Origin of the sequence: Streptomyces sp. AC602_WCS936 (assembly GCF_019049125.1) — a bacterium.
Classification (GTDB): domain Bacteria; phylum Actinomycetota; class Actinomycetes; order Streptomycetales; family Streptomycetaceae; genus Streptomyces.
In genome coordinates this window covers 58,893-107,687 of sequence record NZ_JAGMUF010000127.1, presented here as the reverse complement: position 1 = coordinate 107,687, position 48,795 = coordinate 58,893, and the positions used below count along the sequence as shown (strand labels likewise).

General features: G+C 71.1%; 51 protein-coding genes and 1 tRNA gene (1 of these 52 cut by a window edge). 34 read left to right on the top strand and 18 right to left on the bottom strand.

The features are described from left to right. Window positions 1-95: 95 nt before the first annotated feature. The 10 genes from KUM03_RS34825 to KUM03_RS34780 form a co-directional block, all read right to left on the bottom strand. A complete protein-coding gene (locus KUM03_RS34825) occupies window positions 96-842 on the bottom strand; it encodes a DUF4142 domain-containing protein (RefSeq protein ID WP_217254561.1) in 747 nt (248 codons plus the stop codon). Between the two features lie 124 nt (window positions 843-966). Next, window positions 967-1,401, bottom strand: coding sequence for a PPOX class F420-dependent oxidoreductase (locus KUM03_RS34820; RefSeq protein ID WP_217254560.1), 435 nt, complete (start codon window positions 1,399-1,401; stop codon window positions 967-969). 52 nt (window positions 1,402-1,453) lie between these two features. Then, the gene (locus KUM03_RS34815; protein ID WP_217254559.1) at window positions 1,454-2,377 is read right to left on the bottom strand and encodes a DUF3152 domain-containing protein; all 924 of its coding nucleotides are present in this window, start codon (window positions 2,375-2,377) and stop codon (window positions 1,454-1,456) included. Window positions 2,378-2,668: 291 nt separating this feature from the next. Beyond that, window positions 2,669-3,004: a TcmI family type II polyketide cyclase gene (locus tag KUM03_RS34810; RefSeq protein ID WP_073724198.1), complete on the bottom strand. Its 336-nt coding sequence runs from the start codon at window positions 3,002-3,004 to the stop codon at window positions 2,669-2,671. 22 nt (window positions 3,005-3,026) lie between these two features. Continuing rightward, complete coding sequence (locus tag KUM03_RS34805; protein WP_100046658.1) at window positions 3,027-3,506, bottom strand: SRPBCC family protein; 480 nt, start codon at window positions 3,504-3,506, stop codon at window positions 3,027-3,029. A 1-nt stretch (window position 3,507) separates the two neighbouring features. After that, the gene (locus KUM03_RS34800) at window positions 3,508-3,777 is read right to left on the bottom strand and encodes an acyl carrier protein (protein ID WP_019326889.1); all 270 of its coding nucleotides are present in this window, start codon (window positions 3,775-3,777) and stop codon (window positions 3,508-3,510) included. Window positions 3,778-3,870: 93 nt separating this feature from the next. Further along, window positions 3,871-5,151, bottom strand: a complete 1,281-nt coding sequence (locus KUM03_RS34795; protein WP_217254558.1) for a ketosynthase chain-length factor — start codon at window positions 5,149-5,151, stop codon at window positions 3,871-3,873. Then, on the bottom strand, window positions 5,148-6,419 hold the full coding sequence (locus KUM03_RS34790; RefSeq protein ID WP_217254557.1) for a beta-ketoacyl synthase: 1,272 nt from the start codon (window positions 6,417-6,419) through the stop codon (window positions 5,148-5,150). The genes KUM03_RS34795 and KUM03_RS34790 overlap by 4 nt, the downstream gene beginning before the upstream one ends. Further along, window positions 6,416-6,886: a cupin domain-containing protein gene (locus tag KUM03_RS34785; RefSeq protein ID WP_217254556.1), complete on the bottom strand. Its 471-nt coding sequence runs from the start codon at window positions 6,884-6,886 to the stop codon at window positions 6,416-6,418. The genes KUM03_RS34790 and KUM03_RS34785 overlap by 4 nt, the downstream gene beginning before the upstream one ends. Before the next feature lie 341 nt (window positions 6,887-7,227). Next, window positions 7,228-8,460 (bottom strand): SchA/CurD-like domain-containing protein, encoded by a 1,233-nt coding sequence (locus KUM03_RS34780; protein WP_217254555.1) that lies wholly within the window; start codon window positions 8,458-8,460, stop codon window positions 7,228-7,230. Window positions 8,461-8,771: 311 nt separating this feature from the next. Here KUM03_RS34780 and KUM03_RS34775 point away from each other — a divergent pair, with 311 nt between their 5' ends. Further along, the gene (locus KUM03_RS34775) at window positions 8,772-10,604 is read left to right on the top strand and encodes an FAD-dependent monooxygenase (protein WP_217254554.1); all 1,833 of its coding nucleotides are present in this window, start codon (window positions 8,772-8,774) and stop codon (window positions 10,602-10,604) included. Between the two features lie 255 nt (window positions 10,605-10,859). Then, window positions 10,860-11,216 carry a hypothetical protein gene (locus KUM03_RS34770; RefSeq protein ID WP_217254553.1) on the top strand — a complete coding sequence of 119 codons (357 nt, stop codon included), beginning with the start codon at window positions 10,860-10,862 and terminating at the stop codon, window positions 11,214-11,216. On the opposite strand, the gene KUM03_RS34765 is transcribed toward KUM03_RS34770, so the two are convergent. Beyond that, window positions 11,203-11,652, bottom strand: a complete 450-nt coding sequence (locus KUM03_RS34765; protein WP_217254552.1) for a DUF4440 domain-containing protein — start codon at window positions 11,650-11,652, stop codon at window positions 11,203-11,205. The genes KUM03_RS34770 and KUM03_RS34765 overlap by 14 nt on opposite strands. Before the next feature lie 63 nt (window positions 11,653-11,715). Between KUM03_RS34765 and KUM03_RS34760 the strand changes: the two genes are divergently transcribed. Beyond that, window positions 11,716-12,084: a helix-turn-helix domain-containing protein gene (locus KUM03_RS34760; protein WP_308406474.1), complete on the top strand. Its 369-nt coding sequence runs from the start codon at window positions 11,716-11,718 to the stop codon at window positions 12,082-12,084. Window positions 12,085-12,162: 78 nt separating this feature from the next. Here the strand turns inward: KUM03_RS34760 and KUM03_RS34755 are convergent. Beyond that, window positions 12,163-12,234: transfer RNA gene (locus KUM03_RS34755), tRNA-Arg, on the bottom strand. Between the two features lie 225 nt (window positions 12,235-12,459). Between KUM03_RS34755 and KUM03_RS34750 the strand changes: the two genes are divergently transcribed. From KUM03_RS34750 to KUM03_RS34630, 25 genes are all read left to right on the top strand, one after another. Further along, complete coding sequence (locus KUM03_RS34750) at window positions 12,460-12,924, top strand: response regulator (protein WP_217254551.1); 465 nt, start codon at window positions 12,460-12,462, stop codon at window positions 12,922-12,924. 98 nt (window positions 12,925-13,022) lie between these two features. After that, window positions 13,023-14,057: an ArgS-related anticodon-binding protein NrtL gene (nrtL, locus tag KUM03_RS34745; RefSeq protein ID WP_217254550.1), complete on the top strand. Its 1,035-nt coding sequence runs from the start codon at window positions 13,023-13,025 to the stop codon at window positions 14,055-14,057. A 19-nt stretch (window positions 14,058-14,076) separates the two neighbouring features. Further along, window positions 14,077-15,468: a diaminopimelate decarboxylase gene (gene lysA / locus KUM03_RS34740; protein ID WP_217254549.1), complete on the top strand. Its 1,392-nt coding sequence runs from the start codon at window positions 14,077-14,079 to the stop codon at window positions 15,466-15,468. 191 nt (window positions 15,469-15,659) lie between these two features. Then, window positions 15,660-16,952 (top strand): homoserine dehydrogenase, encoded by a 1,293-nt coding sequence (locus KUM03_RS34735; protein WP_043379906.1) that lies wholly within the window; start codon window positions 15,660-15,662, stop codon window positions 16,950-16,952. A gap of 6 nt (window positions 16,953-16,958) precedes the next feature. Further along, a complete protein-coding gene (thrC, locus tag KUM03_RS34730; protein WP_217254548.1) occupies window positions 16,959-18,017 on the top strand; it encodes a threonine synthase in 1,059 nt (352 codons plus the stop codon). Window positions 18,018-18,368: 351 nt separating this feature from the next. Next, window positions 18,369-19,298: a homoserine kinase gene (gene thrB, locus KUM03_RS34725; RefSeq protein WP_217254547.1), complete on the top strand. Its 930-nt coding sequence runs from the start codon at window positions 18,369-18,371 to the stop codon at window positions 19,296-19,298. A 409-nt stretch (window positions 19,299-19,707) separates the two neighbouring features. Then, the gene (gene rho / locus KUM03_RS34720; RefSeq protein ID WP_217254546.1) at window positions 19,708-21,804 is read left to right on the top strand and encodes a transcription termination factor Rho; all 2,097 of its coding nucleotides are present in this window, start codon (window positions 19,708-19,710) and stop codon (window positions 21,802-21,804) included. A 369-nt stretch (window positions 21,805-22,173) separates the two neighbouring features. After that, window positions 22,174-23,322, top strand: a complete 1,149-nt coding sequence (locus KUM03_RS34715; RefSeq protein WP_217254545.1) for an LCP family protein — start codon at window positions 22,174-22,176, stop codon at window positions 23,320-23,322. Between the two features lie 122 nt (window positions 23,323-23,444). Further along, window positions 23,445-23,669 (top strand): 50S ribosomal protein L31, encoded by a 225-nt coding sequence (gene rpmE / locus KUM03_RS34710; RefSeq protein WP_018571447.1) that lies wholly within the window; start codon window positions 23,445-23,447, stop codon window positions 23,667-23,669. Window positions 23,670-23,777: 108 nt separating this feature from the next. Then, window positions 23,778-24,854: a peptide chain release factor 1 gene (gene prfA / locus KUM03_RS34705; protein ID WP_100048716.1), complete on the top strand. Its 1,077-nt coding sequence runs from the start codon at window positions 23,778-23,780 to the stop codon at window positions 24,852-24,854. Between the two features lie 74 nt (window positions 24,855-24,928). Then, a complete protein-coding gene (gene prmC / locus KUM03_RS34700; RefSeq protein ID WP_073724179.1) occupies window positions 24,929-25,774 on the top strand; it encodes a peptide chain release factor N(5)-glutamine methyltransferase in 846 nt (281 codons plus the stop codon). Between the two features lie 50 nt (window positions 25,775-25,824). Further along, the gene (locus tag KUM03_RS34695; RefSeq protein ID WP_217254544.1) at window positions 25,825-26,472 is read left to right on the top strand and encodes an L-threonylcarbamoyladenylate synthase; all 648 of its coding nucleotides are present in this window, start codon (window positions 25,825-25,827) and stop codon (window positions 26,470-26,472) included. Beyond that, window positions 26,469-27,149: a protein-tyrosine-phosphatase gene (locus tag KUM03_RS34690; protein ID WP_217254543.1), complete on the top strand. Its 681-nt coding sequence runs from the start codon at window positions 26,469-26,471 to the stop codon at window positions 27,147-27,149. Before KUM03_RS34695 ends, KUM03_RS34690 begins: the two co-directional genes overlap by 4 nt. Before the next feature lie 317 nt (window positions 27,150-27,466). After that, window positions 27,467-28,723 carry a serine hydroxymethyltransferase gene (gene glyA, locus KUM03_RS34685; protein WP_217254542.1) on the top strand — a complete coding sequence of 419 codons (1,257 nt, stop codon included), beginning with the start codon at window positions 27,467-27,469 and terminating at the stop codon, window positions 28,721-28,723. A gap of 130 nt (window positions 28,724-28,853) precedes the next feature. Continuing rightward, on the top strand, window positions 28,854-30,161 hold the full coding sequence (locus KUM03_RS34680; protein WP_217254541.1) for an MraY family glycosyltransferase: 1,308 nt from the start codon (window positions 28,854-28,856) through the stop codon (window positions 30,159-30,161). Between the two features lie 303 nt (window positions 30,162-30,464). Next, a complete protein-coding gene (locus KUM03_RS34675; protein WP_217254540.1) occupies window positions 30,465-30,899 on the top strand; it encodes a hypothetical protein in 435 nt (144 codons plus the stop codon). 210 nt (window positions 30,900-31,109) lie between these two features. Next, entirely contained in the window at window positions 31,110-31,949 is an 840-nt protein-coding gene (gene atpB / locus KUM03_RS34670) for a F0F1 ATP synthase subunit A (protein WP_073724171.1), read from the top strand. Between the two features lie 73 nt (window positions 31,950-32,022). After that, window positions 32,023-32,247: an ATP synthase F0 subunit C gene (gene atpE, locus KUM03_RS34665; protein ID WP_030545783.1), complete on the top strand. Its 225-nt coding sequence runs from the start codon at window positions 32,023-32,025 to the stop codon at window positions 32,245-32,247. 42 nt (window positions 32,248-32,289) lie between these two features. Beyond that, window positions 32,290-32,850, top strand: a complete 561-nt coding sequence (locus KUM03_RS34660) for a F0F1 ATP synthase subunit B (protein ID WP_079187284.1) — start codon at window positions 32,290-32,292, stop codon at window positions 32,848-32,850. Further along, window positions 32,847-33,662, top strand: a complete 816-nt coding sequence (locus KUM03_RS34655) for a F0F1 ATP synthase subunit delta (protein WP_217254539.1) — start codon at window positions 32,847-32,849, stop codon at window positions 33,660-33,662. The genes KUM03_RS34660 and KUM03_RS34655 overlap by 4 nt, the downstream gene beginning before the upstream one ends. A 175-nt stretch (window positions 33,663-33,837) precedes the next feature. After that, window positions 33,838-35,427 carry a F0F1 ATP synthase subunit alpha gene (gene atpA, locus KUM03_RS34650; RefSeq protein ID WP_217254538.1) on the top strand — a complete coding sequence of 530 codons (1,590 nt, stop codon included), beginning with the start codon at window positions 33,838-33,840 and terminating at the stop codon, window positions 35,425-35,427. 21 nt (window positions 35,428-35,448) lie between these two features. Beyond that, window positions 35,449-36,366 (top strand): F0F1 ATP synthase subunit gamma, encoded by a 918-nt coding sequence (locus KUM03_RS34645; protein WP_217254537.1) that lies wholly within the window; start codon window positions 35,449-35,451, stop codon window positions 36,364-36,366. Further along, window positions 36,366-37,802 carry a F0F1 ATP synthase subunit beta gene (gene atpD, locus KUM03_RS34640; RefSeq protein WP_217254536.1) on the top strand — a complete coding sequence of 479 codons (1,437 nt, stop codon included), beginning with the start codon at window positions 36,366-36,368 and terminating at the stop codon, window positions 37,800-37,802. The genes KUM03_RS34645 and atpD overlap by 1 nt, the downstream gene beginning before the upstream one ends. A 130-nt stretch (window positions 37,803-37,932) precedes the next feature. Further along, complete coding sequence (locus KUM03_RS34635) at window positions 37,933-38,307, top strand: F0F1 ATP synthase subunit epsilon (RefSeq protein ID WP_073724161.1); 375 nt, start codon at window positions 37,933-37,935, stop codon at window positions 38,305-38,307. A gap of 142 nt (window positions 38,308-38,449) precedes the next feature. Continuing rightward, entirely contained in the window at window positions 38,450-38,896 is a 447-nt protein-coding gene (locus tag KUM03_RS34630) for a DUF2550 domain-containing protein (RefSeq protein ID WP_073724159.1), read from the top strand. Between the two features lie 28 nt (window positions 38,897-38,924). Here the strand turns inward: KUM03_RS34630 and KUM03_RS34625 are convergent, their stop codons facing one another. The 3 genes from KUM03_RS34625 to KUM03_RS34615 all read right to left on the bottom strand — a co-directional run bounded on the left by KUM03_RS34625 (window position 38,925) and on the right by KUM03_RS34615 (window position 42,730). After that, entirely contained in the window at window positions 38,925-40,748 is a 1,824-nt protein-coding gene (locus KUM03_RS34625; RefSeq protein WP_217254535.1) for a glycoside hydrolase family 18 chitinase, read from the bottom strand. A gap of 147 nt (window positions 40,749-40,895) precedes the next feature. Then, on the bottom strand, window positions 40,896-41,537 hold the full coding sequence (locus KUM03_RS34620) for a response regulator transcription factor (protein WP_217254534.1): 642 nt from the start codon (window positions 41,535-41,537) through the stop codon (window positions 40,896-40,898). Next, entirely contained in the window at window positions 41,534-42,730 is a 1,197-nt protein-coding gene (locus KUM03_RS34615; protein WP_217254533.1) for a sensor histidine kinase, read from the bottom strand. Before KUM03_RS34615 ends, KUM03_RS34620 begins: the two co-directional genes overlap by 4 nt. Before the next feature lie 152 nt (window positions 42,731-42,882). On the opposite strand from KUM03_RS34615, the gene KUM03_RS34610 reads away from it, so the two are divergent. Further along, a complete protein-coding gene (locus KUM03_RS34610) occupies window positions 42,883-43,473 on the top strand; it encodes a hypothetical protein (protein ID WP_217254532.1) in 591 nt (196 codons plus the stop codon). Next, the gene (locus KUM03_RS34605; RefSeq protein WP_217254531.1) at window positions 43,470-43,670 is read left to right on the top strand and encodes a DUF5708 family protein; all 201 of its coding nucleotides are present in this window, start codon (window positions 43,470-43,472) and stop codon (window positions 43,668-43,670) included. The genes KUM03_RS34610 and KUM03_RS34605 overlap by 4 nt, the downstream gene beginning before the upstream one ends. Here the strand turns inward: KUM03_RS34605 and KUM03_RS34600 are convergent. Genes KUM03_RS34600 through KUM03_RS34590 form a run of 3 tightly spaced genes read right to left on the bottom strand, consistent with a single transcriptional unit; the run spans window position 43,667 to window position 45,802 of the window. Beyond that, window positions 43,667-44,239, bottom strand: coding sequence for a cob(I)yrinic acid a,c-diamide adenosyltransferase (locus KUM03_RS34600; protein ID WP_217254530.1), 573 nt, complete (start codon window positions 44,237-44,239; stop codon window positions 43,667-43,669). The two genes, KUM03_RS34605 and KUM03_RS34600, sit on opposite strands and share 4 nt — an antisense overlap. Window positions 44,240-44,252: 13 nt before the next feature. Then, the gene (locus tag KUM03_RS34595) at window positions 44,253-45,002 is read right to left on the bottom strand and encodes an ABC transporter permease (RefSeq protein WP_217254529.1); all 750 of its coding nucleotides are present in this window, start codon (window positions 45,000-45,002) and stop codon (window positions 44,253-44,255) included. 17 nt (window positions 45,003-45,019) lie between these two features. After that, on the bottom strand, window positions 45,020-45,802 hold the full coding sequence (locus KUM03_RS34590) for an ABC transporter ATP-binding protein (RefSeq protein ID WP_217254528.1): 783 nt from the start codon (window positions 45,800-45,802) through the stop codon (window positions 45,020-45,022). 80 nt (window positions 45,803-45,882) lie between these two features. Here KUM03_RS34590 and KUM03_RS34585 point away from each other — a divergent pair, with 80 nt between their 5' ends. From KUM03_RS34585 to KUM03_RS34570, 4 genes are all read left to right on the top strand, one after another. Next, entirely contained in the window at window positions 45,883-46,524 is a 642-nt protein-coding gene (locus KUM03_RS34585; RefSeq protein ID WP_217254527.1) for a TetR/AcrR family transcriptional regulator, read from the top strand. Between the two features lie 136 nt (window positions 46,525-46,660). After that, on the top strand, window positions 46,661-47,509 hold the full coding sequence (locus tag KUM03_RS34580; RefSeq protein WP_217254526.1) for a 3-hydroxyacyl-CoA dehydrogenase family protein: 849 nt from the start codon (window positions 46,661-46,663) through the stop codon (window positions 47,507-47,509). A 208-nt stretch (window positions 47,510-47,717) separates the two neighbouring features. Next, entirely contained in the window at window positions 47,718-48,041 is a 324-nt protein-coding gene (locus KUM03_RS34575) for an STAS domain-containing protein (protein WP_003973611.1), read from the top strand. 239 nt (window positions 48,042-48,280) lie between these two features. Further along, window positions 48,281-48,795: the start of an ATP-binding protein gene (locus tag KUM03_RS34570; RefSeq protein WP_217254525.1), read on the top strand. Its footprint extends 2,158 nt past the window's final position; only the first 515 of its 2,673 coding nucleotides appear in the window; its start codon is at window positions 48,281-48,283; the stop codon falls past the right edge of the window.

Here is a 48,795-nt window from a genome sequence, read left to right as displayed (position 1 = left end):
GTCACCCGACCGTCCGGCCGCCCCAGCCCCCCCTCGCCGCCCCAGCCCCCAACCGCCCCAACCGCCCCAGCCGCCCCGGCCCCCGACCACTCAGCTCAGCCAGCCGCAGGCGAGGGCGTGGGCGTCGGTGAGGCGGTGTTCACGTTCAGGTCGGGGCGTGGCTTGAGCACGAGCACCCGCTCGCCCGGCTGGGGCGGGGGCGGGGTGACCTTCTCCCTCGGCAGCTTCGCCGGCCCTGTCTGCTGGAAGGTGACCTTGTCGTACTCGACGAGTCCCGTCTTCTCCAGCACCGTGATGTGGTCCAGCACGGTGTCGTTGGCCAGGTCTGCCAGCTGCCGCACGAGCGTGTTCTTCGTGGTGGCCCGGATCTTGGCGATGGCCGGGAAGATCTGGCCGTGCGTCACCCGCATGATGTTCACCGCCGACGAGTCGAACTCCTTGCCGCTCTTGGCGTCCACCGTCGCCACGAAGCCCTCCTGCTGCGGGGAGGCCCGGTTGGGCAGCGTGATGCCCAGCTCCGGTGAGATCTCCCGGCACATCGCGTCCAGCCCGGCGTGCCCGACGACCAGATGCTCACCGGCCGTCTTCATCTCCTTCGTCGTGCCGCGCTCCATCACCATCTCGCCCAGCGGGTACTCCCACAGCCCGGCGGCCCGGACCTTCACCACGAAGTCCCGGTCGGCCTCGGTGACCGGCCCGAACTTCGTACTGGCGATGACCCGGTTCTGGTTTCCGTCGGCCTTGTCCAGACCGAGCACGGCCGGGAAGGCCAGCGCGGTGAGGGTCAGGGTCATCACACCGAACAGGCCGACGACTCCGATCCTGTTGCGGGACAGCCGCATGATGCCTCCAGGGCGACGTGAGAGTCTCGTCCACGTCCATGGACGTGGACGGGTACGTCAGGAGGTACGGAAACGGCGCGCGGATCTTTCACCGCCGCCGCGAGGAAATCGCGGGAAGTTCCGTTCAGCCGATGTCGGCCCCGTACACGCGCTCGACCGCGATGGTGAGCAGCACCCGTCGGTCGGACACCATCGTCATCCGGTACTCGTCCCAGTCCGGGTGCTCCCCGGCGGCGGCGCGGTAGTACTCCACCAGCGCCTCGACCTCCGGGCCGTGCGGGTCGGTGCCCGGTCCGGTGAGGGTCGCGACGCCCTCGGCGGTGGCCCAGGACCTGCCGTCCGGGGCGGTCACCTCCAGGGCGGCCCGCGGGTCCCGGCGCAGGTTCGCCGTCTTGGCGAGGCCGTCGCGGGTCGAGACGCGGATGACGTCCGCCTCCGGGTCGTAGGCGGGCATGACGGGGGAGAGCTGCGGGCGGCCGTCCGCCTTGATCGTCGCCAGTACGCCGAGCCGGCTCTCGGCCAGCAGGGCGCGGGGGTCAAAACGCGGTGTGGTGGTCATGGGCCGATCATCACCCCCGACCCCGCCCGCTGTCCCCCGAACCGTCCGCCGCTCAGGCGACCGAGGGCCCGCCGAGGTAGTCGCCGTCCCGGTCGTAGGGCCAGGCGTTGGCGACGCAGCCCTTGAGGCCCTTGATCTGCTGCATCATCGCCGGTGCGGGCAGGCCGGGGCCCGGGCAGGTCTCGTGGCCGTGGCCGATGCGGTGACCGACCTCGTGGTTGATGATCAGCGCCCGGTAGTCGCCGATCGGTCCGTCGAACTGGGGCGAGCCCAGCACCCAGCGCTTGAGGTTCACCACGACGTCCGTGCCGACCGCGCAGTTCACCTCGCCCCGGGTGTTGAGGCCGTAGGCGCCGCAGATCTCGTCCACGGTGCCCGGCGTGGCGATCTTCACCACGAAGTCGTACGAGCCGGAGCTGACCAGCCGGAAGGAGTTGGTCCCGTCCCTGGTCCAGCCGCGGCGGTCGGCGAGCACGTCGGATATCTCGGCGGCGGCGGCGCTTGTCCGGATGTCGATGCCCTCCTCCACCAGGACCTTGTAACGGCGCACGCGGCCGCCGTCGCCCACGGTCGAGCCGTCGGCCTCGGCGGTGACGAAGGTGCCGGGACCGGTCGCGGGAACGGCGATGACGGAGGGGGAGGGCGACGGCGAAGGGGACGCCTTGACGGACGGCGACGCGGAGGGGCTCGGGGTCGTCCCGGACGGCGTCCCGGACGGGGCGTCGGGGGCGTCCGTGCGCCCGGCGGCGTCCAGCGCGTCGGCGACGTCGGCCGCCTGGTCGTCGGTCACCGTGGGCCGGGTGTGCTGCCAGTGCGCGACGGCGGCGCCCGCCGCGAGCAGTACGGCACCGGAGGTCAGGCCACCCAGGACCAGGCGGGCGGACCGGCGGCGGCTCTTCCTGCGGGCGCGGGAGACGCGCCGGTCACCGCCCGGCGTCGTTCTTCGGCGGGTCTGGCGGGCGGTGGATCGGCCCACGACGTGCGTCCTCTCTGCTGGTCGGCGGGGCGCGCACAGTGGACTCCGCTGTGCTTTTGTCGCCACGATGATCAAAGCGGAAGGACGTGTCGAAACGTCACCGGCTCGGAAGTGGGGCTTCTCACACGCCTGTTCGGTTCTGGGGTGCAACCTTCGGGCGGTCCGGGCGGTCCGCGAGCGGCGGACAGGAGAACGGGCGACCGGAGGTGTCCGGTCGGGCACGCACGTGTGCGCCGGGGCCGCCCGGCGTGAGCCGGCCGGCCCCGGCGCGGTGCGCCCACCGCCGGTCCGTCAGCCGACGGCGCCGCTCTCCCAGCGGTAGAAGCAGCGCGCCATCGCGTCCTTCGGGCCGCGCCAGGTGGCCGGGTCGTACGCCGAGACGTACGGCTCCAGCCGCTCGCTGACCCTGCGGAACTCCGGATGCCCGGTCAGCCGGCCGATCGCCGGGGCCGGGTCCTCGTCGCTCTCGATGAGGTGCATGTACACGCCGTCACCGAACTCGAAGAGACTGCGCCGGTTGACGCCCACCAGGTGGGGCAGCTCGCCGCTGTCGGACTCGGCGAACACCTTCGCGATGTCCGGTGCCGCCCCCGGGGCCATCCGGGCGACGATCAGGGTGTGGTGCATGGGGAGACGCCCTCCGTCGGTGTCAGTCGGCGAGTACCGCGGCGGTCCGCCGCTCGCCCGCGGCCTGCTCGATCCGGTCCCGGATCAGCGCCATCTGCGTCCGCGAGTTGCGGTTGATGTTGTCCGTCATCCAGGCGTCGTCCACCGGCGCGTCCGGCTTCATCGCGAAGTCCTGGATCCAGCGCATCCGCGTGCCGTCCGCGGTCTCCGCGTACTCCCAGACGATGTTCATGTACTGGAAGGGGCCGGTCTCGACCCGGTGGGCGCGCACGGTGCGGGTCGTCGGGTCCGCGACCCGCTCGGAGACCCAGCTCCACACCTTGCCGTCCTTGTCCGGGTGCATGGTGAGCCGGAACGTGACCCGGTCGCCGTCGCGCTCCAGTACGTCCACGGAGGCGTACTCGCTGAACAGCCGCGGCCAGTTGTCGATGTCGTTGGTCATGTCCCAGACCAGCTCCATCGGCGCGGCGATGGAGATCTCGTTGTCGGTGTGGCCTGCCATCTCACACTCCCGTCTTCAGGGCGCCGTTGACCAGCGCGAGGAAATCCGCGGGCGTCTTGCAGCGCTCGGCCTGCTCCGGCAGGCCCAGCCCGTACCGCTTCTCCAACTCGGCCACGATGCCCAGCAGGCCGAGGGAGTCCAGACCGAAGGTGTCGAAGCCGTCGTCGGCCTGCTGCCGGAGGGTGACCGGATCGACGTGCACGCCGGCGGTGCGCTTCATCAGCGCCGACAGCTCCTCGACGGTCACCTGGTAGTCCAGTTGGTCGGTCATGCGGGTCCTCCTTCACTCGGGGTGGCGCCCGCCCTCGGACGGGCGCTCACTCGGTTGGCGTTGGTCGGTCGGTCCTCAGGCGGTGATCGGTCCTCAAGCGGTGAGCGGTGCGGAGCCGCCCCGCCGCAGGACGAGCGCCGCGTTCGAGCCCATGAGCCCGCGGCCCAGGACGAGTGCCGTACGCGGCTCGGCGGGCCGGGCCCGGCCGGTGACCAGGGCCAGGTCGTGGCAGACGTCGGACACGTGCGGGGTCGGCGGGATCAGCCCGTGCTCCATCGCGAGCACCGCCGTCGCCACGTCCAGCACCGGGGCTGCGCAGTACGCCCGTCCGGTACCGGTCTTGGGCGCGGTGACCGGCACCCGCCGCGCGTGCGGGCCGAGCGCGTCGGCCAGCGCCAGGGCCTCCGCCCGGTCCGCCTCCGGGACTCCGAGGGCGTCGGCGAACACCACGTCCACCTCCTCGGGCCGGCACCCGGCCTCGGCCAGCGCGCCCTGGATCGCGCGCGCCAGCCCCTCCCGGGACTCGGCCCACCGGGACGGCCCGGTGAAGGTCGCCGCGTGCCCGGCGATCGTCGCCCGCACGTCCGCCCCGCGCTCCAGCGCCGCCCGCTCCTCCTCGACCAGCAGCACGGCACCGCCCTCGGCCGGCGCGAACCCGCAGGCCTCCTCGGTGAACGGGCGGTAGGCGCGGTCGGGTTCACCGGCCGCGCTCAGCTCCGGGTAGCCCAGCTGGCAGACGATCGAGTACGGGGCGAGCGGAGCCTCCGTCGCGCCGCACACCACGGTGTCGGTGCCGCCCCGCACGGCCAGCGCCGCGTGCGCCAGGGCGTCCAGGCCGCCCGCCTCGTCGGCGGCGACGACCCCGCACGGGCCCTTGAAGTCGTTGCGGATGGAGATCTGGCCGGTGCTGGCCGCGTAGAACCAGGCGATCGACTGGTACGGGCCGACGTACCGCGAGCCCTGCCCCCACAGGTTCTGCAACTCCCGCTGCCCGAACTCGCCACCGCCCGAACCGGCCGCGGTGACCACCCCGACCGAGTACGGCGACTCGACGTCGGCCCGGCCGAACCGGGCGTCCTCCAGCGCCAGGTCGGTCGCCGTCAGCGCGAAGTGCGTGAACCGGTCGGTCTGGACGAGGTACCGCCCCTCGACCGTCTCGGCCGCGTCAAAGCCGCGCACCTCGCCCGCCACCTTCAACGGCAGGTGCTCGCACCCCTCGCGGGTGACGGGCCCGAGGACGCTGGCGCCGTCGGCGACGGCCTTCCAGTGCGCCTCGGCACCGATGCCGTGCGGGGACACCACGCCGAGGCCGGTGACGACGGCACGCCTGCTTCCGTCCTGCGTACGGTGCCCGGTCCGTTGTGGTCCGCTCATCGCAGCCCTCCTTCCGTACCGCTCAGCACGACCGCGGACTGGAAGCCGCCGAAGCCGCTGCCCACCGACAGCACGTGCCGCAGCGTCCGCTCCCGTGCCTCACGCGGCACGTAGTCCAGGTCGCACTCGGGGTCGGGGGTCGTGTAGTTGGCCGTGGGCGGCACCACCTGGTGGTGCATCGCGAGCACGCACGCGGCCAGCTCTATGGAGCCGATCGCGCCGAGCGAGTGGCCCACCATGGACTTGATCGAGCTCATCGGCGTCGCGTAGGCGTGCTCGCCCAGCGAGCGTTTGACGGCCGCGGTCTCGTGCCGGTCGTTCTGCTGGGTGCCGGAACCGTGCGCGTTGACGTAGTCGATGGCGGACCCGTCCAGCCCGGCCATGTCCAGCGCCGTGTCGATGGCCCGCGCCATCTCCAGGCCCTCCTTGGTGAGCCCGGTCATGTGGTAGGCGTTGCCGAAGGTGGCGTAGCCGGAGATCTCGCAGTACACGTGCGCACCGCGGGCCCGGGCGTGCTCCAGGTCCTCCAGTACGAGCACCGCGGCGCCCTCGCCCATGACGAAGCCGTTGCGGTCGGCGTCGAAGGGCCGGGAGGCGTGCGCGGGGTCGTCGTTGTTGGGGGAGGTCGCCTTGATGGCGTCGAAGCAGGCCATGGTGATCGGCGATATCGGCGAGTCCGCCGCGCCCGCCAGACACACGTCGACCCGGCCCTCGGCGACGGCGTGGTAGGCGTACCCCACCGCGTCCAGGCCGGAGGTGCACCCGGTGGACACGGTCTGCACCGGCCCGCGCACGCCGAACTCCTCGGCGACCGCGGAGGAGAGGGTGGCCGGGGTGAAGGCCCGCTCCAGGTGCGGCTCGGCCCGCCGGCCGTCCACGTCCCAGCGCGAGCCGCGCTCGCTGACCAGCACGTAGTCGTGCTCCAGCCGGGTCGTGCCGCCGACCGCCGTGCCCAGCGTGGCACCGGCCCGCCAGGGGTCCTCCCGCGCCATGTCGAGGCCCGCGTCGCCCACCGCCTCGGCGGCGGCGGCCAGCGCGAACTGCACGTACCGGTCGCTGCGCTGGACCGTGGCGAGGTCCAGCCCGTGTTCCAGCGGCTCGAAGTCGCACTCGGCGGCGATCTGCGAGCGCAGCCCGGCGGGGTCGAACAGGGAGATGCGGCGCGTCGCCGTACGGCCGTCGGACAGCAGCCCCCAGAACTGGGGCACGCCGATCCCGCCCGGGGCGACGACGCCTATGCCCGTGACGGCGACCCGACGCCGGGTCATGACACCGCCTCGGCCGCAGCGGCGGCGGGGCGCTCGTGCCCGGCGCAGCCCGCGTGATCCGGGAGCGGCAGCGGGTTGCCCGCCGCGTCCTCGGTGTCGACGTGCCCGACCTCCGGCCGCGGCGCCAGCGGACCCAGGTGGAAGACGAGCCGGGCCTCGGTGTCCCCCGTGTTGCGGAAGCGGTGGCGCATGTCCTGCGGGATCAGCAGACCCTGCCCGGTGCCGAGGGCGTGCGGCACACCGTCCAGGTCCACCTCCAGCGCGCCGTCCGTGACGTACACGAACTCCTCGGAGTACGGGTGGTAGTGCTCGGCGATGCGCTCGCCCGGCTGCACGATGGCCACGCCCATGAAGCCGCTGGTGGACCCGGCGGTGGTGGGCGTGAGGAGGGCGCGGAGGTCTCCGCCGCGGCGGCGGTTCGGCGCGATGTCGCCGAGGGAGACGATGCGTACCTGCTGGTCTGTCATGTCGTTCACTCCGGGTGAGGGGAGGCGGTGGGGAGGTCGGGGCGACCGTGCGTGCGTCCGTGGTCCGTGGTCCGTGGTCCGTGGTCCGTGGTCCGTGGTTCGTGGTTCGTGGTCCGTGGCAGCTGTGGCAGTGGTGGGCGCGTCGTCGGGCCCGGGTCGGCTGCCGGGGTGGGTCGCGGGGCGGTTCGCGCGGGTCGGTTCGCGGAGGGGCGGTTCGCGGGGGTCGGTCGCGGAGGGCGGGTCACGTCGGTCGCGGGGCCGGGCCGCGTCGGTCCGGCGCGGGGGACGGTGCCGTCGGCCCGGTGGGTGGTCGGGCGAGGAGATTCCCGGCGGCGCGAGGTTCAGGTGGCGGGCGAGCGCCGGTCGGTCAGGGGCGTCATGCGGGCCCGCGCGAGCAGCAGCGACAGCGTCCGGGCCTCGGTGAGGGGGCCGTCGATGCCGACGGCGGCGGTGTCGAGCAGCCGCTCGGCCACGGCAGCCCCGGCGTCCCCGGAGCCTCCAGGGGCGTCGGCGGACCCGTGCAGCCCCAGGACGAACGCCGGCGCGTCCTCCGGCTCGCCGTCCACGTCGACGAGCCGTACGACGAGGTCGTCGCGGTGGAAGACGGTGGCGGCGAGGGCCGGGTTGTCCGGGGCGTGGGCGGCGACCGCGTCCTGGCGGGCAAGCAGCCGGGCCAGTTCCGGACCGGCGCCGGCCCGCACCGGGTAGAGCAGCGCGACCCGCCGCGTGCGAGCGTCGGAGCCCGCACGGGACGCCACATGGTGGACGGCCGGCATGGCGGCCCGGGTGAAGAACCGCCGGGCGGCCCGGGGATCGCGCAGATCCCGCTCCTGCTCCAGATACGGGTTGAGGGCCTCCTCGACGGCTCGTACCGCGGGCTGCCGGGCGACGTGGCGCAGCGCGGTCTGCAGGTCACCCCGTACCTCCACGGCCCGCACGACCCGAGTGCCGTGCAGGAAGACCGAGGTGCGCAGCAGCCGGCCGGATTCATCGACGCGGGCCTCGGGCGCGGTGTAGCCCGCGAGCAGCCGGGCGACCTCCTCCTCGCTGCCCTGCCTCACGGTGAAGGTCAGGGCGTGCCGTACGACGTTGCCGCCGATCCGGGGAGCGGCCCGCAGCGCCGCATCGCCCGCGGCGGACGGGGGCCGTTCGGCAACGGTCTCCCGCAGGACGCTGTACCGCAGGGAGTGGGTGTCCCTGACGTAGTCCTGCAAGGGCTCCACCGTGTCCAGATGCTCCTCGCTGTTGACCCAGGCCAGGAAGGGCTCCGCGCTCTCCCACTCACTCGTGAGGAGCCACTGGGTGGGGTTGTCCACCGACTGGCACAGCTGGTCGCTGACGTGTCCCGGAACGGCGGCGACCCGGTCGCGGATGCCGTCGTAGGCGTCCAGGAACTCCTGCTGCTTTCCGTCGTGGATGTCCAGCATCAGGACGACCCGCACGCGGGATCCGTCGAACGCGGATACCGTCACGCCGCCCGTGTCCGCGGACACGGTGCCCGATACCGCCGTGACTCCTGTGGTCTGGGCATCCGCCGACGCGGTATCCGTCGCTACGACGGGAGAGACCGTCATCCGGCCCACCTCTTCTCCGGGGAACTTCCTCGTGGACTGGGGCGCGATCGTCGCGGTGTGCGCGATTGCTCCGGCGTGGTGCGGCGGTCGCGGTAAGCACGATCGTGAGCCGTGCACGCGTGGACCGCGAACCAGGAGGGTTAAGCGGGTGAAGCCTGCGCCGTCGCGGGCCCCACCGGGCCGCAGGGGGCATGCATGTAGACCCCCGGCGCGCACCTGCCGCCGGACGGGTCCAGCGACGACGGTCCGACGCACGGAGCTCGAACGCGCGCTTCACGAAGGACGACGTCCGTCACAACGGAGGACGATCAATGAACGAAAGAGCCGAGCGGCCCGGTGGAGCCGCCCCCGGGGGTGTGGTCCACCGCGTCCCGGTACTCATCGTCGGCGGGTCCCTGGTGGGCTTGTCGACCTCGGTCTTCCTGGGGCGGCTGGGCATCCGGCACACCCTGGTGGAACGCCACGCCGGCACGTCCATTCACCCCCGCGGGCGCGGGAACAACGTCCGCACCATGGAGATCTTCCGCGTGGCCGGCACCGAACCGGACATCAGGAAGGCCGCCGCCACCCTGGCCGAGAACCACGGCATCCTCCAGACGCCCACCCTGGTCGGCGACGCGGGTGAGTGGTTGTTCAAGGAAATGGACGCGGGCGGGGGTCTGGCCCGCTTCAGCCCGAGCTCGTGGTGCCTGTGCTCCCAGAACGACCTGGAGCCCGAACTCCTCACCCACGCCACCAACCTCGGCGGCGACCTCCGCTTCGGCACCGAACTGCTCTCCTTCGAGGCCGACCCCGAGGGCGTCACGGCCATCGTGAAGAGCCGGGAGACCGGCGAGCACACCACCATCCGCGCCGACTACCTGGTCGCCGCCGACGGCCCCCGCAGCCCCGTCCGCGAGCAGCTCGGCATCGGCCAGAGCGGTCCCGGCGACCTCTTCCACAACGTCAGTCTCACCTTCCGCTCCCGTCGCCTCGCCGACGTCGTGGGCGACCGCCACTTCATCGTCTGCTACCTCACCAGCGAGGACGCCGACGGCGCGCTCCTGCCGGTGGACAACCGCGAGAACTGGGTCTTCCACGCCCCCTGGCACCCCGAACAGGGCGAAACGGTCGAGGACTTCACCGAGGAGCGCTGCGCCGCCCACATCCGCCGCGCGATCGGCGACCCGGACCTCGACATCGAGATCACCGGGAAGGCTCCCTGGCACGCGGCCCAGCGCGTCGCCCGCAGCTACCGCTCCGACCGCGTCTTCCTGGCCGGCGACTCGGCCCATGAGATGTCCCCCACCGGCGCCTTCGGCTCCAACACCGGCATCCAGGACGCCCACAACCTCGCCTGGAAGCTGGCCGCGGTCCTGGAGGGCTGGGCGGGAGACGGCCTCCTGGACACCTACGACACCGAGCGCCGCCCGGTGGCGGAGGCCACCAGCGCCCGAGCCGCGGGCCGCTCGGTGGAACACAGCCACCCGGGCTTCGCGCCGCCGCCGGGGATGGGCGGCGGCCCGGGGCAGGGGCCTGCCGGTGGCCCTGCGGGAGGGCCGGGGCAGGCGCCTGCGGGCGGACCGGGCGGACCGGGCGGACCGGGCGGACCGGGTGGACCGGGCGGACCCGCGGGCCTCGGCGGCCCCCCCGGCCCCGGCGGTGGCCCGCAGCGCGGCATCCTCAACGTCGCCCTCGGCTACCGCTACCCCCAGGGCGCGGTGGTCGGCGCCGACCCGGCGACCCCTGTCGTCCCCGAGGGCCTGGACCTCACCGGCGCCCCCGGCAGCCGCGCCCCCCACCTCTGGCTCCACCGCCCCGACGACGGCGGCGCCGCCCGCATCTCCACCCTCGACCTCTACGAGGACTCCCTCGTCCTGCTCAGCGACGCCTCCCAGCCCACCGGCTGGCACGAGGCGGCCACCCGTCTGGCGCCCGACCTGCGCGTCCCGCTGAAGTCGTACCGCGTGGGCGCCGGCCCGGACGCCGACCTGACCCCCGCGGACGACGAGGACACCGACTGGGCCAGGTCCCACGGCGTCACCCGCGGCGGCGCGGTCCTGGTCCGCCCCGACGGCTTCGTCGCCTGGCGCTCCCCGGGCCCCGCCCCGGACCCGGAGTCGATGCTGCGTCAGGTCGTACGGGCGGTACTCGCCCTGGCGTGAGGTGACCGGCGTACGGACGGCGTGCCTTCCCTCCCGGGCCGGCGGGGAGGCACGCCGACGAAACCGGCACAGCGAGTGACACATTGAAGAAAGGGTTGCCTCTATAGCGCCACAAGGCCGGTGATCATGCTCACCTGCCTTGAAATTGAAGGATCTGCTCATAGATCGATACGTTCATGGAGCCCAGCACAGCGTGTCGCCGCGATCAGCGGCTTCGCGGCGGGCCGTCGCATCGCCCGGGGGGAGGCACACGTCATGACACTGTTCTTCCAGCTCTCCTTCGTCGTCGCGACGTTGGCCGCGGTGGCGGTGGCCGCCCGTCTCGTGCGGCAGGCGTTCCGCACCGAGGCGACCGGACGCCCGGCGGTCGCGGAGAACGAAGCCCTGGCGGCCGGCGCGCTGTTCGGCGGCTCGATGGTGGTCACCGCCCTTGCCTCCGGGCACTGGCGGGCGGTCGACTGGTCCGACCTCGTCCTGTTCGCCGCGGTGTTCGGCATCGCGACGGCGGCACTGATCGAACTCACCAGGAACCGCACCGCCGCCTCGCGCGCCGTCTACGTCCTGCCCGTGGGATACGGCGTACTCGCGGGACTGACCGTCAACGGGCTGTGACCGACAGGGGGGACGGGTCGGCACGGTCGCTGACCTGTCCCCTCGGCGAGCCAGGCTGCGCACGGGTGCCGAAGGGGTTGTCGACGACATAGCGCCACCGACCGTCCGGACCCCGCCGGGCGATGTCGGTGGCAGTGCCCTCGACGTGTACGGCCTGTCCCTCCCGGCCGGTCCCGTCGATGACCCAGTCGACGATCAGCAGCGCCATGTCTCCGCTCCGGTACACGTGCCGCGGCCGTACCGAGATGGGAACCCCGAGCTCCTGCAGACGGCCGTTCGCGGCACGCAGATCCGGGCCGGTCGCCGGCGTCCCCGGCTGCGGGACCAGCACCGCGGCGTCCTCGTACACCTCCGCCAACGCGACGGCGTCCCCGCTGTTGAACCGCTCCGCGAACACCGCGGGCACCTCTTCGGGCCGATCGGCCAGGCTTCGCATGATCGACAGACATCCTTCCGGGCCGGGAGAATCAAAGTGCCCCACACGCTAGGAGGCGATCTCGTGACTCACCGAACGGTTGGCCACCCGGCAGGACTTCCCGACGACCCGCGCGCAGACGTCGCCGCACCCACTCCCGAGTGCCCGGTGGAGATCACACTGGCGGCCCTGCAAGGCCGCTGGACGACGCTGGTGGTCCGCGAACTGCTGCGCGGCGACCGCTCCTACAGCGAACTGCGCGCGGCCCTGCCCGCGTTGTCGGACAAGGTGCTGTCCGACCGGTTGACACAGCTTGTGGAGGCCGGAGTCGTCGAACGCGACCGCCGACCGGGCTGGCCACCGCGCGTGCGCTACACCCTCACCCCGAGCGGCCACCGCCTCGGCCCTGTTCTGCAGGCCCTGTGGGACTGGGGAGCGCAGACCTCGGCATGAGCCGGCGGTCCTGGAACGCGAAAACCCCGCCCTCAGCGTCTCCGCTGATGACGGGGTCTTTGGGCACCTCATACAGGGTGCCCCCGGCAGGATTCGAACCTGCGCACACGGCTCCGGAGGCCGTTGCTCTATCCCCTGAGCTACGGGGGCGTGTCGATCGCGTTCGGTGTTGCTCGCGGCGACGGGTAGAACACTACCAGCTCCCCCGGCGTGGTCATGAACGGGTTTTCGCGGGTCGTCCCGCACCCTTCGCCCGCCCCGGCCGAAGGCCACGACCGGCAGTACCGGCGTCAGCCCCGACGGCGTTGTCCCCCGCACGGGGTGGAAGTGGGGAAAACCCGGACGCGGTGGCCGGTCCGGACCTACTCTCGAGTTGTGCCTAGGGCGTCTGGCCGGGTTCTTGTTGTGGACGACAACAAGGTCATCCGGCAGCTGATCAGGGTCAACCTCGAGCTGGAGGGCTTCGAGGTCGTGACCGCGGGCGATGGTGCCGAGTGTCTGGAAGTCGTTCATCAGGTGCGGCCCGACGCCGTCACACTGGACGTGGTCATGCCTCGGTTGGACGGGGTGCGGACCGCCGCCCGGCTGCGTGCCGATCCGCGTACGCGGGACCTTCCGATCGCCATCGTCAGTGCCTGTACGCAGCACGAGATCGACGCCGGGTTCGATGCCGGGGCCGACGCCTTTCTGTCCAAGCCGTTCGAGCCGGCCGAGCTCGTCGCGCTCGTGCGACAGTTGGTCGAGCGCAAGGTCAGTGGGGGCGGCGCGGCGGCGCTGCGAGCCGTGCTCGGTGCGGCGGGGGAGAGTGAGTCGTCGGCGCAGGCCGAGCCGGCCGGGTGAGTTCCGAGCTTCACGATCAGAGTCGGAATCGTCCACATGTCGGGACCGGCGCCAAACCTGTTCGCCTACCCACCCCCCTCCTCCCATACGCTTGACCCGTGACCCCCGCAGAGCTCTCCCGCACCGTGCTGCACGCGGTGCGTCGCGCCGTCGACGCGGGGGAGCTGGACGTGACCGTTCCGGAGCGGGCCGTGGTCGCCCCGCCGGGGCCCGGGGGGTGCGGGGACTACGCCACCAACATCGCCCTCCAGCTCGCCCGGCCGGCCGGGCAGCCCCCGTACCGGGTCGCCGAAATGCTGCGGCCGTACTTGGTGGGAGTCGACGGCGTCGCCGATGTCGTCCTCACCGGGCCCGGGTTCCTCAACATCAGCCTCGGTGGTGCCGCCCCGGCCGCGCTCGTCGAGGAGATTCGCAGCGCCGGGGCACGGTACGGGTACGCCGACGGGCCCGACGGGCGGATCGTGCAGCTGCACTGTCCGTACGACCTCCGCGCCACCGTCGTCGCCGAAGCCGCCGCCCGCATCCTGCGCTCCCAGGGCGCCCTCGTACGCGCCACGGCGGAGGGCTTCGACCCCGAGTGGACGGCCGTCCTCGGGGTACGCACCGACGCCGTCGGACCGGCGCCCGCCGACCTCCCCGTCAACGTCCGTCCCGTGCCCGCCCCCGCCGACCCCCTGCGCCTCGGCCGCGACGCCGCCCGCTGGGCCCTGCTGTACCCCGCCGCCCACGACCGGCCCCGGATCGGCGCCGAACACCTCGCCCAGCGTGAGAGCAACCCCCTCTTCCGTGTGCGGTACGCCCACGCCCGCACCCGCGCCCTCACCCGCAACGCCGCCGATCTCGGATTCGAGGGCCGGCCCGGGCCCGTACACGGCCATGATCTCCTCGCCGTCCTCGGCGACCATCCCCGCGTTCTCGCCGCCGCGGCGGACCACCGCGCGCCCGACCGGCTCGCCCGGCACCTCGTCGCCGTCGCCGACGCCGCGCTTCCCTTCCTGACCACCGTGCTGCCGCGTGGCGGGGAGAAACCCTCGGCCGCCCACCGTGCCCGGCTCGCCCTCGCCGAAGCCGCCGGGACGGTGCTGGCCGGCGGCCTGACCCTGCTCGGTATCGACGCACCCGACCACCTCTGAAGAGAGCACAGAAGACGTCATGAGCCGTTCCGCACACCCCGCCGGGCCCCGCCACGCCGATGTCCTGCCCGAGGGCCACTACTCCGCACCGCCCGCCGACCTCAACGCCCTCGACCCCAAGGTCTGGGCGCAGACCGTGGACCGGGACGAGGAGGGTGTCGTGACCGTCGGCGGGATCAGCGTCACGCAGCTCGCCGAGGAGTACGGCACCCCCGCCTACGTTCTCGACGAGGCCGACTTCCGGGCCCGGGCGCGGGCCTGGCGTACCGCCTTCGGGACGGATGCCGACGTCTTCTACGCGGGCAAGGCCTTCCTGTCGCGGGCCGTCGTGCGGTGGCTGGACGAGGAGGGGCTGAATCTCGACGTGTGCTCGGGGGGTGAGCTGGCCACCGCGCTCTCCGCCGGGATGCCCGCCGACCGCATCGCCTTCCACGGCAACAACAAGTCGCCCCAGGAGATCGAGCGGGCCGTGCGCGCCGGGGTCGGGCGGATCGTGCTCGACTCGTTCCAGGAGATCGTGCGGGTCGCCCACATCGCCCAGTCGCTCGGGAAGCGGCAGCGGGTGCAGATCCGGATCACCGTCGGGGTCGAGGCGCACACGCACGAGTTCATCGCCACGGCTCATGAGGATCAGAAGTTCGGGATTCCGCTGGCCGGGGGGCAGGCCGCCGAAGCCGTGCGGCGGGCGCTTCAGCTCGACGGGCTCGAGGTCATCGGGATTCACTCGCACATCGGGTCGCAGATCTTCGACATGTCCGGGTTCGAGGTCGCCGCGCACCGGGTCGTCGGGCTGCTCAAGGACATCCGGGACGAGCACGGCGTGGAACTGCCCGAGATCGACCTCGGGGGCGGGCTCGGGATCGCGTACACCAGTGACGACGATCCCCGCGAGCCGCACGAGATCGCCAAGGCGCTGACCGAGATCGTGACGCGGGAGTGCGAGGGCGCGAAGCTGCGTACGCCTCGTATCTCCGTCGAGCCGGGGCGGGCCATCGTCGGGCCGACCGCCTTCACGCTCTACGAGGTCGGCACCGTCAAGCCGCTCGAAGGGCTGCGCACCTACGTCTCCGTCGACGGCGGCATGTCGGACAACATCCGCACCGCGCTGTACGACGCCGAGTACACCGTCGCCCTCGTCTCCCGCACCTCCGATGCCGAGCCGATGCTCACGCGGGTGGTGGGCAAGCACTGCGAGAGCGGGGACATCGTGGTCAAGGACGCCTTCCTGCCGGGGGACCTGGCGCCCGGGGACCTCATCGCCGTACCCGCGACCGGGGCGTACTGCCGTTCCATGGCCAGCAACTACAACCACGCGCTGCGCCCGCCCGTCGTCGCAGTGCGGGAGGGCGAGGCCCGGGTCGTCGTGCGGCGGGAGACCGAGGAGGATCTGCTGCGCCTCGACGTCGGGTGAGGGTCCGCGTTCCGGGGCCGGACACCCACGCCGCACCATGGACGATGGTGCAGGGGCGGGCGGCGCAAGATCTTTCGCCGCCCGCCCTGCGAAAATGAAATAAACGTCTCATGATGCGGACGAATGGCAGGAAATCCCGTCCGGTGCGTGAGACTGGTCGAACCGTAGACGGTAAGAGGAAACGAGGTCGGATGATGCGTACGCGTCCGCTGAAGGTGGCGCTGCTGGGCTGTGGAGTGGTCGGCTCAGAGGTGGCGCGCATCATGACGACGCACGCCGACGACCTCGCCGCCCGAATCGGTGCCCCGGTGGAGCTCGCGGGCGTGGCCGTACGGCGGCCCGACAAGGTGCGCGAGGGGATCGATCCCGCCCTCGTCACCACCGACGCCACCGCGCTCGTCAAGCGCGGGGACATCGACGTCGTCGTCGAGGTGATCGGCGGGATCGAGCCCGCGCGGACGCTCATCACCACCGCCATCGAGCACGGCGCCTCCGTGGTGTCCGCCAACAAGGCGCTCATCGCCCAGGACGGCGCCGCGCTGCACGCCGCCGCCGACGAGCACGGCAAGGACCTCTACTACGAGGCCGCCGTCGCCGGTGCCATCCCGCTGATCCGGCCGCTGCGCGAGTCGCTGGCCGGCGACAAGGTCAACCGGGTGCTCGGCATCGTCAACGGGACGACCAACTTCATCCTCGACGCCATGGACACCACGGGTGCCGGGTATCAGGAGGCGCTCGACGAGGCCACCGCCCTTGGGTACGCCGAAGCCGACCCGACCGCCGACGTCGAGGGCTTCGACGCCGCCGCCAAGGCCGCCATCCTCGCCGGGATCGCCTTCCACACGCGCGTGCGCCTCGACGACGTCTACCGCGAGGGCATGACCGAGGTCACCGCCGCCGACTTCGCCTCCGCCAAGGAGATGGGCTGCACCATCAAGCTGCTCGCCATCTGCGAGCGGGCGGCGGACGGGGGATCGGTTACCGCGCGTGTGCATCCCGCGATGATTCCGCTCAGCCATCCGCTGGCGAACGTGCGCGAGGCCTACAACGCCGTCTTCGTGGAGTCCGAGGCCGCCGGTCAGCTCATGTTCTACGGGCCCGGCGCCGGCGGTTCGCCGACCGCGTCCGCCGTCCTCGGCGACCTGGTGGCCGTCTGCCGCAACCGGATCGGCGGCGCCACCGGGCCCGGCGAGTCCGCCTACGCCGCACTGCCCGTCTCACCGATGGGCGACGTCGTCACGCGCTACCACATCAGCCTCGACGTCGCCGACAAACCGGGCGTGCTCGCCCAGGTCGCGACCGTGTTCGCGGAGCACGGTGTCTCCATCGACACCGTGCGGCAGTCCGGCAAGGACGGCGAGGCCTCCCTCGTCGTCGTCACCCACCGTGCGTCCGACGCCGCCCTCGGCGGTACCGTCGAGGCGCTGCGCAAGCTCGACACCGTGCGGGGTGTCGCCAGCATCATGCGGGTTGAAGGAGAGTAACCAGCAATGACCCACCAGTGGCGCGGAATCATCGAGGAGTACCGGGACCGGCTGCCCGTCTCCGACAGCACGCCCGTCGTGACGCTCCGCGAGGGCGGCACGCCGCTCGTGCCCGCGCAGGTGCTCTCCGAGCGCACGGGCTGCGAGGTCCACCTCAAGGTGGAGGGTGCGAACCCGACCGGGTCCTTCAAGGACCGCGGCATGACCATGGCCATCAGCAAGGCCAAGGAGGAGGGTGCGCAGGCCGTCATCTGCGCGTCCACCGGGAACACGTCCGCCTCCGCCGCCGCGTACGGCGTGCGCGCGGGCATGGTCTCCGCCGTGCTCGTGCCGCAGGGCAAGATCGCGCTCGGCAAGATGGGCCAGGCCCTCGTGCACGGCGCGAAGATCCTCCAGGTCGACGGCAACTTCGACGACTGCCTCACCCTCGCCCGCGCGCTCAGCGACAACTATCCGGTGGCGCTGGTCAATTCGGTCAACCCGGTGCGTATCGAGGGGCAGAAGACGGCCGCCTTCGAGATCGTGGACATGCTCGGTGACGCCCCCGACATCCACGTCCTGCCGGTCGGCAACGCGGGCAACATCACCGCGTACTGGAAGGGGTACAAGGAGTACGCCGCCGATTCGGTGAGCACCAGGACGCCGCGCATGTGGGGGTTCCAGGCCTCCGGCAGTGCCCCGATCGTGCGCGGCGAGGTCGTCAAGGACCCGTCGACCATCGCCACCGCCATCCGCATCGGCAATCCCGCCTCCTGGGACCTCGCGCTCGCCGCGCGGGACGAGTCGGGCGGCGCCATCGACGAGGTGACGGACCGTGAGATCCTGCGCGCCTACCGGCTGTTGGCCTCCCAGGAGGGCGTCTTCGTCGAGCCCGCCTCCGCCGCGTCGGTCGCCGGTCTGCTGAAGGCCGCCGAGCTCGGCAAGGTCGACCCGGGGCAGCGGATCGTCTGCACCGTCACCGGCAACGGCCTCAAGGACCCCGACTGGGCCGTCGCCGGGGCTCCGCAGCCCGTCACCGTCCCGGTCGACGCGGCGACGGCCGCCGAGCGGCTCGGCCTGATCTGAGCGCCCTCCTCGGGCCCGGTACGACCGCCGGGCCCGAGGCCGCGCCCATCTCACCGGCGTAAGAGGGCGTAAGCGACGCTCGGCCGGGAAAGTCCTTTACGGGGGGTGCACAGGGGGCTTACGACACGCATCGTGCGCCTCCCGTGCGCCCTATGTCGCCACAGAACCTTCCTTCGATAGGCTGTACCGAACCCGCCTGCCGCATATGCCGCGGCGCCGCGCTGTCTCCGCGGTCGGGAGGCGGTCGGGAAGCGGCCGGCCGTTCGGCAGGAAGCGGCGAGCCCCAGCGTCGTCCCGTACGTCATCGAATGTCATTCGACAGTCACGCAGCTCAAGGAGAGTCATCGAGAGATGGCCGGTCCAGCGTTCCGCGCCGCCGCCGTCAGGGTGCGCGTCCCCGCCACCAGCGCCAACCTCGGCCCGGGCTTCGACGCCCTCGGCCTCGCGCTGGGCTTGTACGACGACGTGGTCGTCCGGGTGGCCGATTCCGGGCTGCACATCGACATCGCCGGGGAGGGCAGCGAGACGCTGCCCCGCGACGAGAAGCACCTGCTCGTACGCTCCCTCCGCACCGCCTTCGACCTCCTCGGCGGACAGCCGCGTGGCCTGGAGATCGTCTGCGCCAACCGCATCCCGCACGGCCGCGGCCTCGGCTCCTCCTCCGCCGCCATCTGCGCGGGCATCGTCGCCGCGCGCGCGGTGACCATAGGCGGCGAGGCCCGCCTCGACGACGCCGCGCTGCTCGACCTCGCCACCGAGATCGAGGGCCACCCCGACAACGTCGCGGCCTGCCTGCTGGGCGGCTTCACCCTGTCCTGGATGGAGTCCGGCGCCGCCAGGGCGATCAGGATGCAGCCCGCCGATTCCATCGTTCCGGTGGTTTTCGTGCCCGGAAAGCCGGTACTGACCCAGACCGCCCGCGGTCTTCTCCCACGCACCGTCCCGCACGTCGACGCCGCCGCCAACGCCGGCCGCGCCGCGCTGCTCGTCGAGGCCCTCACCAGGCGCCCCGAGCTGCTGCTGCCGGCCACCGAGGACCGTCTGCACCAGGAGTACCGCGCGCCGGCCATGCCGGAGAGCGCGGCGCTGGTGGAGCGGCTGCGCGCCGACGGCATCCCCGCGGTGATCTCCGGCGCGGGGCCCACGGTGATGGCACTGGCCGACGCCGACACGGCCGACAAGGTCGAGGCGCTGGCCGGCACGGACTGGGCGGCCAACCGGCTCGACCTGGACCAGCAGGGCGCGAGCGTCCTGCCCCTGGCGACCTCCAGCGACATCTGACGCGTGGGTTGCCGGATTTCGAGAGGGGGAATGTTTGTTGGATCCGGTAGTGTTAATCTCAAGTCTGCACCCGACCCCACCATGGCGAGGTGCCTCGTGTCCCCGTCCGGGACAGACATTCTTCCGGGAGCCCCCCAAGCCGCATTGTGCAGTGGACGTCGTACGTGGTCAGTACGGCCGACGCGGACACTGAGCGGCCCGCCGGGCACGTTTCGGAACAGGTGCGACCACGCCGCGTGACACAGACACCGGGTGCCACGGCCAGGGGGCGCGCCATCACCAGATATCTCTTCCGCCGTTCAGGCGGACCACCGCCCCGGCACGGTTCACACAGCAAGGACCGAAGCCGGACAGCACAACCGGTCGCCGAGCCAGACAGGCCGACGTCCGCTCCAGGGAAGGACCCTTCGTGAGCGACACCACCGATCTGATGGGCGCACGTGTCGAGGAGACCGCTGCCGCGCCCGCCACGGACGCCTCCGCGCCTGCCACCGGTGCCGGCTCCCGGCGGCGCCGCGGTACCGGCCTCGAGGGCATGGTGCTGGCCGAGCTGCAGCAGGTCGCATCCGGCCTCGGCATCAGGGGCACCGCGCGGATGCGCAAGAGCCAGCTGATCGAGGTCATCAAGGAGGCGCAGGCCGCCGGGGGAGCCCCCGCCAAGGCCGCGCCCGCCGCCGCGGACACCGCCGGCGAGACCAAGCCCAAGCGCCGCACCACCTCCCGTACCCGTACGGGCGACGAGGCCCCCGCCGAGAAGGCGGAGAAGGCCGAGAAGTCCGGCAAGGCGGAGAAGGCCGGGAAGAAGGCGGACAAGACGGCCGCCGACAAGGCCGCCGCCCAGCAGCAGATCGAGATCCCCGGTCAGCCGTCCCCCAAGGTCTCGCCCTCGGGAGAGACGGCCGGTGCCGCCGGTGACGAGGCTCCCGCCGAGCGCCGTCGCCGCCGCGCCACCGCCGACGCGGGCAGCCCGTCCGCGGCCACCGAGACCGTGGCCGTGGAGACCCGCAGCGAGCCGAAGGCCGAGTCGTCGGCCCAGCAGCAGGGCCAGGGCCAGCAGCAGGGCCAGGGCGACTCCCGCTCCGACGGCGAGGGCGGCGAGGGCCGCCGTCGCGACCGCCGGGACCGCGGCCGGGACCGTGACCGCGACGGCGGCCGCGACCGCGACCGCCGGGGCAAGGGCGACGACCAGAACCAGGGCGGTGGCCGCCAGGACCGCCAGCAGGGCGGCGGCCGTCAGGACCGCCAGCAGGACGACGGCTACGACGACGACGGCGGTGGCCGCCGCGGCCGCCGCGGCCGCTACCGCGACCGCCGGGGCCGTCGCGGGCGCGACGACATCCAGCAGGAGCCGCAGATCAACGAGGACGACGTCCTCATCCCGGTCGCCGGCATCCTCGACATCCTCGACAACTACGCGTTCATCCGCACCTCCGGCTACCTGCCGGGCCCGAACGACGTGTACGTCTCCCTCGCCCAGGTTCGCAAGAACGGCCTGCGCAAGGGCGACCACATCACGGGTGCCGTGCGCCAGCCCAAGGAGGGCGAGCGCCGCGAGAAGTTCAACGCGCTGGTCCGGCTCGACTCCGTCAACGGCATGGCGCCCGAACACGGCCGCGGCCGCCCGGAGTTCAACAAGCTGACGCCGCTGTACCCGCAGGACCGCCTCCGCCTGGAGACGGACCCGGGCGTCCTCACCACCCGCATCATCGACCTCGTCGCGCCGATCGGTAAGGGCCAGCGCGGTCTGATCGTGGCCCCGCCGAAGACCGGCAAGACCATGATCATGCAGGCGATCGCCAACGCGATCACCCACAACAACCCCGAGTGCCACCTGATGGTCGTCCTCGTCGACGAGCGTCCGGAAGAGGTCACCGACATGCAGCGGTCGGTGAAGGGCGAGGTCATCTCCTCGACCTTCGACCGCCCGGCCGAGGACCACACCACGGTCGCCGAGCTCGCCATCGAGCGTGCCAAGCGCCTGGTGGAGCTGGGTCACGACGTCGTCGTCCTGCTCGACTCGATCACCCGCCTGGGCCGCGCGTACAACCTCGCCGCCCCGGCCTCCGGCCGCATCCTGTCCGGTGGTGTCGACTCGACCGCCCTGTACCCGCCGAAGCGCTTCTTCGGTGCGGCCCGCAACATCGAGGACGGCGGCTCGCTGACCATCCTCGCCACCGCCCTGGTGGACACCGGGTCCCGCATGGACGAGGTCATCTTCGAGGAGTTCAAGGGCACCGGCAACGCTGAGCTCAAGCTCGACCGGAAGCTCGCCGACAAGCGCATCTTCCCGGCGGTGGACGTCGACGCGTCCGGCACCCGCAAGGAAGAGATCCTGCTCGGCAGCGACGAACTCGCCATCACCTGGAAGCTGCGTCGCGTGCTGCACGCCCTCGACCAGCAGCAGGCGATCGAGCTGCTCCTCGACAAGATGAAGCAGACCAAGTCGAACGCCGAGTTCCTGATGCAGATCCAGAAGACGACGCCGACCCCGGGCAACGGCGACTGAGTCGCCGCCGGGCTCTCCATCGAAGGCCATTGAAAGCCTTCGAAAGCCATCGAAAGGGCCGCCTCCCGCACGGGGGGCGGCCCTTTCGTGTTGCGACCTTCGCCACAGGCCGCCGCCCCGCGACGGTCCGTGAACACTCGCCCGGGTGGCCGCGGACACGCAGGTCAGCGCCGCGGCCCGGCGGGCGATGAGTACGTTCCGTGACCGATTGCCCACCCGGTCGCCACAGACCGTTGTGCAACCCTGTCCCGAGTTCCGCCGTCTCAGACACGGAGGGACGATGGTGAGGTACCGGCACAAGCCCGCCGGAGCCGACCGACCCGACCCTGAGCGCAGGGGGTAACCGACCGTACGAGCACCGAGGAGCCCATGTCCGCCGAGAGCACGCCGGATCCCGCGATACCCGGCCCCGGGCAGTCCCGCACCACCGGACCCGGCCGCCGGGGCAAGGGCCGCCGCCGCAAGCCCCCGGGCAAGCGGCGCAAGGCCCTGCTCATCGCGGCCTGGAGCGCGGCGGGCATCGTGGTCCTCGGCGGTACCGGCGCCGGAGTCGTGCTCTTCAAGCTCAACGGCAACCTCCAGAGCGTCGACATCGACCAGATGCTCGGCACCGACCGGCCGGCGAAGGCCGACAACGGATCGCAGAACATCCTCGTGCTCGGCTCGGACAGCCGCGCCGACGGGAACAGGAAGCTCGGCGGCGGCACCGACGACGGCACCGCCCGCTCCGACACCGCGATGATCGTCCACGTCTACAAGGGCCACAAGAAGGCCAGCGTGGTCTCCATCCCGCGCGACACCCTCATCGACCGCCCCGAGTGCACCGACTCCGACGGCGACGAGCACCCCGCGGCGAACGACGTGATGTTCAACTCCGCCTACTCCACGGGCGGCGCCGCCTGCGCCGTGAAGACCGTCGAGTCGATCAGCGGGCTGCGCATGGACCACTACCTGGAGGTCGACTTCAAGGGCTTCCAGCAGCTCATCGACGACCTGGGCGGCGTCGACGTCACCACCACCGAGGCCATCAAGGACCCCGACAGCCACCTCGACCTGCCCGCCGGCACCCACACGCTCGACGGCGAACAGGCCCTCGGCCTGGTCCGCACCCGGCACGGCGTCGGCGACGGCTCCGACCTCGGCCGCATCCAGCTCCAGCAGGCCTTCCTCAAGGCGCTGGTCGACCAGGTCAAGGACATCGGCCTGCTCGGCAACCCCAAGAAGCTGTACGACATCGCCGACACCGCCACCAAGGCCGTGACCACCGACTCCGACCTGGGCTCGGTGAACTCCCTGATGTCCTTCGCGACCGGTCTGAAGGGCATCACCCCCGACAACATGCACATGGTCACCATGCCGGTCGTCTACGACCCCGCGGACCCGAACCGTGTCCTGCTGGAGAAGGCCAAGGCCCAGCAGGTGTGGACGGCCCTGAAGAACGACAAGCCGATCCCGAAGAGCGCCACGGAGGGCACGGCCACCGGTGAGGCCAAGGGTGTCGTGAACGCGGCGGAATAGATGACGGCGGCCCCCGGTTTTGGGAGAAGACCCCAGTCCTGGCAGACTGGTACGTCGGCCCCGGTTCACGCGCCCGCATCCCGCGGAAGCGACCCGGCGCCCTCCCGAACCTAGGAGACACCTTGAAGCGCGACATCCACCCCGAGTACGTCGAGACGCAGGTCAGCTGCACCTGTGGCGCGTCGTTCACCACCCGCAGCACCATCGACAGCGGCACCATCCGCGCCGAGGTCTGCTCCGAGTGCCACCCGTTCTACACGGGCAAGCAGAAGATCCTCGACACCGGTGGCCGCGTGGCCCGCTTCGAGGCCCGCTTCGGCAAGGCTGCCGCCGGCTCCAAGAAGTAGCGAGCCACCGATCGCCGGTCCACGGCCGCGCCCCCAGCCGGGGGAGCGCCGGGACCGGCGTTTTTGGTCGCCCGCCTTCCCCTTCCAAGCAGTAAGCAGGAGCCCAAGATGTTCGAGGCCGTCGAGGAACTCGTCGCCGAGCACGCCGACCTGGAGAAGAAGCTCGCCGACCCGTCGGTCCACTCCGACCAGGCCAACGCGCGCAAGCTGAACAAGCGCTACGCCGAGCTCACCCCGATCGTCGCCACGTTCCGCTCCTGGAAGCAGACCGGCGACGACATCGAGACCGCGCGCGAGCTGGCCGCCGACGACCCCGATTTCGCCGCCGAGGTCAAGGAGCTGGACAAGCAGCGCGAGGAGCTCACCGAGAAGCTCCGCCTCCTGCTCGTCCCGCGCGACCCCAGCGACGACAAGGACGTCATCCTCGAGATCAAGGCGGGCGCGGGCGGCGACGAGTCCGCCCTGTTCGCCGGCGACCTGCTGCGCATGTACCTGCGCTACGCCGAGCGCGTCGGCTGGAAGACCGAGATCATCGACTCCACCGAGTCCGAGCTGGGCGGCTACAAGGACGTCCAGGTCGCCGTGAAGACCAAGGGCGGCCAGGGCGCCACCGAGCCCGGCCAGGGCGTCTGGGCGCGGCTGAAGTACGAGGGCGGCGTGCACCGCGTGCAGCGGGTGCCGGCCACCGAGTCGCAGGGCCGCATCCACACCTCCGCGGCCGGTGTCCTCGTGACCCCCGAGGCCGAGGAGATCGACGTCGAGATCAACCCCAACGACCTGCGCATCGACGTCTACCGGTCCTCCGGCCCCGGCGGCCAGTCCGTCAACACCACCGACTCCGCCGTGCGCATCACGCACATCCCGACCGGAGTCGTCGCCTCCTGCCAGAACGAGAAGAGCCAGCTGCAGAACAAGGAGCAGGCGATGCGTATCCTGCGCTCCAGGCTGCTCGCGGCGGCGCAGGAGGAGGCGGAGAAGGAGGCCGCGGACGCCCGGCGCAGCCAGGTCCGCACCGTCGACCGCTCCGAGAAGATCCGTACGTACAACTTCCCGGAGAACCGCATCTCCGACCACCGCGTCGGCTTCAAGGCGTACAACCTGGACCAGGTCCTGGACGGCGACCTCGACTCGGTGATCCAGGCCTGCGTCGACGCGGACTCGGCCGCCAAGCTGGCCGCCGCGTAGACCCGGACGAGCCGCCCGCACCCGCACCGCCGCACCACCCGCACCGGACAACAGCTCAGCCCCGGAGGACCAGCGTGAACCTGCTGCTCATGGAGGTGGCCCAGGCCACCCAGCGGCTGGCCGACGCCGGCGTGCCCTCGCCGCGCACCGACGCGGAGGAGCTCGCCGCGTACCTGCACGGCGTCAAGCGGGGCGAGCTGCACACCGTGCCGGACGCGGACTTCGACGCCCGGTACTGGGAGGTCGTCGCCCGCCGCGAGGCGCGCGAACCGCTCCAGCACATCACCGGCCGCGCCTACTTCCGCTACCTGGAGCTCCAGGTCGGCCCCGGCGTCTTCGTGCCCCGCCCCGAGACGGAGTCCGTCGTCGGCTGGGCCATAGACGCCGTACGCGCCATGGACGTCGTCGAGCCCTGCATCGTCGACCTGTGCACCGGCTCGGGCGCCATCGCGCTCGCCCTCGCGCAGGAGGTGCCGCGCTCGCGCGTGTACGCCGTGGAGCTGTCCGAGGATGCCCTCAAGTGGACCCGGAAGAACATGGAGGGGTCCAGGGTGGAACTGCGCCAGGGCGACGCCCTGACGGCCTTCCCGGACCTCGACGGCCAGGTCGACCTGGTCGTCTCCAACCCGCCGTACATCCCGCTCACCGAGTGGGAGTACGTCGCCCCCGAGGCCCGCGACCACGATCCCGAGCTGGCCCTGTTCTCCGGCGAGGACGGCCTCGACCTGATCCGGGGCCTGGAACGCACCGCCCACCGCCTGCTGCGCCCCGGCGGGGTCGTCGTCGTCGAGCACGCCGACACCCAGGGCGGCCAGGTGCCGTGGATCTTCACCGAGGAGCGGGGCTGGGCCGACGCGGCCGACCACCCCGACCTCAACAACCGCCCCCGGTTCGCGACCGCCCGCAAGGCGCTGCCGTGACCCCCGCCCCGACTTCAACCCCGCAGTACGTGTACGAGGAGGCCCGCTAGATGGCACGGCGATACGACACCAACGACGCGACCGACCGTGTGACCGGTCTGCGCGAGGCCGCGTCCGCCGTCCGCCGTGGCGAGCTCGTGGTGCTGCCGACGGACACCGTGTACGGCATCGGCGCCGACGCCTTCACCGCGGAGGCCGTCGGCGACCTGCTGGAGGCCAAGGGCCGGGGCCGCAACATGCCCTCGCCCGTCCTCATCGGCTCGCCCAACACCCTGCACGGCCTGGTCACCGACTTCTCCGAGATGGCCTGGGAGCTGGTCGACGCCTTCTGGCCGGGCGCGCTGACGCTGGTCGCCAAGCACCAGCCGTCCCTCCAGTGGGACCTCGGCGAGACCCGCGGCACGGTCGCCGTCCGGATGCCGCTGCACCCGGTCGCCATCGAGCTGCTCACCGAGGTCGGCCCCATGGCCGTCTCCTCCGCCAACCTCACCGGTCACCCGGCGCCCGAGGACTGCGACGCCGCCCAGCGGATGCTCGGCGACTCCGTCTCCGTCTACCTCGACGGCGGCCCCACCCCCGGCATCGTCCCGTCGTCCATCGTCGACGTCACCCGCGAGGTGCCCGTGCTGCTGCGCGCGGGCGCGCTGTCGGCCGAGGAGCTGCGCAAGGTGGTACCCGACCTCGAGGTGGCGAATTGACGGCCCCTGAGACGGGGCGTGGCATAGGCAACGGGGAACGCGCCGCGGAGATCACGACCACGTTCGTCGGTCTTCCGCGCGACAGCTTCCGCATCCTCCACGTCAGCACCGGAAACGTGTGCCGCTCGCCCATCACCGAGCGGCTGACCCGGCATTTCGTGACGGAGCGGCTCGGTGTGCTGGGCGGCGGCCTCGTCGTGGAGAGCGCGGGCACCTGGGGCCACGAGGGCGCGCCCATGGAGGCGAACGCGGAGACGGTCCTCGCCGACTTCGGCGCGGACGCGGCCGGCTTCACCGGACGCGAGCTGCTCGACGAGCACGTGATCCGCGCCGACCTGGTCCTCACCGCGACCCGGGACCACCGGGCGCAGGTCATCTCCATGGGCCACTCGGCCGGACTGCGCACCTTCACCCTCAAGGAGTTCACCCGCCTGGTGAACGCCATCGACCCCGCGACGCTGCCGCCCCTGGACGACGGCGTGGTCGTCCGCGCACGCGCCCTGGTCCGCGCGGCGGCGGCGCTGCGCGGGTGGCTGCTGGCCCCCACGGCGGAGGCGGACGAGGTGTACGACCCGTACGGGGCGCCGCTGACCTTCTTCCGGTCGGTCGGGGACGAGATACACCAGGCGCTGGACCCGGTGGTGACGGCGTTGACGGGGGTTCGCGCGCGGGCGTGAGGCCGGTCGGGGCAGGGCGTGGGGCCCGGGTGGAGCCGGCGGGCGGAGTCCGCCGCAGCGTCCCGATGCCTGGGAGGCCCGCCAGGGCCGAGCAGTGTGAGGGGCGCGTCAGGGATGGGTCCCGTACGGGGCGCCGCTGACCTTCTTCCGGTCGGTCGGGGACGAGATACACCAGGCGCTGGACCCGGTGGTGACGGCGTTGACGGGGGTTCGCGCGCGGGCGTAGGGGGCACCGTCGTGCGGGGATGCCGGGCGGCTTTCGCGCGCCGGGCCTACATTGGTCGTACGTCACCGTCGACGCACGCCCGGAGCGCACCATGTCGGTCACCCACGACATCCTCGAGGCCGATGACAGCACGCTCGGCGTCCTGCTGCGCCAGGACCCCGAGCTGGCCGAGATCCTGCTCGCCGAGGGCCGCCGCCAGTCGACGACCCTCCAGCTGATCGCCGCCGAGAACTTCACGTCCCCCGCCGTGCTGGCCGCCCTCGGCTCCCCGCTGGCCAACAAGTACGCCGAGGGCTACCCGGGCGCCCGGCACCACGGCGGCTGCGAGATCGTCGACGTCGCCGAGCGGCTCGCCGTGGAGCGTGCCCAGGGCCTCTTCGGCGCCGAGCACGCCAACGTGCAGTCCCACTCGGGCTCCTCCGCCGTGCTGGCCGCCTACGCCGCCCTGCTGCGCCCCGGGGACACCGTCCTCGCCCTCGGCCTGCCCTACGGCGGCCACCTCACCCACGGCTCACCGGCGAACTTCTCCGGCCGCTGGTTCGACTTCGTCGGCTACGGCGTGGACGCGGAGACCGGGCTGATCGACTACGACCAGGTACGCACCCTGGCCCGTACGCACCGGCCCAAGGCGATCGTGTGCGGGTCCATCGCCTACCCCCGCAACCCCGACTACGCCGCCTTCCGCGACATCGCCGACGAGGTGGGCGCCTACCTCGTCGCGGACGCCGCGCACCCGATCGGGCTGGTCGCGGGGGGAGCGGCGCCCAGTCCGGTGCCGTACGCCGACGTGGTGTGCGCCACCACGCACAAGGTGCTGCGGGGGCCGCGCGGCGGCATGGTCCTGTGCGGCAGCGAACTGGCGGAGCGGGTCGACCGGGCCGTCTTCCCGTTCACGCAGGGCGGCGCGCAGATGCACACCATCGCCGCCAAGGCGGTCGCCTTCGGCGAGGCGGCCACCCCGGCCTTCGCCGGGTACACCCATCAGGTGATCGCCAACGCCCGCACCCTCGCCGCCCACCTGGCCGCCGAGGGCCTGACCGTCACGACCGGGGGCACCGACACCCACCTGCTCACCGTCGACCCGTCCCCGCTCGGCGTCGACGGCAGGACCGCGCGGGGCCGGCTCGCGGCGGCCGGGATCGTCCTGGACTGCTGCGCCCTGCCGCACGCGGACGCCCGCGGCCTGCGCCTGGGCACCGCGGCCGTCACCACACAGGGCATGGGGGAGCGGGAGATGCGGGCGGTGGCCACCCTGCTCGCCGAGGTGCTCAGGGGCGGCACGGACCCGGCGAAGGCGCGGGACGACGTACGGGATCTGGTCGCGCAGTTCCCGCCGTATCCGGACTGAGGCGGGGTAGGCGAACGCACGTGCACAGCCACACGTGCAACCATCGTCGCTACCCGGAAGTCCTCAACCATATGCGCGCATCGCTAGGGTGTGAGGCTGGGAATGGCCAGCGAGACCTGTGGGGAAGCCCGTGCGTGAATACCTGCTGACGCTCTGCATCACGGCCGCGGTGACGTACCTGCTGACAGGGCCGGTACGGAAGTTCGCGATCGTGGCGGGGGCGATGCCGGAGATCCGGGCACGTGACGTGCACCGGGAGCCCACTCCGCGCCTCGGCGGTATCGCCATGTTCTTCGGGCTGTGCGCCGGTCTGCTGGTCGCCGACCACCTCACCAACCTCAGTGAGGTCTTCGAGAAGTCCAACGAGCCGCGCGCCCTGCTCTCCGGCGCCGCCCTGATCTGGCTGATCGGCGTCCTGGACGACAAGTTCGAGATCGACGCCCTGATCAAGCTGGGCGGGCAGATGATCGCCGCCGGCGTGATGGTGGTCCAGGGTCTGACCATCCTGTGGATCCCGCTGCCGGGCGTCGGCACGGTGGCGCTCACCCAGTGGCAGGGCACGCTGCTGACGGTGGCGCTGGTCGTCATCACCATCAACGCGGTCAACTTCGTGGACGGACTCGACGGCCTCGCGGCGGGCATGGTGTGCATCGCGGCGGCGGCGTTCTTCATGTACGCCTACCGGATCTGGTACTCGTACGGCATCGAGGCCGCGGCGCCCGCCACGCTGTTCGCGGTGATCCTCATGGGCATGTGCCTCGGCTTCCTGCCGCACAACATGCACCCCGCCCGGATCTTCATGGGCGACTCCGGCTCGATGCTGATCGGACTCGTCCTCGCGGCCGGCGCGATCTCGGTCACCGGGCAGGTCGACCCGGACGTGATGAAGCTGTTCTCCGGTTCCGAGCGCAACACCGTGCACCAGATGGTGCCCGTCTACATCCCGCTGCTGATGCCGCTGACCATCATCGCCATCCCGGCCGCCGACCTGATCCTCGCGATCGTGCGCCGCACCTGGCGCGGCCAGTCGCCGTTCGCCGCCGACCGGGGGCACCTGCACCACCGGCTCCTCGAGGTGGGGCACTCGCACAGCCGCGCGGTGCTGATCATGTACTTCTGGTCGGCGCTGATCGCCTTCGGCGCGCTCGCCTACTCCGTCAACTCGGCGTCGATGTGGATCGTGCTGGGCGTGGTCGCGCTGAGCGCGGTCGGGCTGGTGCTGCTCCTGCTGCCGCGCTTCACGCCGCGCGCCCCGCGCTGGGCCGAGCGCTTCGTGCCGCCCCGCTACCGCCGCCGCAAGGCCGCCGCCGTCGAGGCCGGGGCCGGGGCCGAGACGGAGCCCGCGGTGGACGAGGACGAAGAGCGCGTGCCGGTGGCCGTCGGTGTCTCGGGCGTCAACGGGGCCACCGCCGTGGGCCCCCGTTCGCGCACGAGGTAAGAGGCACAAGGTAAGAATCTGACTAGAGCATTGCCAACTCGTGGGGGAACGAACTGCCCCATTACCAGACAAGTGGGCGCAGTAATTGCTCACACGCGCACCGTCACTCTCATGTGTGACAGCAAGCACACCCTCAGGTAAAGACCTCATCAAATAGTTTGTGATACGGTTCACGAGAACCCCCGGGTAAGGCTTAAGGACCGTAGTGCGACGGTCTCTTGAGTGTGAGGACACCCTTCAGCCCGGGATTACGCTCGTCCATGACGACACCTGCCCCCTGTGTGTGAAAGCGGAGTTGCCGCCATGCCGTCCAATGACGTCCGGACCTTGCTTCAGGCTGCCGTGCCCACGGCTGCCGTCGGCGCAGTAGCCGCCGTCGTCAGCGCCGTGGCCGCCGGCGGCAAGGGAGCGGTCGGCGCCGTCGTCGCGACCGTGGTGGCGATGCTCTTCATGGGAATCGGGCTCTACGTCCTGCAGCGCACCGCCAAATCGCTTCCGCACCTTTTCCAGGCGATGGGCCTGATGCTCTACGCGGCACAGATCCTGCTGCTGTTCGTCTTCCTGGCCGCGTTCAAGAACACGACGCTGTTCAACCCCCGGTCCTTCGCGATCACTTTGGTCGTCGTCACGCTCACGTGGATCGCCGCGCAGACGCGGGCGCACATGAAGGCCAAGATTCTTTACGTCGAGCCCGAGTCGTCGAGCGAAAAGTCCGAAAAGACGGGCCGCTCGTCGTGACGGGTAGGGCCGGGATAAAGAGGCATGTGAAGTCCTGCTATCGTCCGGTGCCAACTGCGGCATCGCGGGCGCGGGCATCCCAGCTGACGCCTGCTCATTCGCGAGGCGAGATGCCCCACAGCCGCCCCCACATCCGTAACACCAGTCCCGTGCCGAACAGCGGTCACGCGCCGCGCCGACACAACGAGGTTGTCGTACCCATGCGCCACGATGAAGGAGCCCGCGGTGAGTGCTGACCCGACGCAGGTGCTCGCCTTCGAGACCGACTGCCACATCTTCGACGGTTGTGGTTTCCCGGCTCCCGGCCTGCACTCGTTCCTCTTCGAGCCGCTCTGGGGCAACGCAGACGGCAACGGCATGTACTTCAACAAGCCGATGCTGCTCGCGCTGCTCGGCTCGGTCATCATCGTGGGCTTCTTCTGGGCCGCCTTCAACAAGCCGAAGGTCGTCCCCGGCAAGCTCCAGATGGTCGCCGAGGCCGGCTACGACTTCATCCGCCGCGGCGTCGTCTACGAGACCATCGGCAAGAAGGAAGGCGAGAAGTACGTCCCGCTCGTCGTGACGCTCTTCTTCTTCGTCTGGATGATGAACCTCTGGTCGATCATCCCGGTCGCCCAGTTCCCGGTCACCTCGATCATCGCCTACCCGATGGTCCTGGCCCTGATCGTCTACGTCCTGTGGGTCTCGCTCACCTTCAAGCGCCACGGCTTCGTCGGCTTCTTCAAGAACGTCACGGGTTACGACAAGTCCCTCGGCGCCGTGCTGCCGCTGTCGATGACCATCGAGTTCTTCTCGAACCTGCTGGTCCGCCCCTTCACTCACGCCGTCCGGCTCTTCGCGAACATGTTCGCGGGCCACACGCTGCTGCTCCTCTTCACGATCGCCAGCTGGTACCTGCTGAACGGCATCGGCATCGCCTACGCGGGCGTCTCGTTCGTGATGACGATCATCATGACGGCCTTCGAGCTCTTCATCCAGGCCGTGCAGGCGTACGTGTTCGTGCTGCTGACCTGCACCTACATCCAGGGCGCGCTCGCCGAGCACCACTGAGCCGTCCCGCATCACACCCCCAGCCGTCCGGTGGCCAACCCCCACCGGTCCGTAAAGAGAAGGAAGAACTGGCATGTCCCAGACCCTTGCTGCCGTCGAAGGTTCGCTCAGCTCCGTCGGTTACGGCCTGGCCGCCATTGGCCCCGGCGTCGGCGTCGGCATCATCTTCGGTAACGGCACCCAGGCCCTCGCCCGCCAGCCCGAGGCGGCCGGTCTGATCCGCGCCAACCAGATCCTGGGCTTCGCGTTCTGTGAGGCGCTCGCCCTCATCGGTCTCGTCATGCCGTTCGTCTACTAAGACGAGCACTGACGACCGACCCTTTCGACGAAAGGCACTGATGTGAACTCCGCCCTGGTTTTCCTGGCGGCTGAGGGTGAGAAGGAGAATCCCCTCATTCCGCCGTGGCCGGAAGTTGTCATCGGCCTCATCGCTTTCGTCATCGTCTTCGGCTTCCTCGCCAAGAAGCTGCTCCCGAACATCAACAAGGTTCTGGAAGAGCGTCGCGAGGCCATCGAGGGCGGTATCGAGAAGGCCGAGGCCGCGCAGACCGAGGCCCAGAGCGTCCTTGAGCAGTACAAGGCACAGCTCGCCGAGGCCCGGCACGAGGCCGCGCGCCTGCGTCAGGAGGCGCAGGAGCAGGGCGCCACGCTCATCGCCGAGATGCGCGCGGAAGGCCAGCGGCAGCGTGAGGAGATCATCGCCGCCGGTCACGCCCAGATCCAGGCCGACCGCAAGGCCGCCGCGTCCGCGCTGCGCCAGGACGTCGGCACGCTGGCCACCGAGCTGGCCGGCAAGCTCGTCGGCGAGTCCCTCGAGGACCACGCCCGCCAGAGCCGCGTGATCGACCGCTTCCTGGACGAGCTGGACGACAAGGCGACGAAGGCAGAGGCGACCCGATGAACGGAGCGAGCCGCGAGGCCCTGGCTGCCGCACGCGAGCGTCTCGACGCGCTGACGGACTCCACGTCCGTGGACGCCGGCTCGCTCGCCGACGAGCTGGCCGCCGTCACCGCGCTGCTCCACCGCGAGGTGTCGCTGCGTCGGGTCCTGACCGACCCGGCGCAGGCCGGCGAGGCCAAGGCCGAACTCGCCCAGCGCCTCCTCGGCACCCAGGTCAGCGGCACGACCGCCGACGTGGTGGCCGGCATGGTGCGCTCCCGCTGGTCGCAGTCGCGCGACCTGGTGGACGCCCTGGAGGAGCTGGCGAACACCGCCGACCTCACCGCCGCCCAGAAGCGGGGCCGGCTCGACAACGTCGAGGACGAGCTGTTCCGGTTCGGCCGGATCGTCGCCTCGAACACCGAGCTGCGCGCCGCGCTGACCAACCGTTCGGCCACCACCGCGGCCAAGGGCGAGCTGCTGCGCGGCCTGCTCGGCGGCCGGGCGGAGCAGACCACCGAGCGACTGGTGACGCGCCTTGTCACCGCGCCGCGGGGACGTAGCCTGGAGTCGGGACTCGAGTCCCTGTCCAAGCTCGCCGCCGACCGGCGGGACCGGATGGTCGCCGTCGTCACCTCGGCGGTGCCGCTGAGCGACACGCAGAAGCAGCGCCTCGGCGCGGCCCTCGCGAAGGTCTACGGCCGTCCGATGCACCTCAACCTCGACGTGGACCCCGAGGTCCTCGGAGGCATCCGGGTGCAGGTCGGTGACGAGGTCATCAACGGCTCCATCGCGGACCGCCTGGAGGACGCCGGCCGCCGGATGGCGAGCTGACGCTTCCCGCGCGACAACAGCACGCGACAACAGCACAACAAGCAGTAGCAGTACGTACTTACGACGGCCCTGGTTGGGCCGTGCAGAGGATTCACCTCTCATTGGGGGGAGTCCCGACTCGTGGAATACCCCCCAAGTGAAACTTCGGGCCCAACAAGGAGAGCAGGGAACTCAGATGGCGGAGCTCACGATCCGGCCGGAGGAGATCCGGGACGCACTGGAGAACTTCGTCCAGTCGTACAAGCCGGACGCGGCCTCGCGCGAGGAGGTCGGTACGGTCACCCTTGCCGGCGACGGCATCGCGAAGGTCGAGGGCCTGCCCTCGGCCATGGCCAACGAACTGCTGAAGTTCGAGGACGGCACCCTCGGCCTCGCCCTCAACCTCGAGGAGCGCGAGATCGGTTGCGTCGTCCTCGGTGAGTTCAGCGGCATCGAGGAGGGCCAGCCGGTCACCCGCACCGGCGAGGTCCTGTCGGTCGCCGTGGGCGAGGGCTACCTCGGCCGCGTCGTCGACCCCCTCGGCAACCCGATCGACGGCCTCGGCGAGATCGAGACCGAGGGCCGCCGTGCCCTCGAGCTGCAGGCCCCCACGGTCATGCAGCGCAAGTCGGTGCACGAGCCGATGGAGACGGGCTACAAGGCCGTCGACGCCATGACCCCGATCGGCCGCGGCCAGCGCCAGCTGGTCATCGGCGACCGCCAGACCGGCAAGACCGCCCTGGCCGTCGACACGATCATCAACCAGCGTGACAACTGGCGCACCGGCGACCCGAACAAGCAGGTCCGCTGCATCTACGTCGCCATCGGCCAGAAGGGCTCCACCATCGCGTCGGTCCGCCGCGCGCTGGAGGAGAACGGCGCGCTGGAGTACACGACCATCGTGGCCGCCCCGGCGTCCGACCCGGCCGGCTTCAAGTACCTGGCGCCGTACACCGGCTCGGCCATCGGCCAGCAGTGGATGTACGAGGGCAAGCACGTCCTGATCATCTTCGACGACCTGTCGAAGCAGGCCGACGCCTACCGCGCCGTGTCGCTGCTGCTGCGCCGCCCGCCGGGCCGCGAGGCCTACCCGGGTGACGTCTTCTACCTGCACTCCCGTCTGCTGGAGCGCTGCGCGAAGCTCTCCGACGCCGAGGGCGCCGGTTCGATGACGGGTCTGCCGATCGTCGAGACCAAGGCCAACGACGTCTCGGCGTTCATCCCGACCAACGTCATCTCCATCACCGACGGCCAGTGCTTCCTGGAGTCCGACCTGTTCAACGCCGGTCAGCGTCCGGCCCTGAACGTCGGTATCTCGGTCTCCCGCGTCGGTGGCTCCGCCCAGCACAAGGCCATGAAGCAGGTCTCCGGCCGGCTCCGCGTGGACCTCGCCCAGTTCCGTGAGCTGGAGGCGTTCGCCGCCTTCGGTTCCGACCTGGACGCCGCGTCGAAGTCGCAGCTGGAGCGCGGTCAGCGCATGGTCGAACTGCTGAAGCAGGACCAGTACCAGCCGATGGCCACCGAGGACCAGGTCGTCTCCGTCTGGGCCGGCACCACCGGCAAGATGGACGAGGTGCCGGTCGCCGACATCCGCCGCTTCGAGAAGGAGCTGCTGGAGTACCTGCACCGCCAGGAGCAGGGCCTCATGACCTCCATCCGCGAGGGCGGCAAGATGTCGGACGACACCCTGCAGGCCATCGCCGAGGCGATCGCGTCGTTCAAGAAGCAGTTCGAGACCTCGGACGGCAAGCTGCTCGGCGAGGACGCCCCGTCCGCCGCCAAGTGACGTAAGGAAGGGACCTGACTCATGGGAGCCCAGCTCCGGGTCTACAAGCGTCGCATCCGATCCGTCACCGCGACCAAGAAGATCACCAAGGCGATGGAGATGATCGCCGCCTCGCGCGTCGTCAAGGCGCAGCGCAAGGTGGCGGCCTCCACGCCGTACGCGCAGGAGCTCACCCGCGCGGTCACGGCGGTCGGTACCGGGTCGAACACGAAGCACCCGCTCACCACGGAGACGGAGAACCCGACCCGTGCCGCGGTCCTGCTCCTCACGAGCGACCGCGGTCTGGCCGGCGCCTTCAACTCCAACGCCATCAAGGCGGCGGAGCAGCTGACCGAGCGCCTCGAGCGCGAGGGCAGGCAGGTCGACACGTACATCGTCGGCCGGCGCGGTCTCGCCCACTACAACTTCCGCGAGCGCAAGGTCGCGGAGTCGTTCGCGGGCTTCACCGACGAGCCCTCGTACGCGGACGCCAAGAAGGTCGCGGCGCCGCTGATCGAGGCGATCGAGAAGGACACGGCCGAGGGCGGCGTGGACGAGCTCCACATCGTCTACACCGAGTTCGTCTCGATGATGACGCAGACGGCGGTCGACTCCCGGCTGCTGCCCCTGCGCCTCGAAGAGGTCGCGCAGGAGTCGGCGACGAAGGACGAGATCCTTCCGCTGTACGACTTCGAGCCGTCGGCGGAGGACGTCCTCGACGCCCTGCTGCCGCGCTACGTCGAGAGCCGCATCTACAACGCGCTGCTGCAGTCGGCCGCCTCCAAGCACGCCGCCACGCGACGCGCGATGAAGTCGGCCACCGACAACGCGGGCGAGCTGATCAACACGCTCTCCCGTCTTGCCAACGCGGCCCGCCAGGCCGAAATCACCCAGGAAATCAGCGAGATCGTCGGTGGCGCCAGTGCCCTGGCCGACGCGAACGCGGGGAGTGACAACTAATGACCACCACTGTTGAGACCGCGACGGCCACGGGCCGCGTCGCCCGGGTCATCGGCCCGGTCGTCGACGTGGAGTTCCCCGTCGACGCGATGCCGGAGATCTACAACGCCCTCCACGTCGAGGTCGCCGACCCGGCGAAGGCGGGCGAGCTGAAGACGCTGACCCTCGAGGTCGCGCAGCACCTCGGTGACGGCCTGGTCCGCACCATCTCCATGCAGCCCACCGACGGTCTGGTCCGCCAGGCCCCGGTGACCGACACCGGCACGTCGATCTCCGTCCCGGTCGGCGACTTCACCACCGGCAAGGTGTTCAACACCCTCGGCGAGGTGCTGAACGTCGACGAGGAGTACACCGGCGAGCGCTGGCCGATCCACCGCAAGGCGCCCAACTTCGACGAGCTCGAGTCGAAGACCGAGATGTTCGAGACCGGCGTCAAGGTCATCGACCTGCTGACCCCGTACGTCAAGGGCGGCAAGATCGGTCTGTTCGGCGGCGCCGGCGTCGGCAAGACGGTGCTCATCCAGGAGATGATCTACCGCGTCGCCAACAACCACGACGGTGTCTCCGTGTTCGCCGGTGTCGGTGAGCGCACCCGTGAGGGCAACGACCTCATCGACGAGATGAGCGAGTCCGGCGTCATCGACAAGACCGCGCTGGTCTTCGGTCAGATGGACGAGCCGCCGGGCACCCGTCTGCGCGTCGCGCTGGCCGGCCTGACCATGGCCGAGTACTTCCGCGACGTCCAGAAGCAGGACGTGCTGTTCTTCATCGACAACATCTTCCGCTTCACCCAGGCGGGCTCCGAGGTGTCGACCCTGCTCGGCCGCATGCCCTCCGCGGTGGGCTACCAGCCGAACCTGGCCGACGAGATGGGTCTCCTCCAGGAGCGCATCACCTCGACCCGTGGTCACTCGATCACCTCGATGCAGGCGATCTACGTCCCCGCGGACGACCTGACCGACCCGGCCCCGGCCACCACCTTCGCCCACCTCGACGCGACGACGGTGCTCTCCCGTCCGATCTCCGAGAAGGGCATCTACCCGGCCGTGGACCCGCTGGACTCGACGTCCCGCATCCTCGACCCGCGGTACATCGCGGCGGACCACTACCAGGCCGCGATGCGCGTGAAGAACATCCTGCAGAAGTACAAGGACCTGCAGGACATCATCGCGATCCTCGGTATCGACGAGCTCGGCGAGGAGGACAAGCTCGTCGTCCACCGTGCCCGTCGCGTGGAGCGCTTCCTGTCCCAGAACACCCACGTCGCCAAGCAGTTCACCGGCGTCGACGGGTCGGACGTCCCGCTGGACGAGTCGATCGCGGCCTTCAACGCGATCTGCGACGGCGAGTACGACCACTTCCCGGAGCAGGCGTTCTTCATGTGCGGTGGCATCGAGGACCTGAAGAACAACGCCAAGGAGCTCGGCGTCTCCTGAGCCCCGTGCTCATCGTGGGCCCCCGGGCTCACACCGGAGGGGGCGGGCACGTCCCGTCCCCTCCGGCACGCCCCTTAGACTTGTAACCAACACCCGGCTGACCGGCCGGGTGGTGACCCGAGGAGCCACCTTGGCTGCTGATCTGCACGTCGCGCTGGTCGCGGCCGACCGAGAGGTCTGGTCCGGCGAGGCCTCCCTGGTCGTCGCGCGCACCACGTCCGGCGACATCGGCGTCATGCCCGGTCACCAGCCGCTGCTCGGTGTGCTGGAGTCGGGCCCGGTGACCATCCGTACGAGTGACGGTGGGACGGTCGTCGCCGCGGTGCACGGCGGTTTCATCTCGTTCGCCGACAACAAGCTGTCCCTGCTGGCCGAGATCGCCGAGCTGTCGGACGAGATCGACGTCCAGCGCGCGGAGCGGGAGCTCGAGCGCGCGAAGGCGGAGGGCGACGCCCACGCCGAGCGTCGCGCGGACGTCCGTCTGCGCGCGGCGGCGGGACGCTGATCCACAGCACTGTGCGATAACGTCGTGCCATGACGTCACTCAGCCGCGGCTGGGACCGGAGCGATCCGGACCCGGCCGCGGCTGAGGCAGATCCGGGTGTTTTTTCCGTTCCGTTACCTAGGAGACGAGGAGGTCGGTGTCGATGGCCCTCGCTCTGACTGTGTGCGGAATCGTTGTGGCCCTGGTGGTGATCGGGCTCTTCGTCTTCGGTCTGCGCCGCCGGCTGATCCAGCGCTCGGGCGGCACCTTCGACTGCTCCCTGCGCTGGGACGCCCCCAAGGAGGGCGACACCGGCGGCAAGGGCTGGGCCTACGGAGTGGCCCGCTACAACGGCGACCGGGTCGAGTGGTACCGCGTCTTCTCGTACTCGCCCCGTCCGCGCCGCGTACTGGAGCGCTCGGCCATCGAAGTGGCCGGCCGCCGGCTGCCCGAGGGGGAGGAGGAGCTGGCGTTGCTCTCGGACGCCGTGGTGCTCGCCTGTCTCCATCGCGGCACCCGGCTCGAACTGGCGATGAGCGAAGACGCGCTGACCGGATTTCTCGCGTGGCTGGAGGCAGCCCCGCCCGGTCAGCGCGTCAACGTCGCTTAGCGACTCTTTCAGGTGACTTTCTCGGGTCCTACTTCAGACCGCTGTCGATGGCACTCACCAGTTCACCGTTGGCGGTGTCACCGCTGAACTCCCAGAAGAAGGCACCGCCCAGGCCCTGCTGCTCGGCCCAGTCCATCTTGGACTTGACGGTGGCCGGGGTGTCGTAGGACCACCAGTTGCTGCCGCAGTGCGCGTACGCGGTCCCCGCGACGGTGCCGGTGGCCGGGCAGCTGTTCTTGAGGACCTTGTAGTCCTCGATGCCCGCCTCGTAGGTGCCGGCCGCCGGGCCGGTCGCCGTGCCGCCGGGCGCGGACTGGGTGACGCCGGTCCAGCCGCGGCCGTAGAAGCCGATGCCGAGGAGCAGCTTGTCGGCCGGCACACCCGTCGCCTTGAACTTCGCGATCGCCTCGGCGGAGTTGAAGCCCTGCTGCGGGATGCCGTCGTACGAGGTCAGCGGCGAGTGCGGAGCGGTCGGGCCGTTCTTCGCCCAGGCACCGAAGAAGTCGTACGTCATCACGTTGTACCAGTCGATGTACTGCGCTGCCTCGCCGTAGTCGGCGGCCTCGATCTTGCCGCCGTCGGAGGCGTCGGCGGTGACGGCCGCGGTGACCAGGTCGTTGCCGAACTCGGCCCGCATGGCCTTCATCATGGTGCTGAAGGCGTTCGGGGCGCTGGTCGTGTCACAGCTCAGACCGCACGCGTTCGGGTACTCCCAGTCCAGGTCGATGCCGTCGAAGACGTCGGCCCAGCGCGGGTCCTCGACCAGGTCGTGGCAGGACTTCGCGAAGGCGGCCGGGTTCTTCACCGCGTCGGGGAAGCCGCCGGACCAGGTCCAGCCGCCGAAGGACCACAGCACCTTGATGTGCGGGTACATCTCCTTCAGCTTGCGCAGCTGGTTGAAGTTGCCGCGCAGCGGCTGGTCCCAGGTGTCGGCGACGCCGTCGACGGACTGGTCGGCCGTGTACGCCTTGTCGTAGTCGGCGTAGGCGTCACCGATGGTGCACTTCCCGCCCTGGACGTTGCCGAAGGCGTAGTTGATGTGCGTGATCTTCTCGGCGGAGCCGGAGGTGACCAGGTTCTTCACGTGGTAGTTGCGCCCGTAGACGCCCCAGTTGGTGAAGTAGCCGAGCTTGACCTCGTCGCCGGGCTGCGGCTGGGGGCCGCCGTCACCGGTGGTGGTGACCTTCACCGCGCCGCTCACCGGACCGGTCTGGTCGGCGGTGTCGCGGGCCTGGACGCTGTACGAGTAGTCGGTGCCCTTGGTGAGGCCGGTGTCCGTGTACGAGGTGCCGGTCACGGTGGCGACCTTGGCGCCGTCGCGCAGGACGTCGTAGTTCTTGACGCCCTTGTCGTCGGTCGCCGCCGACCAGGACAGTTTCACCGAGGTGTCGGTGATGCCCGAGGCGGTGGGAGTGCCGGGCTTGGAGGGGGCCTCGTCGCCCGGTACGGAGGTCCCGTCGCAGCTGCCGCCGTTGAGCTTGCAGTTGGCGGGGGAGCCGGGGCCGCTGCCGTTGAAGCCGAAGGAGACGGTCGCCCCGGGGGCGAGGGTGCCGTTCCAGCCGACGTTCTTGGCGGTCCAGTGGTCACCGGAGTTGGTGACGGTGGCGTCCCAGGCGGAGGTGACCTTGGTGCCGGAGGGGAAGTCCCACTCGACGGTCCAGGAGTTGATCGTGGTGGTGCCGGTGTTCTTCACCGTCCACTTGCCGCCGAAGCCGCTGCCCCAGTCCGAGGTCTTGGCGAAGGTGGCCGTCGCACTCGTGGCCGCCTGGGCCGGACTCGCGAGCCCGACCAGCCCGGCGAGGGGAAGCGCCAGGGTCGCTGCGAGTGCCGCGGCTTTGTGTCTGAAGCGCATGTGCGCCTCCTTATATGGGGATGTTGTTGTGGGCATGACTGAGCCTCATGCCCGCAGTGCCGCGAGAATAGAAAGGTCTGGACCATAGGTCAATAGGTCTGGACCAATGTGGCGCGCTGTGGTTGAGACCGTGGTTGAGAGGGGAAACTAGATACCCAACTCCTGCGCCAGCACCGCCGCTTGCACCCGGCTGCGCAGCCCCAGCTTCCCCAGCAGACGGCTGACGTGCGTCTTCACCGTCGCCTCGGCCATCTCCAGCCGTTCGGCGATCGCGGCGTTGGACAGCCCCTCACCGAGGCAGGACAGCACCTCGCGCTCGCGCCGCGTCAACTCCGCCAGCGCCGCCGGTTCCGCGGCCGGCTCCCGCACCGGCTTCGCGGCGAACTCGGCGATCAGCCGCCGGGTCACGGCCGGGGCGACGATCCCCTCGCCGCCCGCCACCGTGCGCACGGCCGCGAGGAGGTCCTTCGCCTCGGTGTTCTTCAACAGGAACCCGGCCGCCCCCGCCCGCAGCGCCCCGAAGACGTACTCGTCCAGGTCGAAGGTGGTCAGCACCAGCACGTCGGCGAGCTGCTCGTCGACCACCCGCCGGGTCGCCGACACCCCGTCGAGGCGCGGCATCTGCACGTCCATCAGCACCAGATCCGGCCGCAGTCCCCGGGCCAGCTCCACGGCCTGCTCCCCGTCGGCGGCCTCCCCGACCACCTCGATGTCCGGCGCGCTGCCGAGGATCAGCACCAGTCCGGCGCGGACGGCCGACTGATCCTCGGCGACGAGGACGCGGATCATGCGTGGTCTCCTTCGTTCAGGGGCAGTGCGGCGCGTACGGCCCAGATCTTGCCGCCCGTCGACCCGGGATCCGCGACCGGCCCGGCCTCGAAGGTGCCGTGCAGCAGCGCGGCCCGCTCCCGCATGCCGACCAGACCGGCGCCCGAGCCGGGGGCGCGCGGGGTGTCCCGGTCGCCGTACGGGCTGGTCACCCGGACGTGCAGGGCTCCGTCGAGTCGGGTGAGCCCGACGCGCACCGTCCCCGGCGCCGCGTGCTTGAGGGCGTTGGTGAGGGACTCCTGCACGATCCGGTACGCGGCCAGCTCGACCGGCGCGGGCAGCCCCTCGCCGGGCGCCGCCTCCAGGGTGACGTCGAGGCCGTTGGCGCGGGCGCCCTCGACCAGCGCGCCCAGGCCGTCGAGGGTGGGCGCGGCGGCCGGCTCGGTGCGGGCGCCGTCGTCCCGAAGGATGCCGATCAGCCGCCGCATCTCGGCCAGCCCCTCGACGCTGTTCTCGCGGATCACGCCGAGCGCCTGCCGGGTGGTCGCCGGGTCGTCCAGGGAGAGCGCGGCCGTGGAGTGGATGGCGATCGCGGAGAGGTGGTTGGCGACCATGTCGTGCAGCTCGCGGGCCATCCGGGCACGCTCGGCGGTCACCGCCTGCACCCGGTCCATCTCCGCGAGCAGCGCGGTCTGTTCGGCACGCAGCAGGGCGGCGTTGGCGGCCTCGCGGTGGTTGCGCACGATCAGCCCGGTGGAGGCGGGCGCGAACGACACCACGCCGACGACGACACCGATCAGCAGGGCCTCGGGCACCCGCCACACGGCGAACGGCACGATCGTCGCGGTCACGGTGACCAGCCCGGTGATCCACGGGATGCGGCGGGCCGAGGCGGGCGTGCCGTACAGCACGGCGGCGTACATCAGGTCGGAGTACATGATCAGCATGACCAGGCTGCCCTGCGTGACCGTGTCCCCGACCAGCGCCGCGGTACCGATCAGCAGGCCCGTGCGCGGCGCGGCCCGGCGCAGCAGCTCGCAGCCCGCCATGACGGCGAGCGGGACCAGCAGCGGCCAGCGGCCGTCGAACAGCACGATCGGATCGTCGGCGGGCCGCACGCCCAGGCCGATGCCCCACAGCAGCAGCCCGCCCAGCAGCCCCGCCGACGCGGCGTACACGTCGATGCGGTGCGGGCGGGGGAGTCGTACGGCCATGCCACCATCCAACACGGCCCGCGCCCCGTCCGCCTGATCCCGCGGAACGGTCCCGCACTGCATCTTTCGATGTACCGGAGGTTCGCCCCCGGCGACGACGAACGCGGCGGCTTCCGACGGCAGCCTGGAAGGGTGAAGGAAGGGAGTGCGTCGTGGTCGTCGCGTTGATCATCGCCTGTGAGGTCGGCTTCTGGGTCCTGCTGGCCCTCGGGCTGGCCGCCCGCTACCTGCTGAAGTGGCGTCGCACCAGCGTGTTCCTGCTGCTGTGCGAGCCGGTGCTGGAACTGGTGCTGTTCGCCGCGACGGCATGGGACCTGAAGAACGGCGCCGAGCCGGGCTGGGAGCACGGCCTGGCCGCGCTGTACATCGGCTACACGGTCGCGTACGGCCACTACACGATCCGCTGGCTCGACGGCCACGCCGCCCACCGCCTGGCCGGCGGCCCGCCGCCGGTCAAGCCCCCGCGCTACGGCCGGGCCCGGGCGGCCCACGAGGGCCGGCTGTGGCTGCGCACCCTCCTGGGCGCGGCCGTGGCCTGCGCGCTGCTCCAGGGCGCGGTCTGGTACGTCGGCGACGAGGGCGACGTCTCGTCCCTGCGCGCCTTCCAGTGGGCGGCGATCCGGGTCCTCGCCATCCACGGCCTGGTGGCCCTCGGGTACCTGATCTGGCCGAAGAAGGACCCGGCCGGGACGGCCCCGGTCGCGTCGGAGACGGTGAAGGAAAGGGAGGGCGCGCGCCGATGAAGGGCCTGGCGGAACGTTCGCTGTGGGAGGGCGGCGGCACCTTCGTGGCCGGCCTCGTCCTCTGGATGTTCGCGGGAGACGTGGACGTCCCCGTCGTCGACCTGACGAAGGTCGGCATCGTGATGATGTGCGTCGGCGGCGCGCAGACCGTCTGGGGCCTGTTCCGGTCGGCGCGCCGGGGCGGCACGGCCGGCTAGCGTTCCCCGCCGGGAACCCACAGCACGTCCCCGACCTCCTTGTTGGCCACCCGGGCCAGGATGAAGAGCAGGTCGGAGAGGCGGTTCAGGTAGGTCGCGGTGAGCGGGTTCATCGTCTCGCCATGGGCCTCCAGCGCCGCCCACGTCGAGCGCTCGGCCCGCCGGACCACCGTGCACGCCTGGTGCAGCAGGGCCGCGCCGGCCGTGCCGCCGGGCAGGATGAAGGAGCGGAGCTTCTCGACCTCGGCCAGGAAGCGGTCGCAGTCCGCCTCCAGCTTGTCGACGTAGAACTGCTCGACCCGCAGGGGCGGGAACTCCGGGTTCTCCACCACCGGCGTCGACAGGTCCGCGCCCACGTCGAACAGGTCGTTCTGGACGCGGACTAGGACCTTGACGACCTCCTCGTGCAGGGCGCCGAGGGCGATCGCCGTGCCGATCACCGCGTTCGCCTCGTTGGCGTCGGCGTACGCGGAGATCCTCAGGTCGGTCTTGGGGACCCGGCTCATGTCGCCGAGGGCGGTGGTGCCCTGGTCGCCGGTCCGGGTGTAGATGCGCGTCAGGTTGACCATGGGGCCAGCGTAGTTACGCTCCGGCGGTACGGAACACGCGTGTGCCCACCGTCACGGCCAGCGCGGTGAAGGCGACGGCGACCAGGGTGCCGTAGAGCATGTGCGCCGTCGCGTAGGAGCCGACGTACGCGTCCCGTACCGCGTCGACCAGGTAGCGGAACGGCATCAGGTGCGAGAGCACGTCCAGCCAGGCCGGACCCAGCGTCATCGGCAGCATCAGGCCGGACAGCAGCATCGACGGCATGGTGAGGGCGTTGATCGTCGGGCCGAACTCCTGCGGGGTGCGGACCTTCATCGCCAGCGCGTACGACAGTGACGCCAGCGAGACGGTGAGCAGGGCGACGAACGCGAAGCCGATCAGCACGCCGGGCAGCGGTGCGCGCAGGCCCATCACGAGCGCGGCGAGGACCAGCAGCACCGCCTGGAAGGCGAAGACCGTGGCGTCCCGCAGCACCCGGCCCAGCAGCAGCGCCAGGCGGCTGACGGGCGTGACCCGCATGCGCTCGACCACCCCCTGGCCGTTCTCGATGATGATCGAGAAGCCCGCGAACGAGGCGCCGAACAGGCCCAGCTGGAGCAGCAGGCCGGGGACCAGCACCTGCCAGGAGCTGCCCCGTCCGCCGAGCGGCAGATCGGTCAGCAGCGGGCCGAAGAAGAGCAGGTACAGCAACGGCATCAGCACGCCGAAGAGCAGCGCGAAACGGGAGCGCAGGGACTGGCGCAGGTAGCGGCCGTAGATGAGGCCGGTGTCGTGGAGCAGCATCGGAGGTCCTTGGGCGGCTATACGGCTACGGGGGCGGAGTCGGCCTCAGCGGCGCTGCGGCCGGTGACGGCCAGGAAGGTGTCCTGGAGGGAGGCGTCGAGCGAGCCGCCGTACCGGAGCTTCAGCGCGCTCGGCGTGCCCTCGGCCGCCACCACGCCCCGGTCCACGACCACCAGGCGGTCGGAGAGGGCGTCGGCCTCGTCGAGGTAGTGGGTGGTCAGGAAGACGGTGGTGCCGTGCTCGTCGCGCAGCCGGCGCACCAGGTCCCACAGGTCGGCGCGGCTGCCCGGGTCCAGGCCGGTCGTCGGCTCGTCCAGGAAGAGCACCTTCGGGCGGTGCGTGAGCGCCATCGCGATGTCCAGCCGACGCCGCTGCCCGCCCGAGAGCGCGCCGCACTTGCGGTCCAGCAGCTCCGTGAGGCCCAGGTCGCGGGCCAGTTCGTCGGCGCGCTCGGCGGCCCGCGCCCTGGTCAGCCGGTACAGGCGGCCCTGGGTGACCAGCTCCTCCCGCACGGTGATCTGGGTGTCCACGCCGCCGGACTGCGCCACGTACCCGCACGCCGCGCGCACTCCGGCCGGATCGGTCGCCAGGTCGTGGCCGGCGACGGTGGCCGCGCCGCCGGTCGGGGCGAGCAGGGTCGTGAGCATCCGGAGGGTGGTGGTCTTGCCGGCGCCGTTGGGGCCCAGGAAGCCCAGGATCTCGCCCTCGCGGACGGTCAGGTCGATGCCGCGCACCGCCTCCACCGGGCCGTGCTTCGTCGAGAAGGTACGGGCCAGTCCGGCCGTACTGATGATTGCCATGCGCTCCAGAAAAACAGAGTCACTGAAATTTTGCAACGACCCCAAGTGTTCAGCACCCCCAGCGAAGCTAGGATGCGGGCATGGCCGAGGGACTCAGGGAACGGAAGAAGCGGCAGACCCGGCAGTACATCTCGGATGTCGCCACGGGACTGTTCCTGGAGCGCGGCTTCGAGGCCGTGACGGTGGCCGAGGTCGCCGACGCCGCGAACGTCTCCGTCAACACCGTCTACAACTACTTCCCGGCCAAGGAGGACCTGTTCCTCGACCGGTCCAAGGGCGTGATCGACCGGCTCTCCCGCTGGGTGCGCGGGCGGAGCGACGGGGAGTCGGCGGCCCGCGCCGTCCTGCGCGAGCTGCGCGAGGAGGTCGAGGCGGTCTCGCCCCGGATCGGCCTGATGGACGGCTACGCGAAGTTCATGACGGTCATCCAGGACTCGCCCGCCCTCCGTTCGCGGATGTGGGCGATCGGTCAGGAGGTGCTCCTGAACCTGGAGCACACCCTGCGCGAGGAGACCGGCAGCGCGGACGGCGACATGACGCCCGCCCTGATGGCCGGTCAGATCAACTGGCTGCACGGCACGGTCATGGCGACCATCGGCCAGCGCATGATCGCCGGCGGAAAGCCCTCCGAGGTCTCCCGCGACGTGCTCCTGCTGCTGGACGAGATGGAGGAGCTGCTGAGCGAGAAGGTGCTCAACTACGCCGTACGGGGCGCGCTCTGACACCCGAATGGCACACGTTGGTGTGATGTCCGTCATCTGAGACGTGACGCGCGTTACTAACCGGTCACACAGCGCCTCACGCCCGCTAATCTCCGGCCGAGAGACGAGAATCAGCGCGTATCAGGGGAGTCGCACAGTGGCACGGAAGCTCGCCGTCATCGGAGCCGGTCTCATGGGATCGGGCATCGCCCAGGTCTCCGCCCAGGCGGGCTGGGACGTCGTCCTGCGCGACGTCACCGACGAGGCGCTGCGGCGCGGCACCGACGGCATCAAGGCCTCGTACGACAAGTTCGTCGCCAAGGGGAAGCTGGCCGCCGAAGAGGCAGAGGCCGCCCTCGCGCGCATCACCGCCACCACCGACCTGGACGCCGCCGCCGACGCGGACGTCGTCGTCGAGGCCGTCTTCGAGAAGCTGGAAGTCAAGCACGAGATCTTCCGCGCGCTCGACAAACTGGTGAAGGACGAGGCGATCCTCGCCTCCAACACCTCCGCCATCCCGATCACCAAGATCGCGGCCGTGACCGAGCGCCCCGAGCGGGTCGTCGGCACCCACTTCTTCTCGCCGGTCCCGATGATGCAGCTGTGCGAGCTGGTGCGCGGCTACAAGACCAGCGACGAAACGCTCGCCACCGCCCGGGAGTTCGCCGAGTCCACCGGCAAGACCTGCATCGTCGTCAACCGCGACGTCGCCGGCTTCGTCACCACCCGCCTCATCTCCGCCCTCGTCGTCGAGGCCGCCAAGTTGTACGAGTCGGGCGTCGCCACCGCCGAGGACATCGACCTCGCCTGCAAGCTGGGCTTCGGGCACGCCATGGGGCCGCTGGCCACCGCCGACCTCACGGGCGTCGACATCCTGCTGCACGCCACCGGCAACATCTACACCGAGTCCCAGGACGAGAAGTTCGCCCCGCCGGAACTGATGCGCCGGATGGTGGACGCCGGTGACATCGGCCGCAAGAGCGGGCAGGGCTTCTACAAGCACTGAGGTCGCGTCAGCCCCGCCGAACATCACACGGCGGGGTGAATTCGGTATCGGTTCGCTTACAGGCGGCAACCTCCGATCGTTTCGGCCAGTCAGAGGTAGCAACACCTGATATCGCCGTTGGATCACAACGCTGGGCCGCACCGCACCGCACCGCACCGCATCGCACCGCACAGACGACGAAGACGAAGACGCACGCCGGGGAGCGCATATGCACATCAGGGGCGACCACGTCGAGCTGGTCGTCGGGGGCCGCCTCGACGTCCGCAGCGCGGCGGACGCCCGTACGGTCCTGCACTCGGCCGTCGACGACGGAGTCGGCGACCTGGTGCTGGACCTGTCCGAACTGGACTCCTGGGACGCCACCGGACTCGGTGTGATCATGGGAGCCCACCGGCGGGCCGGCCGCTGCGGCCGCCGGCTGGTGCTGCGCGGTGTACCGCCGCAGATGCAGCGCCTGCTGGTGGCCACCCGGCTGCACCGGATCCTCGCCATCGAGGGCGGCATCGGCGTGGAGACCCTGCCCAGGGTGTGACCGCGAACCGCGCGGAAATCGCCCGGCACACGCAATCCTCACGAGACCGTGACGTCTCGGACGGGTCGGTACCCCGGACTGTCGGAGATACTGAGCGAAGGTTTAGGGTCTGGCTGCCCGCCCCTTTCGCAACCCACCGGCGGGCCCGGACCAGAAGCGACAGCGCGGTGTGCGGCAAGGCCGGGAGGGTGGTCCCGACCGGGGGACCGGCACACGACGCTTTTGGGGGGCTTGAACCTATGGACCCGAACAACCGGGGACCCGAGGAGCACGGCCATGACGGCGACACGTCGCGCCCGCGCCCGTCCAGGGACCCTCTCACACCCGACTTCGGACAGCACGCCCCGGCGCTCGCCCGCACGGTGCAGCTCGTCTCCGGCGACTTCCTGCTCACCGTCAACCCGGTCGACGGCAGCGAGATCGAACTCTGTCCGCCCGCCGAGCGGCCCGCCCGGCCCGAGAAGCTCACCGCGGCCGAACGCGCCGAGGTGGAACGGGCCGCCCGGCCGCCCGTCCCGCCGGGCCCGAGCCGCACCGTGCTCGGACTGCTGGCCCGCGACGACGAACGCGAACGCCTGGTGCGGCTGCTCGCCCGCGGCCGCTCCGTCCGCCTCACCGGCCCGGCGGGCTCCGGACGCAGCAGCCTCCTCGACGTCGTCGCCGAGGACTGCGCGGGGCTCGCACCCGACGGGGTCGTCCGCCTGAGCGGTTTCCACCGCACCGCCGGCGACCTCCTCCACGACCTCTTCTACGC

Excerpts from the sequence above, each read along its gene's own strand:
- atpB (WP_073724171.1), top strand. The coding sequence starts at position 31,110 with ATGAAGGAGCCCGCGGTGAGTGCTGACCCGACGCAGGTGCTCGCCTTC.
- KUM03_RS34675 (WP_217254540.1), top strand. The coding sequence starts at position 30,465 with ATGCCGTCCAATGACGTCCGGACCTTGCTTCAGGCTGCCGTGCCCACG.
- KUM03_RS34785 (WP_217254556.1), bottom strand. The coding sequence starts at position 6,886 with ATGACAGACCAGCAGGTACGCATCGTCTCCCTCGGCGACATCGCGCCG.
- atpE (WP_030545783.1), top strand. The coding sequence starts at position 32,023 with ATGTCCCAGACCCTTGCTGCCGTCGAAGGTTCGCTCAGCTCCGTCGGT.
- atpD (WP_217254536.1), top strand. The coding sequence starts at position 36,366 with ATGACCACCACTGTTGAGACCGCGACGGCCACGGGCCGCGTCGCCCGG.
- KUM03_RS34625 (WP_217254535.1), bottom strand. The coding sequence starts at position 40,748 with ATGCGCTTCAGACACAAAGCCGCGGCACTCGCAGCGACCCTGGCGCTT.
- KUM03_RS34780 (WP_217254555.1), bottom strand. The coding sequence starts at position 8,460 with ATGACGGTCTCTCCCGTCGTAGCGACGGATACCGCGTCGGCGGATGCC.
- KUM03_RS34655 (WP_217254539.1), top strand. The coding sequence starts at position 32,847 with ATGAACGGAGCGAGCCGCGAGGCCCTGGCTGCCGCACGCGAGCGTCTC.
- atpA (WP_217254538.1), top strand. The coding sequence starts at position 33,838 with ATGGCGGAGCTCACGATCCGGCCGGAGGAGATCCGGGACGCACTGGAG.
- thrC (WP_217254548.1), top strand. The coding sequence starts at position 16,959 with ATGACCCACCAGTGGCGCGGAATCATCGAGGAGTACCGGGACCGGCTG.
- KUM03_RS34645 (WP_217254537.1), top strand. The coding sequence starts at position 35,449 with ATGGGAGCCCAGCTCCGGGTCTACAAGCGTCGCATCCGATCCGTCACC.
- KUM03_RS34615 (WP_217254533.1), bottom strand. The coding sequence starts at position 42,730 with ATGGCCGTACGACTCCCCCGCCCGCACCGCATCGACGTGTACGCCGCG.
- KUM03_RS34765 (WP_217254552.1), bottom strand. The coding sequence starts at position 11,652 with ATGCGAAGCCTGGCCGATCGGCCCGAAGAGGTGCCCGCGGTGTTCGCG.
- KUM03_RS34805 (WP_100046658.1), bottom strand. The coding sequence starts at position 3,506 with ATGGCAGGCCACACCGACAACGAGATCTCCATCGCCGCGCCGATGGAG.
- KUM03_RS34735 (WP_043379906.1), top strand. The coding sequence starts at position 15,660 with ATGATGCGTACGCGTCCGCTGAAGGTGGCGCTGCTGGGCTGTGGAGTG.
- KUM03_RS34810 (WP_073724198.1), bottom strand. The coding sequence starts at position 3,004 with ATGCACCACACCCTGATCGTCGCCCGGATGGCCCCGGGGGCGGCACCG.
- KUM03_RS34800 (WP_019326889.1), bottom strand. The coding sequence starts at position 3,777 with ATGACCGACCAACTGGACTACCAGGTGACCGTCGAGGAGCTGTCGGCG.
- KUM03_RS34600 (WP_217254530.1), bottom strand. The coding sequence starts at position 44,239 with ATGGTCAACCTGACGCGCATCTACACCCGGACCGGCGACCAGGGCACC.
- KUM03_RS34775 (WP_217254554.1), top strand. The coding sequence starts at position 8,772 with ATGAACGAAAGAGCCGAGCGGCCCGGTGGAGCCGCCCCCGGGGGTGTG.
- KUM03_RS34770 (WP_217254553.1), top strand. The coding sequence starts at position 10,860 with ATGACACTGTTCTTCCAGCTCTCCTTCGTCGTCGCGACGTTGGCCGCG.
- KUM03_RS34585 (WP_217254527.1), top strand. The coding sequence starts at position 45,883 with ATGGCCGAGGGACTCAGGGAACGGAAGAAGCGGCAGACCCGGCAGTAC.
- KUM03_RS34820 (WP_217254560.1), bottom strand. The coding sequence starts at position 1,401 with ATGACCACCACACCGCGTTTTGACCCCCGCGCCCTGCTGGCCGAGAGC.
- KUM03_RS34790 (WP_217254557.1), bottom strand. The coding sequence starts at position 6,419 with ATGACCCGGCGTCGGGTCGCCGTCACGGGCATAGGCGTCGTCGCCCCG.
- KUM03_RS34795 (WP_217254558.1), bottom strand. The coding sequence starts at position 5,151 with ATGAGCGGACCACAACGGACCGGGCACCGTACGCAGGACGGAAGCAGG.
- KUM03_RS34605 (WP_217254531.1), top strand. The coding sequence starts at position 43,470 with ATGAAGGGCCTGGCGGAACGTTCGCTGTGGGAGGGCGGCGGCACCTTC.
- KUM03_RS34595 (WP_217254529.1), bottom strand. The coding sequence starts at position 45,002 with ATGCTGCTCCACGACACCGGCCTCATCTACGGCCGCTACCTGCGCCAG.
- KUM03_RS34630 (WP_073724159.1), top strand. The coding sequence starts at position 38,450 with ATGGCCCTCGCTCTGACTGTGTGCGGAATCGTTGTGGCCCTGGTGGTG.
- prfA (WP_100048716.1), top strand. The coding sequence starts at position 23,778 with ATGTTCGAGGCCGTCGAGGAACTCGTCGCCGAGCACGCCGACCTGGAG.
- KUM03_RS34590 (WP_217254528.1), bottom strand. The coding sequence starts at position 45,802 with ATGGCAATCATCAGTACGGCCGGACTGGCCCGTACCTTCTCGACGAAG.
- KUM03_RS34575 (WP_003973611.1), top strand. The coding sequence starts at position 47,718 with ATGCACATCAGGGGCGACCACGTCGAGCTGGTCGTCGGGGGCCGCCTC.
- KUM03_RS34715 (WP_217254545.1), top strand. The coding sequence starts at position 22,174 with ATGTCCGCCGAGAGCACGCCGGATCCCGCGATACCCGGCCCCGGGCAG.
- glyA (WP_217254542.1), top strand. The coding sequence starts at position 27,467 with ATGTCGGTCACCCACGACATCCTCGAGGCCGATGACAGCACGCTCGGC.
- thrB (WP_217254547.1), top strand. The coding sequence starts at position 18,369 with ATGGCCGGTCCAGCGTTCCGCGCCGCCGCCGTCAGGGTGCGCGTCCCC.
- lysA (WP_217254549.1), top strand. The coding sequence starts at position 14,077 with ATGAGCCGTTCCGCACACCCCGCCGGGCCCCGCCACGCCGATGTCCTG.
- KUM03_RS34825 (WP_217254561.1), bottom strand. The coding sequence starts at position 842 with ATGCGGCTGTCCCGCAACAGGATCGGAGTCGTCGGCCTGTTCGGTGTG.
- KUM03_RS34620 (WP_217254534.1), bottom strand. The coding sequence starts at position 41,537 with ATGATCCGCGTCCTCGTCGCCGAGGATCAGTCGGCCGTCCGCGCCGGA.
- KUM03_RS34695 (WP_217254544.1), top strand. The coding sequence starts at position 25,825 with ATGGCACGGCGATACGACACCAACGACGCGACCGACCGTGTGACCGGT.